Source organism: Dechloromonas sp. ARDL1 (assembly GCF_051122455.1).
Classification (GTDB): Bacteria; Pseudomonadota; Gammaproteobacteria; order Burkholderiales; family Rhodocyclaceae; genus Azonexus.
The window spans coordinates 399,592-455,672 of record NZ_CP168939.1 but is presented as its reverse complement, the minus strand read 5'-3'; the positions used below and the strand labels follow the sequence as shown (position 1 = coordinate 455,672).

General features: G+C 63.4%; 57 protein-coding genes and 1 tRNA gene (2 of these 58 only partly in view). 36 read left to right on the top strand and 22 right to left on the bottom strand.

Going from position 1 to position 56,081, the window contains the following annotated elements:
* Positions 1-1,007, top strand: partial view of a methyl-accepting chemotaxis protein gene (locus AB6Q56_RS02215; protein ID WP_434515569.1) — the 3' portion only. The gene continues 403 nt to the left of window position 1, outside the view; only the last 1,007 of its 1,410 coding nucleotides appear in the window; its start codon lies off the left edge, out of view; the stop codon is at positions 1,005-1,007.
* A gap of 140 nt (positions 1,008-1,147) precedes the next feature.
* Entirely contained in the window at positions 1,148-2,089 is a 942-nt protein-coding gene (gene miaA, locus AB6Q56_RS02210) for a tRNA (adenosine(37)-N6)-dimethylallyltransferase MiaA (protein WP_434515568.1), read from the top strand.
* Here miaA and AB6Q56_RS02205 read toward each other — a convergent pair.
* The 4 genes from AB6Q56_RS02205 to purM form a co-directional block, all read right to left on the bottom strand.
* Positions 2,079-2,930 (bottom strand): hypothetical protein, encoded by an 852-nt coding sequence (locus AB6Q56_RS02205; RefSeq protein WP_434515567.1) that lies wholly within the window; start codon positions 2,928-2,930, stop codon positions 2,079-2,081. The two genes, miaA and AB6Q56_RS02205, sit on opposite strands and share 11 nt — an antisense overlap.
* Positions 2,931-2,987: 57 nt before the next feature.
* Positions 2,988-3,206 carry a response regulator gene (locus AB6Q56_RS02200; RefSeq protein WP_434515566.1) on the bottom strand — a complete coding sequence of 73 codons (219 nt, stop codon included), beginning with the start codon at positions 3,204-3,206 and terminating at the stop codon, positions 2,988-2,990.
* 81 nt (positions 3,207-3,287) lie between these two features.
* A complete protein-coding gene (locus tag AB6Q56_RS02195) occupies positions 3,288-3,968 on the bottom strand; it encodes a septal ring lytic transglycosylase RlpA family protein (RefSeq protein WP_434515565.1) in 681 nt (226 codons plus the stop codon).
* A 26-nt stretch (positions 3,969-3,994) separates the two neighbouring features.
* The gene (purM, locus tag AB6Q56_RS02190) at positions 3,995-5,035 is read right to left on the bottom strand and encodes a phosphoribosylformylglycinamidine cyclo-ligase (RefSeq protein WP_434515564.1); all 1,041 of its coding nucleotides are present in this window, start codon (positions 5,033-5,035) and stop codon (positions 3,995-3,997) included.
* A 123-nt stretch (positions 5,036-5,158) separates the two neighbouring features.
* On the opposite strand from purM, the gene creB reads away from it, so the two are divergent.
* The 4 genes from creB to AB6Q56_RS02170 are packed head-to-tail and all read left to right on the top strand — an operon-like array spanning position 5,159 to position 8,240.
* The gene (creB, locus tag AB6Q56_RS02185; protein ID WP_434515563.1) at positions 5,159-5,860 is read left to right on the top strand and encodes a two-component system response regulator CreB; all 702 of its coding nucleotides are present in this window, start codon (positions 5,159-5,161) and stop codon (positions 5,858-5,860) included.
* Positions 5,861-5,885: 25 nt separating this feature from the next.
* Positions 5,886-6,344 (top strand): MOSC domain-containing protein, encoded by a 459-nt coding sequence (locus AB6Q56_RS02180; RefSeq protein ID WP_434515562.1) that lies wholly within the window; start codon positions 5,886-5,888, stop codon positions 6,342-6,344.
* Between the two features lie 7 nt (positions 6,345-6,351).
* Complete coding sequence (creC, locus tag AB6Q56_RS02175) at positions 6,352-7,779, top strand: two-component system sensor histidine kinase CreC (RefSeq protein WP_434515561.1); 1,428 nt, start codon at positions 6,352-6,354, stop codon at positions 7,777-7,779.
* Between the two features lie 23 nt (positions 7,780-7,802).
* Positions 7,803-8,240 (top strand): nucleoside deaminase, encoded by a 438-nt coding sequence (locus AB6Q56_RS02170; RefSeq protein WP_434515560.1) that lies wholly within the window; start codon positions 7,803-7,805, stop codon positions 8,238-8,240.
* A gap of 11 nt (positions 8,241-8,251) precedes the next feature.
* Here AB6Q56_RS02170 and rtcA read toward each other — a convergent pair whose 3' ends face one another.
* The 5 genes from rtcA to AB6Q56_RS02145 form a co-directional block, all read right to left on the bottom strand.
* Positions 8,252-9,292, bottom strand: coding sequence for an RNA 3'-terminal phosphate cyclase (gene rtcA / locus AB6Q56_RS02165; protein ID WP_434515559.1), 1,041 nt, complete (start codon positions 9,290-9,292; stop codon positions 8,252-8,254).
* Positions 9,289-10,119 (bottom strand): nucleotidyltransferase domain-containing protein, encoded by an 831-nt coding sequence (locus AB6Q56_RS02160; protein WP_434515558.1) that lies wholly within the window; start codon positions 10,117-10,119, stop codon positions 9,289-9,291. The genes rtcA and AB6Q56_RS02160 overlap by 4 nt, the downstream gene beginning before the upstream one ends.
* 3 nt (positions 10,120-10,122) lie before the next feature.
* Positions 10,123-11,340, bottom strand: coding sequence for an RtcB family protein (locus AB6Q56_RS02155; RefSeq protein ID WP_434515557.1), 1,218 nt, complete (start codon positions 11,338-11,340; stop codon positions 10,123-10,125).
* Between the two features lie 85 nt (positions 11,341-11,425).
* Positions 11,426-12,562 carry a slipin family protein gene (locus AB6Q56_RS02150; protein WP_434515556.1) on the bottom strand — a complete coding sequence of 379 codons (1,137 nt, stop codon included), beginning with the start codon at positions 12,560-12,562 and terminating at the stop codon, positions 11,426-11,428.
* Between the two features lie 293 nt (positions 12,563-12,855).
* Positions 12,856-12,929: transfer RNA gene (locus AB6Q56_RS02145), tRNA-Met, on the bottom strand.
* Positions 12,930-13,412: 483 nt separating this feature from the next.
* On the opposite strand from AB6Q56_RS02145, the gene istA reads away from it, so the two are divergent.
* The 20 genes from istA (at position 13,413) to AB6Q56_RS02045 (ending at position 35,158) form a co-directional block, all read left to right on the top strand.
* Entirely contained in the window at positions 13,413-14,909 is a 1,497-nt protein-coding gene (istA, locus tag AB6Q56_RS02140) for an IS21 family transposase (protein WP_434517118.1), read from the top strand.
* A complete protein-coding gene (istB, locus tag AB6Q56_RS02135; protein ID WP_434517117.1) occupies positions 14,899-15,699 on the top strand; it encodes an IS21-like element helper ATPase IstB in 801 nt (266 codons plus the stop codon). Before istA ends, istB begins: the two co-directional genes overlap by 11 nt.
* Positions 15,700-15,813: 114 nt before the next feature.
* Complete coding sequence (locus AB6Q56_RS02130) at positions 15,814-16,578, top strand: 6-bladed beta-propeller (RefSeq protein ID WP_434515555.1); 765 nt, start codon at positions 15,814-15,816, stop codon at positions 16,576-16,578.
* A gap of 213 nt (positions 16,579-16,791) precedes the next feature.
* Positions 16,792-18,114 carry an acyl-protein synthetase gene (locus AB6Q56_RS02125; RefSeq protein ID WP_434515554.1) on the top strand — a complete coding sequence of 441 codons (1,323 nt, stop codon included), beginning with the start codon at positions 16,792-16,794 and terminating at the stop codon, positions 18,112-18,114.
* 48 nt (positions 18,115-18,162) lie between these two features.
* Positions 18,163-19,644: a radical SAM protein gene (locus tag AB6Q56_RS02120; RefSeq protein WP_434515553.1), complete on the top strand. Its 1,482-nt coding sequence runs from the start codon at positions 18,163-18,165 to the stop codon at positions 19,642-19,644.
* Positions 19,645-19,692: 48 nt separating this feature from the next.
* Positions 19,693-20,136 carry a CopD family protein gene (locus AB6Q56_RS02115; RefSeq protein ID WP_434515552.1) on the top strand — a complete coding sequence of 148 codons (444 nt, stop codon included), beginning with the start codon at positions 19,693-19,695 and terminating at the stop codon, positions 20,134-20,136.
* A gap of 43 nt (positions 20,137-20,179) precedes the next feature.
* Positions 20,180-22,735 carry a cytochrome c3 family protein gene (locus AB6Q56_RS02110; RefSeq protein ID WP_434515551.1) on the top strand — a complete coding sequence of 852 codons (2,556 nt, stop codon included), beginning with the start codon at positions 20,180-20,182 and terminating at the stop codon, positions 22,733-22,735.
* A 59-nt stretch (positions 22,736-22,794) separates the two neighbouring features.
* Entirely contained in the window at positions 22,795-23,820 is a 1,026-nt protein-coding gene (locus tag AB6Q56_RS02105) for a hypothetical protein (RefSeq protein ID WP_434515550.1), read from the top strand.
* On the top strand, positions 23,820-24,671 hold the full coding sequence (locus AB6Q56_RS02100) for a formylglycine-generating enzyme family protein (RefSeq protein WP_434515549.1): 852 nt from the start codon (positions 23,820-23,822) through the stop codon (positions 24,669-24,671). The genes AB6Q56_RS02105 and AB6Q56_RS02100 overlap by 1 nt, the downstream gene beginning before the upstream one ends.
* Entirely contained in the window at positions 24,668-25,633 is a 966-nt protein-coding gene (locus AB6Q56_RS02095) for a formylglycine-generating enzyme family protein (protein WP_434515548.1), read from the top strand. The genes AB6Q56_RS02100 and AB6Q56_RS02095 overlap by 4 nt, the downstream gene beginning before the upstream one ends.
* The gene (locus AB6Q56_RS02090) at positions 25,630-26,487 is read left to right on the top strand and encodes a tetratricopeptide repeat protein (protein ID WP_434515547.1); all 858 of its coding nucleotides are present in this window, start codon (positions 25,630-25,632) and stop codon (positions 26,485-26,487) included. Before AB6Q56_RS02095 ends, AB6Q56_RS02090 begins: the two co-directional genes overlap by 4 nt.
* Positions 26,488-26,497: 10 nt before the next feature.
* Positions 26,498-27,337, top strand: coding sequence for a formylglycine-generating enzyme family protein (locus AB6Q56_RS02085; protein WP_434515546.1), 840 nt, complete (start codon positions 26,498-26,500; stop codon positions 27,335-27,337).
* 32 nt (positions 27,338-27,369) lie between these two features.
* Positions 27,370-28,326: a formylglycine-generating enzyme family protein gene (locus AB6Q56_RS02080; protein ID WP_434515545.1), complete on the top strand. Its 957-nt coding sequence runs from the start codon at positions 27,370-27,372 to the stop codon at positions 28,324-28,326.
* A 25-nt stretch (positions 28,327-28,351) separates the two neighbouring features.
* The gene (locus AB6Q56_RS02075; RefSeq protein WP_434515544.1) at positions 28,352-29,173 is read left to right on the top strand and encodes a cytochrome c biogenesis protein; all 822 of its coding nucleotides are present in this window, start codon (positions 28,352-28,354) and stop codon (positions 29,171-29,173) included.
* A gap of 5 nt (positions 29,174-29,178) precedes the next feature.
* Positions 29,179-30,153: an AAA family ATPase gene (locus AB6Q56_RS02070; RefSeq protein ID WP_434515543.1), complete on the top strand. Its 975-nt coding sequence runs from the start codon at positions 29,179-29,181 to the stop codon at positions 30,151-30,153.
* Entirely contained in the window at positions 30,150-31,100 is a 951-nt protein-coding gene (locus AB6Q56_RS02065) for a DUF58 domain-containing protein (RefSeq protein ID WP_434515542.1), read from the top strand. Before AB6Q56_RS02070 ends, AB6Q56_RS02065 begins: the two co-directional genes overlap by 4 nt.
* Positions 31,097-31,567 (top strand): DUF4381 domain-containing protein, encoded by a 471-nt coding sequence (locus AB6Q56_RS02060; protein WP_434515541.1) that lies wholly within the window; start codon positions 31,097-31,099, stop codon positions 31,565-31,567. Before AB6Q56_RS02065 ends, AB6Q56_RS02060 begins: the two co-directional genes overlap by 4 nt.
* Entirely contained in the window at positions 31,567-32,499 is a 933-nt protein-coding gene (locus AB6Q56_RS02055; protein WP_434515540.1) for a VWA domain-containing protein, read from the top strand. The genes AB6Q56_RS02060 and AB6Q56_RS02055 overlap by 1 nt, the downstream gene beginning before the upstream one ends.
* Complete coding sequence (locus AB6Q56_RS02050; RefSeq protein WP_434515539.1) at positions 32,499-33,974, top strand: tetratricopeptide repeat protein; 1,476 nt, start codon at positions 32,499-32,501, stop codon at positions 33,972-33,974. The genes AB6Q56_RS02055 and AB6Q56_RS02050 overlap by 1 nt, the downstream gene beginning before the upstream one ends.
* Positions 33,968-35,158, top strand: a complete 1,191-nt coding sequence (locus tag AB6Q56_RS02045; protein ID WP_434515538.1) for a hypothetical protein — start codon at positions 33,968-33,970, stop codon at positions 35,156-35,158. Before AB6Q56_RS02050 ends, AB6Q56_RS02045 begins: the two co-directional genes overlap by 7 nt.
* Before the next feature lie 68 nt (positions 35,159-35,226).
* Here the strand turns inward: AB6Q56_RS02045 and AB6Q56_RS02040 are convergent, their stop codons facing one another.
* The 3 genes from AB6Q56_RS02040 to AB6Q56_RS02030 all read right to left on the bottom strand — a co-directional run bounded on the left by AB6Q56_RS02040 (position 35,227) and on the right by AB6Q56_RS02030 (position 37,774).
* Positions 35,227-36,198 (bottom strand): hypothetical protein, encoded by a 972-nt coding sequence (locus AB6Q56_RS02040; RefSeq protein ID WP_434515537.1) that lies wholly within the window; start codon positions 36,196-36,198, stop codon positions 35,227-35,229.
* Positions 36,199-36,358: 160 nt separating this feature from the next.
* Positions 36,359-36,562, bottom strand: a complete 204-nt coding sequence (locus AB6Q56_RS02035) for a hypothetical protein (RefSeq protein WP_434515536.1) — start codon at positions 36,560-36,562, stop codon at positions 36,359-36,361.
* Positions 36,563-36,565: 3 nt separating this feature from the next.
* Positions 36,566-37,774, bottom strand: coding sequence for an RtcB family protein (locus AB6Q56_RS02030; RefSeq protein WP_434515535.1), 1,209 nt, complete (start codon positions 37,772-37,774; stop codon positions 36,566-36,568).
* A 512-nt stretch (positions 37,775-38,286) separates the two neighbouring features.
* Between AB6Q56_RS02030 and AB6Q56_RS02025 the strand changes: the two genes are divergently transcribed.
* Together AB6Q56_RS02025 and tyrS are read left to right on the top strand one after the other, a co-directional pair.
* Positions 38,287-38,634 (top strand): hypothetical protein, encoded by a 348-nt coding sequence (locus tag AB6Q56_RS02025; protein WP_434515534.1) that lies wholly within the window; start codon positions 38,287-38,289, stop codon positions 38,632-38,634.
* Positions 38,635-38,734: 100 nt separating this feature from the next.
* The gene (tyrS, locus tag AB6Q56_RS02020) at positions 38,735-40,009 is read left to right on the top strand and encodes a tyrosine--tRNA ligase (RefSeq protein ID WP_434515533.1); all 1,275 of its coding nucleotides are present in this window, start codon (positions 38,735-38,737) and stop codon (positions 40,007-40,009) included.
* A 31-nt stretch (positions 40,010-40,040) separates the two neighbouring features.
* On the opposite strand, the gene AB6Q56_RS02015 is transcribed toward tyrS, so the two are convergent.
* From AB6Q56_RS02015 to AB6Q56_RS01970, 10 genes are all read right to left on the bottom strand, one after another.
* A complete protein-coding gene (locus AB6Q56_RS02015) occupies positions 40,041-40,661 on the bottom strand; it encodes a hypothetical protein (protein WP_434515532.1) in 621 nt (206 codons plus the stop codon).
* Positions 40,662-40,758: 97 nt separating this feature from the next.
* Positions 40,759-41,256 carry a DoxX family protein gene (locus AB6Q56_RS02010; protein WP_434515531.1) on the bottom strand — a complete coding sequence of 166 codons (498 nt, stop codon included), beginning with the start codon at positions 41,254-41,256 and terminating at the stop codon, positions 40,759-40,761.
* Positions 41,257-41,264: 8 nt separating this feature from the next.
* Positions 41,265-42,035 (bottom strand): HvfC/BufC N-terminal domain-containing protein, encoded by a 771-nt coding sequence (locus AB6Q56_RS02005; protein WP_434515530.1) that lies wholly within the window; start codon positions 42,033-42,035, stop codon positions 41,265-41,267.
* Entirely contained in the window at positions 42,032-42,907 is an 876-nt protein-coding gene (gene bufB / locus AB6Q56_RS02000) for an MNIO family bufferin maturase (protein WP_434515529.1), read from the bottom strand. The genes AB6Q56_RS02005 and bufB overlap by 4 nt, the downstream gene beginning before the upstream one ends.
* 94 nt (positions 42,908-43,001) lie before the next feature.
* Positions 43,002-43,310 carry a BufA1 family periplasmic bufferin-type metallophore gene (locus AB6Q56_RS01995; protein WP_434515528.1) on the bottom strand — a complete coding sequence of 103 codons (309 nt, stop codon included), beginning with the start codon at positions 43,308-43,310 and terminating at the stop codon, positions 43,002-43,004.
* Between the two features lie 185 nt (positions 43,311-43,495).
* A complete protein-coding gene (locus AB6Q56_RS01990; protein WP_434515527.1) occupies positions 43,496-44,425 on the bottom strand; it encodes a putative bifunctional diguanylate cyclase/phosphodiesterase in 930 nt (309 codons plus the stop codon).
* A gap of 24 nt (positions 44,426-44,449) precedes the next feature.
* Positions 44,450-45,628: a diguanylate cyclase domain-containing protein gene (locus AB6Q56_RS01985; protein ID WP_434515526.1), complete on the bottom strand. Its 1,179-nt coding sequence runs from the start codon at positions 45,626-45,628 to the stop codon at positions 44,450-44,452.
* Positions 45,629-45,631: 3 nt separating this feature from the next.
* Positions 45,632-47,242, bottom strand: a complete 1,611-nt coding sequence (locus AB6Q56_RS01980) for a methyl-accepting chemotaxis protein (RefSeq protein ID WP_434515525.1) — start codon at positions 47,240-47,242, stop codon at positions 45,632-45,634.
* A gap of 285 nt (positions 47,243-47,527) precedes the next feature.
* Positions 47,528-47,836 carry a BufA1 family periplasmic bufferin-type metallophore gene (locus AB6Q56_RS01975; RefSeq protein ID WP_434515524.1) on the bottom strand — a complete coding sequence of 103 codons (309 nt, stop codon included), beginning with the start codon at positions 47,834-47,836 and terminating at the stop codon, positions 47,528-47,530.
* 340 nt (positions 47,837-48,176) lie between these two features.
* Entirely contained in the window at positions 48,177-48,353 is a 177-nt protein-coding gene (locus AB6Q56_RS01970) for a hypothetical protein (RefSeq protein WP_434515523.1), read from the bottom strand.
* A 255-nt stretch (positions 48,354-48,608) separates the two neighbouring features.
* On the opposite strand from AB6Q56_RS01970, the gene AB6Q56_RS01965 reads away from it, so the two are divergent.
* The 8 genes from AB6Q56_RS01965 to AB6Q56_RS01930 form a co-directional block, all read left to right on the top strand.
* Positions 48,609-49,193, top strand: a complete 585-nt coding sequence (locus AB6Q56_RS01965; RefSeq protein ID WP_434515522.1) for a TetR/AcrR family transcriptional regulator — start codon at positions 48,609-48,611, stop codon at positions 49,191-49,193.
* 91 nt (positions 49,194-49,284) lie between these two features.
* Positions 49,285-50,367: an alkene reductase gene (locus AB6Q56_RS01960; RefSeq protein ID WP_434515521.1), complete on the top strand. Its 1,083-nt coding sequence runs from the start codon at positions 49,285-49,287 to the stop codon at positions 50,365-50,367.
* Positions 50,368-50,431: 64 nt separating this feature from the next.
* Positions 50,432-51,349, top strand: a complete 918-nt coding sequence (locus tag AB6Q56_RS01955; RefSeq protein ID WP_434515520.1) for a DMT family transporter — start codon at positions 50,432-50,434, stop codon at positions 51,347-51,349.
* Entirely contained in the window at positions 51,346-52,350 is a 1,005-nt protein-coding gene (locus AB6Q56_RS01950; RefSeq protein ID WP_434515519.1) for an LLM class flavin-dependent oxidoreductase, read from the top strand. The genes AB6Q56_RS01955 and AB6Q56_RS01950 overlap by 4 nt, the downstream gene beginning before the upstream one ends.
* 15 nt (positions 52,351-52,365) lie before the next feature.
* The gene (locus AB6Q56_RS01945; protein WP_434515518.1) at positions 52,366-53,565 is read left to right on the top strand and encodes an MFS transporter; all 1,200 of its coding nucleotides are present in this window, start codon (positions 52,366-52,368) and stop codon (positions 53,563-53,565) included.
* 265 nt (positions 53,566-53,830) lie between these two features.
* Complete coding sequence (locus AB6Q56_RS01940) at positions 53,831-54,103, top strand: DUF4062 domain-containing protein (protein WP_434515517.1); 273 nt, start codon at positions 53,831-53,833, stop codon at positions 54,101-54,103.
* A 45-nt stretch (positions 54,104-54,148) separates the two neighbouring features.
* Complete coding sequence (locus tag AB6Q56_RS01935) at positions 54,149-55,243, top strand: IS5 family transposase (protein WP_046535740.1); 1,095 nt, start codon at positions 54,149-54,151, stop codon at positions 55,241-55,243.
* A 351-nt stretch (positions 55,244-55,594) separates the two neighbouring features.
* A protein-coding gene (locus AB6Q56_RS01930) for a hypothetical protein (protein WP_434515516.1) crosses the window boundary here: on the top strand, positions 55,595-56,081 show its 5' portion. Its footprint extends 113 nt past the window's final position; only the first 487 of its 600 coding nucleotides appear in the window; it begins with the start codon at positions 55,595-55,597; its stop codon lies off the right edge, out of view.

Below are 56,081 nucleotides of genomic sequence, written 5' to 3'. Positions count from 1 at the left end.
TCCTGACGCTGCGCCAGATCAGGCAGTCGCTGGATAACATGGTCGGATTATTCGGCAGAGTACAGAAGGAACTGGATTTCACGCTGCGCCTTGATGCTTCCGGCAAGGACGAAGTAGCCCAAGCCGCTCGTGCTTTCAATGGCTTGCTGGACGGCCTGCAAACCAACCTGCAGCAACTGTCCGACCATACCGGGGAAGTACATCGGGCGGCCAGTCGTGTCTCCAAGGCTGCCCACGAAATGTCGCTTGCCTCGGGACACCAAAGCGAATCGGCTGCCGCCATGGCCGCGGCGATCGAACAACTCACCGTCAGTGTCAGCCATGTTGCGGACCGTGCCGGCGAAACCCGCAATCTGTCCGCTGAAGCAGGCCGCCTGGCCAATGAAGGCGAAGGCGTCATCGACGAAACCGTCAACGTGATCAACAGCATCGCCAGCACCGTTGGCGACGCTTCCAGCCAGATCGTCAGTTTGGAGCAGCAAAGCGAAAAAATCAGCAATGTCGTCTCGGTCATCAAGGAAATCGCCGACCAGACCAACTTGCTGGCCCTGAATGCCGCCATCGAAGCGGCACGGGCTGGCGAACAGGGACGCGGCTTTGCCGTGGTGGCCGACGAGGTGCGCAAGCTGGCCGAGCGCACCGGGAAGTCCACGCAGGAAATCACCGGCACCATCCAGGATATGCAAAGCGGCGCCCTGGCGGCGGTCAACAGTATCCAGAGCGTTGAGAGCACGGTCAGGGAAGGTGTGGAGCAAGCCTCGCAGGCCAGCACCGCAATGCAGAAAATCGGTGACGGCTCGCAGCAGACGCTGGCGATGGTGGGCGACATCACCGAATCGATGCGTGAGCAAAGTACGGCCAGCACCGCCATTGCCCAGCAGGTGGAGCGCATCGCACGGATGACCGAAGAAAACAGCGCAGCCGCCGAGGAAACATCGGAAAATGCCCAGCAATTGGTCATGCTCGCACAGCAAATGCAAGGCATCGTGGCAGCTTACCGGGTCTGATTGATCCGGCAACAGCATGCTGGAGCAATGGGGGTGCCCGAGCCCGGCATTCCCGATCGAGGATCGGGTGTTAGCATACGCTACAGGGCGCCTCCCGGCGCCATCCGGCCTCTAGCCCCAGCGTGTTAGCATTCGCCGCCATGAACTCCCGCCATCCCCCTGCCATCCTGATCATGGGCCCGACAGCCTCGGGCAAGACTGCCGTCTCGATGGCGCTGGCCGACCGTTTTCCGGTCGAACTGATCAGCGTCGACTCGGCGCAGGTCTTCATCGACATGGATGTCGGCACCGCCAAGCCGGACCGTGAAACGCTGGCCCGCTACCCGCACCGCCTGATCGACCTGATCACGCCGGAGGAGCGCTACTCGGCCGCCCGTTTTCGCCATGACGCGCTCGCTGCGATGGCCGAAATCACGGCTGCCGGCAAGGTTCCGCTACTGGTCGGCGGTACCATGCTTTACTTCAGGGCCCTGCTCCTCGGACTGGCCGAGCTGCCGCAGGCCGACCCTGCGCTGCGCGCCGCCATCGACGCCGAAGCGACGATCCACGGCTGGCCGGCGATGCATGCCAGGCTCGCCGCCATCGACCCGGAAACGGCGGCACGCCTGCATCCGACCGACAGCCAGCGCCTACAGCGCGCCCTGGAGATCTGCACCCTGAGCGGCCGCAAGATGTCGGACCTGCTCGCCGAAAGCGAAAGCCAGAAGCCGCCCTACACGTTTCTGTCCATCGGCCTGCTGCCGTCCGACCGCAGCGTGCTGCACGAGCGCATCGCGCAGCGCTTTGACGACATGCTGCGCGCCGGGCTGGATGAGGAAGTTCGTGAGCTGCGCGAGAAATACGACCTCGACCTCAGGCTACCGTCGATGCGTTGTGTCGGCTACCGACAGGTCTGGGAGGCCCAGGACGGTCTGATGCCGGCCAGCGAAATGCGCGACCGCGGCGTCTTTGCCACCCGGCAACTGGCCAAGCGCCAGATCACCTGGCTGACCAACTCCTTCGAGGCCGAGCACTTCGACTGCCTCGACCCGGCCATGCCCGAGCAGATCGCCGAACGAACCGACGCCTTTCTCAGCTCCTGAGCAGAACCTTCAGGTCGTCGGCCAAGCCTTCTAGCCGGCCGACGATCTCCAGCGAGGCATCTTGCGTCCCTACGACGCGCAGCATGAATTCGTTGGCCATACTGCTGATCATTTCCTCCTGACGCTCCATCAAGCCGAGATGGATATAGGCTTTGGTCAGCGTCTCCTGAAACTCGATCATCACCTGCGTCAACTCGAAGCAGTTTCGCCGGTAGTTGTTCTGAACACCATCGAGCGTGGCGTACAACCTCGGCAGCGCATCCTCGATACCTGCCCTCCGCCGCCTGGCGAGCACCTCCGTTTCGATGGCTCGCAACCGGGCATCGACGCCCTCCGCCAGCAAGGCTCCGTTGTCGCGAATGCGGCCGCAACGCTCCGGGTCGTCCAGCGGCATGTTATTGACCAGCAGGGTCACGTGGCCATAGTTGAATACACAGCGCGACTTGAACTGGAAAATCCGCCCGCTATCCTGGATATGGTTGAGAACCGAAACCTCCAACGGCAGGTTGCGCCCATTGGCGCTGAGCGTCAGCACCTCCTCGCCCATGTGCATCTGGATCGCCGATTGCAGGTCATACTGGCGCATCGCGTCGAGCAAGGCGCCCGCCAGTTCCTCCATCGAATCGCAGGCAAACGACTTGCTGAGAAACTGCAACACGACACCCAATTCACCCATGCTGACCATGGCCGTCATCGCCGTGTGCTGCGCGTAGCCTGCTTGCTCGCATAGCGCCTTTTTCTCGGCAAGAATCCGGGCTGCCACATGGAGTTTACTCAGCAATTCGGCCGGTTCGAAGGGCTTCTGGATAAAATCCTCACCGCCAGCTTCGTAGCCGAGCAAGCGTGTTTCCAGGTCATCACTCGCCGAAACGAAGACAACCGGAATGTACTGCGTGTCTCAGTCGTCCTTCAGGCGACGGCACAAGGCAAAACCGTCCATCACCGGCATCGTCACATCAAGCAGGAAAAGATCCGGCCGCGACACCGACAATGCGTCAAGGCAAGCTGCCGCTGACGCGAAAGTCTGCACCTGGCAAACGCCATCCAGCGTCGAACTCAATACCTCCAACATCAAGGGGTCGTCGTCGACAACAAATACACGCAAATCGGTATTCATCTCGCCCTCCTCATAGTCGAACATCATTATGGCGCATTTGCCACAATTGAAATATGCAATTCGAAAATGCCGGCCAGACGATCAGTGGGACGAGAACAGGGAAAAATCCAGCAGGCGTTGCGCCGGTTCGCCGCAGTCGGTGCAAGGGATATCGGCTTCGAAAGCCGAGCGACAGGCATTTTCCGGCAACAAGCCATCACGCCTGACCGGCGCAACCCGTACGAAAACGACGCCGGCACGCAGCATTCCCAGATATTCCGCTACGCCGTGCGATACATCGATGACCCGCTTGCTGTGACGGGCATGCATGCGGTCGTTGATCTTGACGATGGCGCAACGGTCGTTGTCGACCCGACGCACGGCAACCCGAGAGCCCAGGGGAAAACGATTACTGGCAGCCGTAAATTCCCGGCGGTCGAAACGCTCCCCCGTCGAAGTCCGGCGCCCCTGAAAAGCCTTGCCATAAAAGCTGGCCTGGCCGCGCAGGCCCGGGCCTTCGTCATCGAGAATGTCGGCCGGTCCGAAATCGCTGGCCGGCAAGGCAGCCGGTTTGCCTATCGCCTTCTTGGCCTGCCGGGCTGCAGCCGGTTTTGCCGATACATTCTTGCCCGCCGCCCAGACAGGCGACGGGGCTTGGCATAACAGCAGGCTACAGACGAAAGCCGCAGCCCACCGTGCGATACGGAAAGCGATGACAGCGAGAAGCGTAGCGCTTCCGGTCAGGCGCGCCGCCGAAGACAGTACAGCAAGGCGGTGCAACAACGCCGGAATCGCGCTGTCAGCGCGTCCTAGACCACCACGGTCTGCGCTTCGTCACCCTGGCGGGCCCGAATGACGCCGATGTTGTAAACCGCTTCGCCCTGCGCCTTCAGCTCGGCCATGGCGGCGTCGGCATCGGCTGCCGCAACGACGATGACCAGGCCGATGCCGCAATTGAAGGTGCGGTGCATTTCCTTCTCGTCGACATTGCCTTCCTTTTGCATCCAATCGAACAGTTTCGGACGCGGCCAGGCAGCCTTCTGGATTTCGGCAACGGTGTTTTCCGGCAGCACGCGCGGCACGTTTTCGAGCAGGCCGCCACCGGTGATGTGCGCCATGCCCTTGATGGCGACCTTTTCCATGGTCGCCAGCACCTGCTTGACGTAGATGCGGGTCGGCGCCATGACCACGTCGGCCAGGGTACGCTCGCCATCGAACGGGGCGTTCATGTCCGGATTGGAGCGCTCGATGATCTTGCGCACCAGCGAGTAGCCATTGGAGTGCGCGCCGGAAGAGGCCAGGCCGAGGACGACGTCGCCCGGCTGGATGCTCTTGCCGTCGATGGCCTTGGACTTCTCGACGACACCGACGGCGAAGCCGGCCAGGTCGTATTCGCCGGCCGGGTACATGCCCGGCATTTCGGCCGTTTCGCCGCCGATCAACGCGCAGCCGGCCAGTTCGCAACCCTTGGCGATGCCGCCGACAACCGCAGCGGCGGTATCGACATCGAGCTTGCCGCAGGCGAAGTAATCGAGGAAGAACAGCGACTCGGCGCCGAGCACCAGGATGTCGTTGACGCTCATGGCGACCAGATCCTGGCCGACCGTGTCGTGGCGGTTCAGCTCGAAGGCCAGCTTGAGCTTAGTGCCGACACCGTCAGTGCCGGAGACCAGCACCGGCTCCTTGTAGCGCTTGGGCACTTCAAACAGCGCGCCGAAGCCGCCGATACCGCCCAGCACGCCGTCACGCAGGGTCTTCTTGGCCAGCGGCTTGATACGGTCGACAAGGGCGTCACCGGCATCGATATCGACGCCGGCATCACGGTAGGAGAGGGAAGTATTCTGGGTCATGGTCGTTCCGGGCCAGGCGCGGCGGGTGCCGCTTGAATAAAAAGGCAATTTTACCCGAAACCGGCGCTCGCCCCTAACCGCCCGGCACACACGGACATTCCGGCTACCGCCGATGGCAACGGGATGAATTATCATCGCGCCATGAACATCCTGATCGTCGACGACGAACCCGCCATCTCCGACACCCTGGCCTACACGCTGCGGGCTGACGGGTTCGCGGTGGACAGCTGCACGCTGGGCAGGGAAGCCCTTCAGCGCCTGGAGAAGGGCAGTATCGATTTCGTCGTGCTCGACATCGGGCTGCCGGACATGACCGGCTTCGACGTCTGCCGGGCGTTGCGCCGGACTTCTGACATTCCGGTCCTTTTCCTGACCGCCCGTTCGGACGAGGTGGACCGCATCGTCGGCCTCGAACTCGGCGGTGACGACTACGTGCCCAAGCCCTTCAGCCCGCGCGAGGTCGCCTCGCGGATTCGTGCCATCCTGCGCCGCCTGAATCCGGAGCCGCGTGTCTCGACGGCGGGCACTGTGCCTGCCGTGTCCCGCTTCGCCATCGACCGCGACGGCCTGCGCGTCGCCTTCCATGGCACCTGGCTCAATCTCACCCGCTACGAATACCTGCTGCTGGCGCTGCTGCTCGACCGCCCGGGGCGCATCCTGAGCCGTCAGCAGATCATGGAAAGCGTCTGGCAGGATGGCGGCGAAAGCCTGGAGCGCACCGTCGACACGCACATCAAGACCCTGCGCGGCAAGCTGCGCGCCGTGCGCGACGAAGAGATCATCCTCACCCATCGCGGCCTCGGTTACAGCGTCGCTGCAGCCTGACGCAAGCCCCCTTCAATAAACCGTCATGACCATTGAACGAATTTTCATCAGCCACGCCCCCGGCGGCGTACAACAGGAATGCGCCAGCATCCGGGTCGAGCGCGACGCGGGCATCGTCGGGGACCGCCACTTCGGCCGTGACGACTGGGCCGGCCAAAACCTGACGCTGGTCGAAGCCGAGGAAATCGAGCGCTTCTGCACGGAAACCCAGCGCCCAACCGACCTTTCGATAACCCGGCGCAACGTCGTCACCCGGGGCGTGCGTCTCAACGACCTGGTCGGCAAGACCTTCACCCTCGGCAGCGCAACGCTGCGCGGCATCGAGATTTGTGAGCCCTGCGGCGACCTCGGTCGCGCCCTGGCCAGCGACGCCATGCCGGCTGCCGCCGTGGTCAAGCGTTGGATAGGCCGGGGCGGCTTGCGCGCAGCGGTCATCGCCAGCGGCGAGGTCGCAACCGGCGCCAGCATCGCGGTCGTCGGCTGAAGCGCGCATGAACATCTCCGTCCGTCTGTTCTTCGGTTACTTCCTGATCGTCGGGCTGGCGGCATGGTTCGTCCTCAACACCGTCAACCGCGAGACCGAGCCGGGCATCCGCCAGGCCACCGAGGAAACGCTGGTCGACACCGCCCACGTGCTGGCCGAGATGGCCGCCCTCGAACTCTCCGCCGGCCGCATCGCGCACGGCCCCTTCGCCGACGCGGTGCGCGCCGCCATCCGGCGCAGCCCGCAAGCCGACATTTCCGGCGTGCACAAGGAAAGCATCGATTTCCGCATCTATGTCACTGACGCCCACGGCATTGTCGTCTACGACTCCAGGCAGGCGGCCATCGGCGAGGATTTCTCGCAATGGCGCGACATCGCCCGCGTCCTGCGCGGCGAATACGGCGCCCGCCAGACCCGTGAAGACCCCTACGACCCGGCATCCACCGTCATGCATGTTGCCGCCCCCATTTTCTGGCAGGGCGAGTTGATCGGCGCGCTGTCGCTGGCCAAGCCGATGGCTTCGGTCGCCCCCTACGCCGAGCGCGCGGCGCGCCGGGTCAAGGAGTCCGGCCTGCTGTTGCTGGCCGCCAGCGCGGCCATCGGCCTCTTTTTCACGGCCTGGCTGGGCTGGTCGATCCACCGCCTGCGTGCCTACGCCCGCGATGTCAGCGAGGGGCGCAAGACCGAGGTGCCGACCGGCGGCGGCCGCCAGCTGTCCGAACTGGCCCAGGCGCTGGCCGCGATGCGCGAAAAACTCGAAGGCAAGCAGTATGTCGAACGCTACGTGCAGAACCTGGCGCACGAGATGAAGAGCCCGCTCACCGCCGTCATCGGTGCCGCCGAAATCCTTGAGGGCGACCCGCCGGAAGCCGACCGCCGCCGCTTCGCCGAGAGCATCGCCGAACAGTCACGCCGCCTGCAGGCGATCATCGACCGCATGCTGCTGCTCGCCCGCGTCGAGCAGTTGCAGTCACCCGAAGGCCTCCGCCGCATGGCGCCGGGCGAACTCCTGCGGGATTGCGTCGCCCTTCGCCAACAGGCACTGGACGCGCGCGGCCTGACGTGCGCCGTGCAAGCCGGCAGCACGGCGACGATTCGCGGCGACGCCTTCCTGCTGCAACAAGCGGTACTCAACCTGCTCGACAACGCCATCGAGTTCTCGCCGGAAGGTGGACAGATCGAACTCACCGCCAGCGACGACGGCGAGGAAGTGATCCTCTCTGTCCGCGACCACGGTCAGGGTGCCCCCGACTACGCCTTGCCGCAACTGTTCGACCGTTTCTATTCGCTGCCTCGCCCCACCACCGGGCGCAAGAGCACCGGTCTCGGCTTGGCGCTGGTGCGCGAGGTGGCGCGTCTGCACGGCGGCGACGCCGGTTTCGAAAACCATCCGCAAGGCGGCGGCCAGGCCACGCTGCGCCTGCCGTCCGCCTGATCCCGCGCCAACAGGAGCCCATCATGGACGAATTCATGCAAGCCGCAATCGCCGAAGCCCGCCAGGGGCTGGCCGAGGGCGGCATCCCGATCGGCTCGGTGATCGTGCATCGAGGCAAGATCATCGACCGCGGCCACAACCGACGGGTACAGCAGGGCAGCGTCATCCGGCACGGCGAAATGGACGCTTTCGAGAATGCCGGACGCCAGCCGGCCAGCGTCTATAGCGATTGCGTGCTGTACACCACCTTGTCGCCGTGCGCCATGTGCAGCGGCGCCATCCTGCTCTACGGCATCCCGAAGGTCATCATCGGCGAAAACCGGACCTTCATGGGTGAGGAGGCCTTGTTGCAAAGCCGTGGCGTATCCGTCGAGGTATTGCAGAACGAGGAATGCCTCGCGCTGATGGGCGACTTCATCGCCGCGCAGCCGACGCTGTGGAACGAGGATATCGGCTGCTGAGCGGGCCAGTCTCAAGCGGGAAACACACTCACCCGAACCTGCCGTTCGACCTCGTCGCATGCAAAACGCACCGGGAGAAATGCCTCGATGACCTGGCAATTGGTCTTCAGATGCGATGAAAGGACGTGGGTCGTAAAACTCCCTTGCCCCGCCAGCGCCATCGGCAGCAGCAGCTGGTCGGCCAGGTGTTCGCCGACCGGCACCCCGCTGTCGCGGAACAGGCGGGCTTCGCGGGCGGCACGATCGGCAACCGTTTCCGCCGGCATGCCGCGTTCGCCGAAAGCCGAAAAAACCTCGGTCGCTTCCGGGTACTCCAGCATGACCAGCAGCACATTGCCCGGCCCCTCGTTGCTCGGCAGCACACGCAGTTCCTCGTCCAGCACACCGAGCTGGCTGGCCGCCCGCTGCATCTCGCGCTTGGCGACCTCGGCCGGCACGCCGGCCACCACGCCGACCGCCGTCTGACGGCGCAGATCGCCCCGCGCATTCAGATGCAGGGGCTGCCAACCCGCCACCGGCGCCGTTGCGGCCAGCACCTCGCCGCCGCCGGCCGGGTAAAACCCGTGGCGCAACAACTGGATGTCCAGTGTCACGCCCATGCGGCGCATCAACGGCTGCCAGCTGCGGATGAGAAAATCGGCCGGCGGCGCGGCCGGATTATGGGTGCCGCCGCTAACGCGCACGGTGCTCGGTCCGTCGGCGAACCACAGCGCCGGTAACAGCGTCTGCAATACCAGCGTGCAACTTCCGGCCGACCCGATGGCGTGACGATAGTCGCCGCCACGCACCCTCCCCGGCTTGAAACGCAGGCTTTGCGAGCCCAGCGCCGCCCCCGCCACGTCGGCCCCGCACACCGCCGTCGCAGCCTGCACGGCCGTCAGATGCTGGCGCAACAGCCCCGGCTTCTTGCGCCCGGCACGAATACCATCGATGGCGAAGGGAATACCGGTAATCATCGACAAGCTCAAGGCTGTCCGCAAAATCTGCCCTCCGCCCTCGCCGCGTGAGCCGTCCAGTTCTATCCATTGCATGTTGTTTTTCTCTTCGTTCATTTCTTTTCTTGCGAGACCGCCAGCACCGTCCGCATCAGGAAGGCATCGAGTTCCCCGGCGTCGCCCTCCGGCTTCTTGTAGTCGGGATCGACGACGGTCCGTGCCAGCTCGCTTTCGATGAAGGCGTGGATGCGTGACCAACGCGGGCTGTACTCGGCCTCGCCGGCACCCATCTTGATCGCCAGCAGGGCATTGATCTCGTTGCGCAGCGCCGCATCCGTCACCAGATGCCCGGCGAGATCGGCAAAGCGCATCGGCGGCTGGCCAAGGTCGCGCTCGATCCACTGCGCCGCCAGCAGCGGACGCAGCACGTAGAGGTACTTTTTCAGGCGCACGCTATCGCCCTGCAAATGCTCGCGAAAATTGCGCCGCGCCATCGCCAGGTAGTGATACCGCCCGCGCTTCGGGGAAAACCAACGCGCCGCCAACGCCTTGATGTGCGCAACCACCGCTGCGTCCTGCCGATAAATCACCGGCGAATCCAGCCATTCCAGCAACACGGGATTAGCCCGGCGCAACAGGCGAAGAGCCTTGCGCAGCTCCCAACCACCGACATCGAGTACGTCGCTGATCGGCAATTCGATCACGTCGCGCTTCGGCTCGACGGCCAGATACCAGGGCAGACGATGCACATAGAGAAAACGCACGTCGTAATCGCTGTCCGGCGACGCGAAACCCCAGCCCCGGCTACCCGACTCGCAGGCGTAGAGGACCGTCACATCATGTTTGGCCTCGATGTCGGCCAGGGCTTGCATGACACGCTCGCGGACTGCCGGCTCGATCGGGTGCGCGCCGACGATTTTCTCTTTCGCAACCGATTTCGTCATGACTCACCCCTTTACACACACGACCTGCCGCAAGGTATGCACCACCTCCACCAGCTCGCGCTGAGCGTGCATCACGGCGTCGATGTCCTTGTAGGCCATCGGGATTTCGTCGATGACATCGCTGTCCTTGCGGCATTCGACGTGGGCGGTGGCCTTGATCTGGTCGTCGACAGTGAACCGGCGCTTGGCTTCGTTGCGGCTCATGGCGCGGCCGGCGCCGTGGCTGCACGAGCAGAACGATTCCTCGTTGCCCAGGCCGCGCACGATGTAGCTACGGGCACCCATCGATCCGGGAATGATGCCGAGTTCGCCCTTCTTCGCCGATACCGCCCCCTTGCGGGTCACCAGCACCTCGGCAGCGAAGTGGGTTTCGCGCTGGACATAGTTGTGGTGGCAGTTCACCGCTTCCACATCGGCGGCAAATGGCTTGGCAATCACCTGGCGCGCCGCCGCCACCACATTGGCCATCATGACCTGGCGGTTGCGACGGGCGTAATCCTGCGCCCAGCCGACAGCCTCCACGTAGTCGTCGAAATGCTCCGAACCTTCCGCGAAATAGGCGAGATCCTTGTCCGGCAGGTTGGCGATGTGCTGGCGCATATCGGCATGGGCCAGTTCGATGAACAGGTTGCCGATGGCGTTACCCACCCCGCGCGAACCGGAATGCAGCATGAACCAGACCTGCCCGGCCTCGTCCAGACAGACTTCGATGAAGTGGTTACCGGTTCCCAGCGTTCCCAGGTGCTTATGGTTGTTGGTGTTTTTCAGGCGCGGGTATTTTTCGGTGATGCGCAAAAACCCCGGCAGCAGCGCGGACCACATGGCATCGACGGCTGCCGGCGGGTTTTCCCAGGAGCCTTTGTCGCGACGGGCGCGCGTCATGGTACGGCCGTGCGGCACAGCGGCTTCAATCGCCGAGCGCAGGCCATGCAGATTGTCCGGCAGATCGCCGGCGGTCAGCGTGGTACGCGCCGCCATCATCCCGCAGCCGATATCGACCCCGACCGCCGCCGGGATGATCGCGCCCTGCGTCGGAATCACGCTACCGATGGTCGATCCCTTACCCAGGTGAACGTCTGGCATCACCGCCAGGTGACGGAAGATGAAGGGCATCCGCGCGGTATTCATCAGTTGCTTGCGCGCATCGTCCTCGACCGGGACGCCTTCGGTCCACAGCTTGATCGGCTTTCCTTCAACCACGTCTTGTACTTGATAGCTCATTTTTCTTTTTCCTTTGCTTCCGGTCGCGATGGTAGCGAGCCGGATTTCATTCGTCTTGCATTTATTGCGAAATCCCGCCAGCCGTTTATTTCGCCAGCGTCACCAGACCGCTCAACACCTGGTCCAGACCGCCGAAGACCGAGATCCGGTCGATGCGCTCCGCCACCCGCTCCAGCGTTTCCAGCTCCTTCAGGCGCAGGGCCACCGGGTTGCCTTCCATCACCTTGGCGGTGTTGAGCAGCGAGCGCGTCGCGGCCGTTTCTTCACGGCGACGGATCACGTTGGCTTCGGCCGCCTTGCCTGCCTCCACCACCTGGGCGAGGATGGCTTTCATCTCGCCCGGGAGCACGATGTCCTTGACGCCGATACTGCCGATTTCCATACCGAATCCGGCTAGCTTTCTGGCGATATGCCCGCTCACCACCTCGTCGACCAATTGCTTGTTCTCCAGCAGTTCGTCCAGGTTGCGCGTGCCCACCGCCGCCCGCAGGCCGAATTGCAGCTCGCGATAGAGGTGCTCGACCGGCTTGGCCAGTTTGGCGAAGGCCGTACTCGCATCGTCAAAGCGCCAGGTGGCCGCCAGATTCAGGCGCAGTCCCACCTTGTCGCGGGTGAGGATTTCCTGGCCGCTCACCTCCATGGTCTGCCAGCGCATATCGACCAGCTCCATCTGCAGATCGCGGTTGAAACGCCAGTAGGCGGTCACACCCGGCGGCAGCAGCGGCTGCTGGATGCCGTCGATGCGCAGCAGGCCGACATGCGCCGCCGGAACCTGGACGACGAACACCCCGTTCAACCCCGACACCGGACGGCCGCGCAGCGACGGCTGCAGCAGGCGTTTCACCATTTCCGCCGGCAAGGCCGGGCCGGCACGCAGATCGATTTTCTCCAGGCGCTGCGCGAGCAGGCCGCGCCAGTAGAAACGCCGGGCAGCCGGCGGCAACACCTCGACCAGCACGTCGTTTTCGTAACGCAGCCCGACTTCATCCTCGTTCAACTCCATGCAGACGAAATGTCGCTCCGCCTCTGCCGGGTCGTTCTGGCGCAGGTAATCGACGAGATCGCTATCGAGCATCGGCGTATCGGTGTGCCAGACGCTCATCGACAGTTCGTTGAACGGATCGAACAGATAGTGGCGACCCGGATTGAGGATGCGCTCGAAATCGCCGTTGCGCAGCAGGGCGGCCCGTTCATTTTTCTTCACGATAAAACGCTTCAACATCTTTTTTCTCCCTCTTCGCTTTCACACTTCATCTTCACAATTCGTCATCAAACGCTGCCGGCTCACGCCGGCCCGGTGGGCGCCGCGGCTGGCTCACACGGGGGAGCATCCGGTGCGGCAGGCCTGGGCTGGCGACGGCCCCGGCGTCATCGCCAAAGCCACGCTACCCCGCCCTCCGGCACCGAACGCCCTGCCGCACAAGCGGACCGAAGCGTCGGACCAGACCGGCGGCGGGTGCTCGCGCAATCCGCAGCCGACGGGTACTGCATAAAACCACTGTCGTGGAAGGACAGTTTCCGGAGCGGGATTCGAACCCGCGTCAGACCGCTGATGAGACGGTTGCTCTACCCGACTGAGCTATCCAGTGGCGGGATGACCGGGAATCGAACCCGAGCGAACCACCAGGCACCCCAATATCGCTCCCCCGCGACGGCGGCATACGGCGGAATGACCGGAGTGCTCCGTATCCCACCGCACCGGCGGGGTGGAACCCCCTGCCCGTCGGCACAGCCGCAAGTCGGCGATGTCCTTCTTATTGCGAGAGGCATGCCAGGGCGATCAAAATCGCCTAACCAATTGAATAAAAGCAAGTTTATGAAATCCACCACCGACAAAAATTTCAACGAAACGATTTTTTGCTATAGTCATTTATAAAATAATCTAATCATCGAACAGCGCGGCGAGCCCCCGTTGGCTACAGGATTTTCCTCACCATGAAAAAAACCGTCGTCATCGGTGTTGACGCTCGTTGAAAACTGACCAGAAAAGTGGGGGTGTGCGCGCTGAAAATTGACCAGGGTGATTAACTCGTCCGCTCATTTTTTGAGCAGGATTTTAGGAGATGATCACCATGAAGGATCTGGGAAGGATTCGGCGGTTGTTTTATCGGGATGGCCTATCGCTGTCCGAGATTTCGCGGAAGACGGGGTATAGCCGGAACACCGTCAAACGTTGGTTACGGACACCGGAAGGGGCGGAGCCGAAGTACGAACGGCAGAACCCGAACATCAAGATTGCCCCGTATGCGGCGCGCCTGATCAAGGCACTGGAGGCGGATGCCCGCCGTCCGAAACGGGATCGGCGCACAGCACTGAAACTGTTTGGCGAATTGCAGGCCGCCGGATTCACCGGTACCTACTGCCGGGTCACCGAATTCATCCGGCGCTGGCGGGCCGATGGCGGTGCAGCCGTCAGTAAAGCCTTCGTTCCGCTCCACTTCGAGTTGGGCGAAGCCTTCCAGTTCGACTGGAGCGAAGAGCATCTGGTCATTGGCGGGGTCTGGCGCAAGATTCTCGCCTCACATCTGAAACTCTGCGCCAGTCGGGCCTTTGTCGTTCAAGCCTATCCGACGCAAGGTCACGAGATGCTGTTCGATGCCCATACCCGCTCGTTTGCGGCGCTGGGTGGCATTCCCCGGCGCGGCATCTACGACAATATGAAGACGGCCGTGGATAAGGTGCAGAAAGGCAAATCCCGCATCGTCAATTCGCGCTTCTCGGCGATGGCCTCCCACTACCTGTTTGATCCGGATTTCTGCAATGTCGCCAGCGGCTGGGAGAAAGGCGTCGTCGAGAAGAACGTCCAGGATAGTCGGCTCCGTCTCTGGCAGGATGCCGGCAAGGAGCGATTCAGTTCATTCACCGAACTGAACGTCTGGCTGCTCGAGCGCTGCCGGGGGCTGTGGCAGGAATTGCGTCATCCCGAGTACGCTGACCTGACAGTGGCCGAGATGCTCGAACACGAACAACCGAGCCTGATGCCGATGGTCGCATCCTTCGATGGCTACGTCGAAACCTTGGGCAAGGTATCGAGCACCTGCCTGGTGACGCTGGATCGCAACCGCTACTCGGTACCGTGCGAACTGGTGGGCCAAGCCGTCAGCCTGCGTCTTTATCCGGAACGGATCGACATTGTGGCGCACGATACTCGGGTGGCCAGTCATCCCCGCAACTTCAGTCGGCAGCAAACCCTCTACGACTGGCAGCACTACATCCCGCTGATCGAACGCAAGCCAGGGGCCTTGAGAAATGGCGCGCCGTTTGCCGACATGCCGGAGCCATTGCAACGATTACGCAGCTTGCTCCTGCGCCGGGAAGGTGGTGATCGGGTGATGGCCAAAGTGCTATCGGCAATTTCGCAGTTTGATCTGGAAGCGGTGCTGGTTGCCGTCGATCTGGTGCTGGAGTCCGGCCTACCCAGTGCCGAGCACATCGAGAACATGCTCAACCGCCTGAAGTCGGGTCCCATGCCGCCACCGGTGGAAACGCCACTCACCCTCAGCGAAGTACCGATTGCCGATACCGGCCGCTATGACCGCTTGCGTACCGAGGTGACTGATCATGCGTGAGCTGATGAGCGAGTTCAAGGAACTGCGTTTGCACGGCATGGCCGGTGCCTGGGAGGAGCTGACAGCCAACGGTAGCAGCCGTGTCGAAGCCTCACGTTGGCTGATCGAACATCTACTGCAAGCCGAGCATACTGATCGAGTGATGCGTTCGATTGGCTATCAGATGCATGCGGCCCGCTTCCCGGTACATCGTGATCTGGCCGGATTCGACTTCGAACAATCGAAGGTGGATCAGAAGCTGATCCGGCAACTGGCCGACCTCTCCTTTGCCGAGGAAGCCCAGAACGTCGTGTTCATTGGTGGCACGGGCACTGGCAAGACCCACCTCGCGACGGCGCTGGGTGTCTCGGGCATTACCCATCACAGCAAGCGGGTGCGTTTCTTCTCGACGGTTGATCTGGTCAATGCGCTGGAACAGGAGAAGGCTGCTGGCAAAGCCGGGCGGATTGCCTTGGGGCTGCTGCGCATGGATCTGGTCATCCTCGATGAGTTGGGCTATTTGCCGTTCAGTCAGGCCGGTGGCGCCTTGCTGTTCCACTTGCTGTCGAAACTCTACGAGCACACCAGTGTGATGATCACGACCAATCTGACCTTCGCCGAATGGCCGAGCGTCTTTGGCGATGCCAAGATGACCACTGCCTTGCTCGACCGGCTGACGCATCACTGCCATATCGTCGAGACCGGGAATGAGTCGTTTCGCTTCCGGCACAGCACGGCAACGGCCAAGTCGAGGATCAAGGCGCGGGAGCAGAGCAAGCGGGGAAATCCACCCGAAGCAGATCCGTTCTGATCGAGGCCGCGTTGGGAAATCCGTTCCGGACTCCGTCCTCCACGGCTTTCCCAACGCATTCGTCGTGGCTCGGAAATCAGTTGTTCTGAGCTACACTTATCCACAAGCCCACCTATGTCAGGTGGCTATCACACCTGGTCAAAATTCAACGCGCACAGGTGGTCAAATTTAAACGCGCGCCGACAGGTATGGACGGCTGCCGACCAGCAAACGGAACTGCAATCCCCGATCGCCATTACCGGCGCCTGGAATGGCACACTCGCCGTATCCGATGCGGAGCTCAAGGCGGTCTATCTGCTCAACGACAAGGGAGAGCCCGTCGGCAAGCTCGGCGCGGGGCTGTTGGGGCGCCCGACAGGCCTGGCCTTCGACAGCGACAACGGCCTTCTTTATGTCGCCGACACCGAGGCAAGCGACATAAAGGTTTTTGACCGGACCGGGCAGCAGATTCGGACCATAGGCGCACCCGGCGACGGCACAGGCGAACTCAACGCCCCGACACACCTCTCGTTTGCGGACGGAACGCTCTACGTCAGCGATAGCCTGAACAACCGGCTTCAAGCGTTCAGCACCGACGGAAGCCATCGCCAGACGACCGGCGAAGCCGGCATCCATGTCGGACAGTTCTCGCGCCCCAAGGGAATTGCCTACGACGCCAGGCAGAAACTGGTTTATGCCATCGAGTCCTATTTCGCCCATCTGCTCGTCTACGACGATGCCGGCCAGTTCCTGCTGGGCATCGACGGCAGCGGACTGCCCGACGGGCGCTTTGCCTTGCCCGCGGGCGTCTGGCTCGGCGGGGATAACAAGGTATTTGTCGCCGACATGTACAACAACCGTGTCGTGGTCTTCGAAAGGCTCCCCCCGCCAAACAACTGAATGCCGCAGGATTTTCCCGCTATTGGGAAAGGCTTTTCTCAAACCTGACACGAAACTGACCATTCCTTGCCACGAACCTGACCAACATCGTTTTAAACCCGACTGAGGCAGCACACGCCCGCCCCCAAGCGAACCTGCACGACTCTCTTCAACCAACGCCAAACCCTGTAACACCGGCCATCCATGTCATTCCACAGCCCGAGCCATTCCTGCATGAGCACTCCAAGCGCGCCGCCCCCGACCCCACACAAGGCTCAAGAACTCGCCCGAAACATCCACGCCATGCTGGCCGATGGCGTCGACGGGCCTGGCGGGGCGTTTGACCGATTGGCGCTCGACATATTCGCGCATCAATACGACAACAATATTCACTACCGCGAATTTTGCGATGCCACGGGTGCCAACCCGTCAAACGTAGACGATTGGCGCGACATCCCGGCCTTCCCTTGCGAAAGCTTCAAGAAGGAACTCGTTACCTCCTTTCCGTTTGAAGAAGCTGTCATGGCCCACCTGACCAGCGGCACCACCGCCATCGTCAGGGGGCAGATTTTCCGTGACGAGATCGGGCGGAAACTGGTGCTCGAGGCCAATCGCGTGATGACCGAGGCCTATCTATTTCCGGATTTCGCGAAAAACCAGCGTTGCCGAATCCTGATACTGGCGCCCAGTCCTGAAATGGCACCTTCAATGGGCATGGCACTGGGCATGGAGGAAACGCGTCGCCACTTTGGCACGCCTGACAGTCGCTTCCTGCTCAGCCACAGCGGCATCGACATCCCCGCGCTGGTCGCGGCGCTGGAAAATTCCGAATCGACCGGCATACCGGTGGCGATGATCGGATCGACCTCGGCCTTCGTGTTTTTCTTCAACGCCTGCCAAAAGCGGGGCATTTCCTTCCATCTGCCGCCCGGCAGCCGGATCGGCGACGGCGGGGGCTACCGCGGACGCTTTGGCGAAATGACGCAGGAACAATACTGGCAACTGGCCTGGGAAGTGCTGAACATCCCGCGTTCACACTGCGTCAATGTCCTCGGGATGGCCGAGAGCGCGACCAACTATTTCGATGACAGCTTGCGCCGCGACGTCCAGAAACTCCCGATCGAAAAACGTTCGCGCCCCTGCCCTCCATGGACGCGCACCGTGGCGGTCAGTGCCGACGACCTGCGCCCCCTGCCGCCGGGTGAAGTCGGCCTGTTGCGGCACTACGACCTGGTCAATCTGCCGACCGTACTCGCCGTGCAGACCGACAACCTGGGTTATGTCGAAGCCAACGGCAATTTCCAGATCATCGGACGCGCCCAACAGGACAAGCAGACCGGCAAGGTTGCCGCCAAGCCGAGCGCCAGGACGGTTGGCCCGATGGGTGACAAGCCCATTTTCCGCATCCTGGAAGCCTACGTGAACTTTTCCATTCGCTTCAAATCCGGCTGGCTCCGCCCGCGGACGCCGCTGGTTCCGCCGGCCTGCCCTTGCGGCGAACTGACTGACGCCATGATCGAAGAAACCCCGCTCGCCCAGGCCGACGCGCCGCGCTAAGCCGATAACGCATTTCCACCGCCCCCGTTCGCAATCCAAATACCGTCCATGAAAAGAATTCTGTTTGTCGCCCCCCCCTACCACTGCTGGGGAGTTCAGGTCATCGGCACCTGGCCGCCGCTGCCGCTGGCCTATCTCGCCGGGGCTGCACTCGATGCGGGATACGAAGCCAAGGTGTTCGATGCGATGAACAAGAACCTAGGCTTCGACGACGTGCGCCACGAAATCGCTGCCTACGCCCCCGACTTCGTCATTTCGATGGACTACCTGCCGGTCTCCGGTGCCATCAGCACGGCCACGGTGCCGGCCGCCATTCGCACCCTGGCGATCGCCAAGGAAATCAACCCGGCCATCACCACCATCATCGCCGGCCCCCATCCAAGCTTCATGTTCAAGGAAATACTGGCCACGCCGGGCAACCCGGTGGACTTTGTCCTGCGGGGAGAACCCGAAGCCACGCTGCGCGAACTCCTGAAAACCTACCCGCAAGGCGATTGGCGAAGCCAGGAGGGGATCGCCTACGCCGACAACGGAATCGCCGTGGCAACGCGCTTGCGGCCGCACATCGCGGACCTGGACACCCTCAAGCCGGCCTGGCACCTGCTCGACTGGGCGGATTACCACTACAACATCGAGCCTTGGGGACGCATGGCCTCGATCCTGACGACACGCGGTTGCATGATGCAATGCTCGTTCTGCTCGCACCGTGTTTTCTGGCGGGGAGACTGGCGCTTCCGGGATCCGGCCAAGGTGGTCGACGAAATCCGCTATCTGGTCGATACGCACCAGGTCGAATTCATCACCCTGATCGACCCCTATCCGACCAAGGACAGGGCGCGCTGGGAACGTCAGCTTGACCTGCTGATCGAGGCACGGATCAACGTTCGCCTGCTGATGGAAACCCGCGTCGAAGACATCATCCGCGACGCCGACCTGCTTCCCAAGTACCGGGATGCCGGCATCATCCACATGTACCTCGGCGCCGAAAGCAGTTCCGACACCACGCTCAACAGCCTGAACAAGGGAACCAGCTCGGACATGAACAAGCAGGCGATCGACCTGTTGCGCGAACACGGGATCATGACCGAGGCCTCGTTCATGCTCGGTTTCCCGGAAGAAACCACCGAAAGCGTCGATCGGACCATTGCCGAAGCCATACGCATGAACCCGGACATCGCCGTCTTTCCGCTCATCACGCCCATGCCCTTCACCCCGCTTTTCAAGCAGATGAAGGATCGCATCCGGGTCCACGACTATGCCAAGTACAACCTGATGACACCGATCATCGAGCCCTATGCCATGTCGCTCGATCAGGTCACGCGCGAACTGGCCCGCTGCTACATGACCTTCTACGGCAACAAGATGAAGGAGGTCCTGGCGCTCGAGGACGGTTTCCAACGGCGTTACATGCTGAGCGCCTTCAAGGCGATGATGAAGGACTTTCACAAGCACTTCGATTTCGGCGGAAAACCCGTCCCGCACGACATGCCGGGACTGGCCGAACTCAAGGTCGCAGTCGAGGCCGATTGATCCCGCCACCATGCAACAGCCCCATTCCTGCCGCTGACGGCCCGTCGAATGTCCGCGCTATTCCCCGCTTATTACCCGTGGTGCAAGGCGATGCACGTCGTTTGCGTGATCGCCTGGGCCGGCACGCAACTGCTGTTCGGCCTGATGATCTTTTCCCAGCGCCACGTTGGAACGTCGGGGCAAAACGAGTACCTGCGACGCATGAAACGCTGGGTCAATGTGCAAATGAATCTGGCCATGCTTGGCGCCTTTGCATTCGGTGGCGTGATGGCCGCCAGCCACTGGCTCGGGCATGGCCATCTTCCCGCCTGGCTGTGGGCAAAAATTGGCCTGGTTACCGTCCTTGCCACCCTGCATGGCGTGCTGTTCAGGCAATTCCGATACGCCGCGCGCGGCATGGCGATCTGGCACTGGAAGCGACTGGACCTCATTCAGTACCTGAGCCTGGGAACAACGACGGCGATTGTCATGCTGGTCATAACAAAACCATGAGACCAGGCTGAAGGAATCCGGACCAAGGGAGCGTAGAACAAAAATGCAACGACAACTAACCGGAAAGACAGCGACACGCGGTCGCACCCTGTTGCGCGCGGCCGCCATGGCATTCGTCATGGCGGCCAGCGCACACATGCCGGCGGGTCATGCGGCACCGACCTCGGACATCCGCATGACCAAGCACAACCTGTCGAAGAACAGCGGCAACGTGGTTCGCTCCATGACCGGCAGCGGTGCCGAAATTCCCGGAAGCGGCAAGGGCACGACGGATCAGGTCTGCGTGTTCTGCCACACGCCCCACGCCGCATCACAGAGCGTCGCCAAAGCGCCGCTGTGGAATCGCGACACCAACGCCGCCAGCACCTATACCGGCTACACCTCGCTGTCGATGGATGCCGACAGCGGCGCCTTCAAGGTCGATACCGCCAAGGGACGCCCGGCAGGCCCCTCGATGCTGTGCCTGTCCTGCCATGACGGCACCATCGCGCTTGGCAACGTCAAGGTTCTCGACGGCCGCAGCCCGGTCTCCATCGACATGGCCGGAACCGGCGGCACCAACCTGATGCCCGCCGGCAGCGGCAGCACCACAGGATTTACCCGGCTGATCGGCACCAACCTGAGCAACGATCATCCGATATCGGTCACCTATAACGACACCCTGGCCACGACCGACGGCGAACTCCGTCGCATGAACGCCAGTCAGCAACACCCGACTACCGGCCAGGTCGGCTCCATTCTGGGCATCCGCAGACCCGGCTACAAGCCGCTACTGCCACTCGCCCCCACCGGTAACGGGGGAGCTGGCCAGGTCCAGTGCACCACCTGCCACGACCCGCACCTGTACGACGCCGCCGATCCCAACCGCAAGTTCCTGCGCGCCAACCGGCTGCAGGTCGGCCCGCCGACGGGCGGCGCGTTCAACGAGGCAAACGACACCATCTGCCTGGCCTGCCACGACAAGATGGGAGCAGAGTGGGCCAATTCGGCCCACGCCAAGAACACGGTCGGCAACTATGCCTATACCGTGGCCGCCGCCACGCAACGCCAGTTTGCCGCCGGCACCCAGGTCTGGCAGGCAGCCTGCCTGAATTGCCATGACACCCATACGGTCACCGGCGCCCGACGCCTGCTGCGCGAGGGAACCGACAGCTTGAACACCCCCAAGGCGGGCGGCAATTCGGCCATCGAGGAAACCTGCTATCAGTGCCACGCCAGCACGGGCACCAGCGCGCTGACGTTGCCGACCATGAATGCCTCCACCGGTGTTCCGGACATTAAGACGGAATTCAATCGTCCGTACCGCATGCCGATTCGCACCGCAGACCAGGGGGGCGGCACGGGAACGACCGAAGTTCATAACATCAAGGACGCGCACTTCACCGAAGACCAGGCGACTCTGGGCTATGGCGCGCTCGGCAACCGCCACGCCGAATGCACCGACTGCCACAACCCTCATCGTGTCATCAAGAACTCGCGCTACGACGGCACCGGCTCGGCATCCAGCCGCACCCATGCCGTGGCGGGAACGGCCCCCAACCAGGGCAGCGACGGCAACATTGCCTCGGGCGCCTTGCGCGGCGCCTGGGGGGTTGAACCTGTTTACGGGGCGATCACCACCTGGCCCCAGGTGCCGCCCCAAGGCAGTTTCCAGATCAAGAAAGGCGTTCCCGGCGTGGACCCCAACCCGCTGACCAAGGAATACCAGCTTTGCTTCAAATGCCATTCGAACTATGCCAACAGCGATCTCGCTGCCAACTTTCCGGCATTGGGCGGCCCCGGAGGAACCACCGCCGGCACCAACGGCATGCAGCGCTACACCAACGTGGCTGCGGAATTCGCGGTCAACGCCACCAATCCGCCAAGCAGCGGCACCGACCAGGGCGAAGTCGGTGGCGACGCTGCGCTGACGCCAAGCGGCTCCCCGTCAGGCCAGACACAGCCAGCCGACCAGACGAACAACCATCGCTCCTGGCATCCGGTGACCTACCCCACCGGCCGGAACCGCGCAGAGCGCCGAATGGGGGCCACCGGCGCCATCAACATGCGGACGCCGTGGGATACGAATCTGGGACGGCAGACCATGCATTGTTCCGACTGTCATGGCTACGACCTTTCCTACATCCAGAACAGCGGGCCGGACTACACCAAGGTGCAAGGACCGCATGGCTCGACGCAGCCTTTCCTGCTCAAGGGAAGCTGGGACCTCAATGTCAAATTGCCCAGCCCGGCGAGCACCTCGCTATGCGGCAAATGCCACAATCCGGGCGCCAACGGCACCGCCAGCGGCTTTGGCGGCGACCATGTGCCGGACGACAAAATGGGCGGCGAGGCGTGCATGTATTGCCATATCGCCGTTCCGCACGGCTGGAAGAACAAGGCCTTCCTGGTCAATTTGCGTTGCGTCGGCCAGGAGGTTTCGGGAACGACCGGCACCTGCCAGGATCGCGGCAACGGATCGTACGGGTCGACCACCCTGGCGCCCTATTACAACGCCGCCCGTTTGCGCATTTCGACCTGGGCGCAAAGCGGCGGCTGGGGGTCCTCCAACTGCGGCGGCGGCACCATGGAAGACAGTTGCCCGCGTACCGGCGGTTAAGCGGCACGCCATGATGCTTGCACACCCCCACGCCATCCGCCCGCGTTCAGGAGTCCACCATGGTCGCGCCTGAACGCCTGCCTCACCAAGCCGCCGGAAGCGCACGGACCTTCATGCAGCAACTCGCCGCGCCGCGCTGGACCGTGCTGTTCTTCCTGGCGACGGCTGCAGCTTCCCTCCTGGTGGCGCAGGGCGGGATGACGGCAACGCCGGTCATGCTGGCGCCGTTCATCCTGCTCATGGTCAACCTGCTGGCGGCCATCGTCACCAACGCGCGATTCCGGGCCGATGTACCGCTGCTGATTTTCCATCTCGCCCTGCTGGCGCTGATCGCCCTGATCGCCATTGCCCGGCTGGTCTATCTGGATGCCCGGACCACCCTGAGCCAAGGACAAGCCTTCGAAGGCCGGGCCGATCTTTCCGAACAGGGCCCGTTCAACACGGGAGGACTGTCCCGCCTGCACTTCTTCATTGACGGTTTTTCCGCCCGCTACTCGCAAAACGGCGCCTACCTCGGCACCTACAACCGGGTTCGCTGGCAGGGTACCGACGCGCAATGGCGGGAAACCGAGATTGGCGATGACCGGCCGCTCCTGCTCCAGGGCTATCGCATCTATGCCACGGCGCACCGCGGGCTGTCGCCGCTGTTTGTATGGCGCCCGCGCCATGGCGAACCGTCGATCGGGACCGTCCAGCTGCGCGACCACCGGAAAGCCGACGATCACCCGCCGACCGCCGGCTGGAAGTTGCCTGACGGCCCGGATGTCTGGATACAGCTCCAGTTCTCGCCCTTGCCCGATCCGCGAGGAACCCGGCAGCAAGGGCTGGGCGCGGCGGAACTCGACCACGTGCTGGTACTGCGCAGCGGAGACACGCGCCGCGAGGAAATCCGCGTCGGCGACGAGGTCAGCTTTGCCGAAGGGACCCTGCACTACCTGAAGCTCGACGCCTGGATGAGCTATCGCATCGTCTACGACCCCACGGTGCCGTGGATCATCGCCGTCATTTTTGTCGGGGTCGGCAGCCTGTGCTGGTATTACCTGGCCCGCTTCAAGCGCAGCCCCATCGCCGAGCCGGGTGCCTGATGCGCACGCCGCCGCTCGCCTCTCTCCTGCTGGCCCTGAGCCTGAGTTCGGCGCTCCCGAACGGCATGGCCGGTGAACGCCCCATCAGGACGGAACTGGATACGCACAGTGGCATGCGCTTTGTCGAAATCCCCAAGGGGTGCTTTCAAATGGGCAGCGCCAAGGCGCTCTACCCCAAGAGCGATATCCGCTGGCAACAGCTTGGCTTCGGAGGCCAACTGGCTGCCGATGAAACCCCCAGGCACGAGGTTTGTCTCGACGCCTTCTGGATTGGCCAGCATGAAGTCAGCGCCGAACAATGGGAACGCATCAGCGGCTCGCCCCCGCCGCAGGGAAGCGGCCGGCAGCCTGCCGCGGGGATGAGCTGGGCAGCGGCCCGTCACTATGCGCAAACCCTGAGCGCGCTGTCCGGCGGCGCTTACCGCTACCGCCTGCCCACCGAGGCCGAATGGGAATACGCCTGCCGGGCCGGCAACGATCAGGACATCGTCCCCGACCGCAAGCAAGCAGTGGCGACCGCCTGGTATAACCATTGGTCCGGCGAACAGGGCTACCCGGCCCTCGAGGTGGCCGACACGGGCAGCCTGCCGGCCAATGCCTGGGGTGTGCACGACATGCTGGGCAATGTCTGGGAATGGACCGAAGACAGCTATGGCGCCAAGGCTTACGCACGGCATGCCTTGTTCAACCCCAGACACGAAGGCGGCACCTCGTCCCGGGTCATCCGCGGCGGCAGCTACCGCAGCGAATACAACCAGATCCGATGCAGCAACCGGAGCCAGCTTGATCAAGCCTCAAGCCTGCCCCACCTCGGCTTGCGTCTGGTGCGCGTCGCGGGGCCACGCAAATGAAGCGCCTGTTCAGCCTGCTGCTCGCCACCATCGTCTGCAGCCCGCTCCCGCTGCGTGCCGATAGCGCGCTGCCCCATGGCGTGCGGATCAACGGCAACGAATTCATCCGCATTCCGGCTGGCGAATTCACGTTCACCAGCGAGGCCGACCCCGGCCACCTGGCCGACCCGAATCACACCCCCTTCCGCCATGTCCGCATCTGGCTGGACGATTACTACATCGCCAAATACGAGGCCCGCGCCGGCGACCAACTCCGCTTCATGCAGTCCGGCAGCGTTTCCCCGGAAGCTCTCGAGCGCCTTGCCGCCGCACAAAGCGAACAAGCGGGCTTCGCAGCCAATGGCGATCCGGGCTGTACCGTGCGCCGGAGAGCGGACGGCACGTATTACCTGGCGTGGCCGGACAGCAACATGCCGGCCACTGAATTGTCCTGGGAGCTGGCCGAGCAATTTGCACGCTGGCTCGGCTTTCGCCTGCCCAGTGAAGCGGAGTGGGAAAAAGCCGCCCGCGGCGGCCAGGGGCAACGCCTCTGGCCGTGGGGTGACGAGTATCCGGACGATACCGTCGCCCATTTCACATGGAGCCGGAACTGCCACCCGCTCCCGGTCGACAGCCTGGACAAGGGACGTTCCTACTACGGCGCCTACAACATGGCCGGCAATGTCGCCGAGCATGTCAGCGACTGGTACAACCACCAGGCCGACCAGGCCTTGCGCCCGGGCCAGAAAAACCCGCCGCTCGCCGCAACCGGCACGCCCTCCCCCTACCGGACGCCGGACAAGATCACGAAGGGTGGCAAATGGAGCCAATCACCGGCTCATTTGACCATCTCGTCCCGGCGCCGGATCGATCCCCACACGGCAACGCCCGGCGAGGGCGTCCGCTTCGCCATCGACGCCGCCCGCGTCCGGGAACTGCTTGCCCAGGGCCTGGCCACGGCCATCGAGGAGGCCAGGCAGTGACCCATACAGCGCCACCAACCGTCACGACCATGCAAGATACCGCCCCCCCTTCGCCCCAACCCCGCCGCCGGCGAAAAGACAGGCGCCTGCTCACCACGGCCCTGGTATTCGCCGCGATTGCCGTACTCGGCGGCGTGATTCATTGGCTCGACAACCGGCAGGAAGCCGGCACCATCCTTACTCAAGCCAACCAGCCGCCGGCTCCTTTTGAGGGACTGTCGGCAACCGGACCTTCCGTCGTGCCGCTGGCCGAGGTCGAGCCGCAATACCCGGCCGTCGGACTGACCGACCGTCCCGGCAACGAAGCCAGGGAAATCATGCAACTGGCCGCCAAGGACATCAAGGCCAAGCATTACGACGACGCGTTGCGCCGCCTGAACGACGCGCGCGCCAAACTGCAGTCTTATCCGGAAGCCTATCTGATGCTGGGGACCGCCCTCGAGGGCAAGAAGGATTTTGCGGCTGCACGCGATTTCTACAACGCGGCCATCGAGCGTGAACCTTACCTGTCGGAAGCCTACTGGGGCTACGCCACGACCTCCGAACGCCTGGGAGACCTGCATTCCGCCATCGGCGCCATGCGCAACTTCCTGCATACCCAGGCCAGCCTCGACCCGGACCGCCTGAAAGTCGTCCAGGCGCGCTCCGCCCTGTGGGAGTGGGAGGCCCAGCTCGGCCGCGGCCCCTGGGGTCCGACCAAGGGAATTCCCCCCGGATTTACCCGGGAAGAGCTGAAGCGCGACGGCCGCGGCGTCGGCATCAAGATCCCGCTACCGGAAACCCGGACACCGGACGGCTCGATGAAATATGAAATCAAGCACCAGAAGAAATTCAACCATTTCAAACCGGACTAAGCGCCCCCTCATGCCAATCCGCTTATCCCTGCTTATGCTGCACCTCGCGTTCGGCCTGACCGGCGCCAGCCATGCGGCCGATGCGGCGAACGCCGCCGAATGGACCGATCCCCGGAACGGCCTGAGCTTCGTCTGGGTCCAGCCGGGCTGCTTCGACATGGGCGCGCTCCGGGCGGCTGAAGCCGCCCCCCACGGCAAGCCGCGCTCACCGCGACAGGATGAGACCCCGCTGCACCGGGTCTGCGTGGACGGCTACTGGATGGGTCGCCACGAAGTCCGGCGCGACCAATGGCAGAACATCATGGGCGGCAGACCCGCCACGACGCAGGCCGACGACCGCCGCCCGGTGACACACGTGACCTGGCAGCAGGCCCAGGACTTCCTCGACAGGATCAATCGCGATGCCCCGCCGGGAAAACGCTTCCGCCTGCCCACCGAAGCCGAATGGGAATACGCCTGCCAGCCGGGAGAAGCGCAGTCGGACATCGAGAACGACCGCTGGGAGCGCGAGGCCGAACTGAAAAGGAGCGCCTGGTTCCGCAGCAACAAACAGGGGGCCACCGATGCGGCCGAGACGGGCACCCTCGCCCCCAACCCGCGAGGCCTGTTCGACATGCTGGGCAATGTCTGGGAATGGACGGCCGACACCTATCGCGCCGATGCCTATAGCCGGCATGCAGGAAAAAACCCGCTGATTTCCGAACCCGGAGACAGAAAAGTCTTGCGCGGCGGCAGTTTCCGCAGCGACATCCATCAATCCCGCTGTGGAGCGCGGGCTTTCGGGCTGGCTGACGACCCCTTGCCGACGGTGGGCCTGCGGCTGGTTGTCGACAGCGGAGAAAAGCCATGATCCCCCCAGCAGCTTGCAGGACGAAAAGCACCATGAAAACCTCGATGCAGCGCGCCCTCCGGCGAATCATGCTCCTCGGCGCGACTCTCCTCCCCCTTGCCCCGCAAGCGGAGACCGGCGCACTGCCCGACGCGGTGCAGATCAACGGCGTGGAGTTCGTGCTCATACCCGCCGGATGGTTCTACAAGAGCGGCGGCCAAACCGTGGACAAAACGCCGGCCGCCTTGCTGGACAACGAAGGCGGGGGAGCAGTCAAGATCTGGCTGGACCCCTACTACATCGCAAAATACGAGGCGCGCGCCAGGGATCTGGTGCGCTTCCTGAACACCCCGGAAGGCAACGCCATGCCGTACGCGGGCAGTCAGATCAGTTGCTCGGTGCGCGGCGATGCGCAGAACCGCTACACCGAAATCAACCCTGGCGACGACCTCCCGGCCACCCACCTTTCCTGGCGCCTGGCCGACCGCTGGGCCAGCTGGATGGGCTTCCGCCTGCCCAGCGAAATGGAATGGGAAAAAGCCGCGCGGGGAAGCGACAAACGACGCTATCCGTGGGGTGACGACCATCCCGACGACACCTACGCCGGCTTCAAGATCGACAGCGACTGCCATACCTGGCCGGTCGGCAGTTTCCGGAAAGGCCGCTCGCCTTACGGACTGCACAACATGGCCGGCAACGTCCGGGAATTCGTCGCCGACTGGTACGACCGCGCCAGTGACCGCTCGCTCAAGGACGGCGACCGCAATCCGGCCGGCAGCGACAGCGGCACCGTGGTCCCCTATGCCGAATACCCCGCCGACTACCAGGGCCCGTGGAAGATCCTCAAGGGAGGGCGCTGGGCCTCGCATGAACGCCAGCTTGAGATCGGCGCCCGCATCTATTACCCGCCGGACGATCCCTTCCGTTGCAATGGCACCCGCTTTGCCATCGATGTCGACGCCGTCCGGCGGCACCTGGCCCAAGGATCGGCCACCGTACTGACCCCTTAATCCACTTCGTTGATCGGAAAAATCCGTGAATTTATTGCAAACAGAAAGCATCGCGCTCTGGCTGTCGCTGATCGGCTACAGCCTGGTAACAGCCTTGGTCATGGTCGGCGTCATTTTCAAGAAACGCCCCGAGCGCACCCTGATCGGCGTGATGCTGATCAGCGTCACGCTGCACACCATCGCCCTGGGGGCGCGCTGGGCCCGCATCGGGCACATCCCGGTCATCAACGCCTTCGAAATGCTGTCGGCCAACATCTGGGGCCTGATGCTGGCGGTGGTCGTCGCCTATATCCGGTTGCCGCGCGTACGCGCCTTCGCCGCGGTCGTCATGCCGGTGATCATCATGCTGATGGCCTGGATGCTGCTCAAGCCCTCCGAGGAAACCTCGCTCCCCCCGACCTACGACACGATCTGGCTGTTCATCCATATCGGCTTCATCAAACTATTCATGGGCTGCGCCTTCATCGCCCTGGGCATTGCCGGCATCGTCCTGCTGCGCAAAACCGCCTGGGGACGCGAGCGTTTCGAATCGCTGCCCACCGACGGCATCCTGGACGAACGCGCCTATCGCTTCATGGCGCTCTGCCTGATCTTCGACACCCTGGGCGTGGTGGCCGGCTCGATCTGGGCACAAGATGCCTGGGGACGCTATTGGTCGTGGGACAAGCTGGAAGTCTGGTCCCTCATCACCTGGCTGGCCGTCGGCCTGACCATCCATGTCCGCGCGACCTATAAAACGCCGCCGGTGACCAATGCCCTGCTCATCGTCGCCACCTGGCTGATCGCCTTCTTCACCTTCTTCGGCATCCCGTTCGTCACCACCGCCCTGCACAAGGGCATGGTCTGAGAACGATGACGCTGCATGCCTCCTTCACGGCGCTTGCCGGACAGCTCAATGCGGCGGTGGTCGGACAGTCCCGGCTGTGCCAGCAGTTGCTGGTCGCCCTGATCGCCGATGGCCACGTCCTGCTGGAAGGCCCGCCCGGGCTGGCCAAGACGCGCGCCATCAAGTCGCTCGCCGCCCTCGTCGATAGCAGCTTCCACCGCCTGCAATTCACCCCGGACCTGCTGCCGGCGGACCTGACCGGCACCGAGATATTCCGTCCCCAGAGCGGCGATTTTCACTTCGAGCCAGGCCCGCTCTTCCACGACTTCATCCTCGCCGATGAAATCAACCGGGCGCCGGCCAAGGTGCAATCGGCCCTGCTCGAAGCCATGGCCGAGCGCCAGATCACGGTCGGCAAGGCAAGCTACCCGCTGCCCAGGCTGTTCATGGTCATGGCCACGCAGAACCCGCTCGAACACAGCGGCACCTTTGCGCTGCCGGAAGCCCAGCTCGACCGCTTCCTGATGCACCTGAAGATGGATTACCCGGACCCCGAAGCCGAACTGAAAATCCTCTCCCTGGCTCGTCAGGAGTCGCTGGCCGGACTCGATCCCAACCCGCCTGCCAGGGCGACGGCGTGCATCGGCCGGGAAGCGGTATTTGCCGCCCGCCGTGACGCGCTGGCGCTGTATCTTGCCCCCGACCTGGCCGCTTACATCGTTACGCTGGTCGCGGCCACCCGCCAACCCGCTGCCATCGTGCCGGCTCTGGCCGGGCAATGCCGCTTCGGGGCCAGCCCGCGCGGCAGCATCGCCCTCGAGCGCTGCGCCCGGGCTCGCGCCTGGCTGGCCGGTCGCGACTACGTATCGCCAGCGGACATCCAAAGCTGCGCCCCCGACGTCCTGCGCCACCGCATCGTGATGACGTATGAGGGAGAGGTCGAAGGCAACACTCCGGACAGCGTGATCAATGCCCTGATCCAGACCATCGCCGTGCCATGATCGAAAGGGATGCCTCCCGCGCCAGCGATGCCCTCATCGGCATCATTCCGTCGCTGCACGAACTGATCGCGCCGCATTGCCATCGCTCAGGCATCCGGCAGCCGCCGTCCGCCCTCCTGACGCCCCCGGCCGGCCGCCAGACGCCTGCCCGCAGCAGCCGCGGCATGGCATTTGCCGAGGTACGCCCCTATTTCCCCGGCGACGACGTACGCTCGATCGACTGGCGGCAAAGCGCCCGCCGCGGCCGCCTCTACACCAAACGCTACGACGAGGAACGCGAACAGGCCGTGATGCTGCTCGTAGACCTCGGCCCGGACATGCGCTTCGGCACGCGCCAGGCCTTCAAGTCCGTCGTTGCCGCCCGGGCCGCTGCCTGGCTGGCCTGGCAGGCCATTGCCGGCGGCGACCGGATCGGCGGCATCGTCTGGAATGGCGGGCCAATGCGGGAGTTGCCGGCGCTTGGGCATGAACGCGGCGCCCTGGCCCTCATCCGGCCCCTAGTCGAGCTGGCAACCAGCCCCCCGACAGGAAACGGGTCGCTGGCCGTGCCGCTCAAGCGACTGCTCGCCACCCGGCCCCAAAACGGCATGACCGTCGTGATCAGCGACTTTGCCGGCCTCGACGATGACAGCGAAACAGCGATCCGGCATCTCGCACGAACCTCCAGGCTGACCCTGCTGCACATATGCGACCCCTTCGAGATGCAGCCCCCTCCACCTGCCCGCTACCCGGTCACCGACGGCCGGCGGCACGCCCACCTCGACCTGCTGTCGGAGAGAGGGCGCACCGCGCACGCGGCGGCATTCACCGCGCATTGCAAGCGCCTGGAACGGCTTGCCCAAACCACGGCCAGCTCGTGCCTGCGTCTGGCGACCGATGACGATCTGCCGCGGCGACTGGCCTCGGATTTCATCAAGCCCGGGGTAATCCTTGGCGGCGCGACATGAGTGAGGATCTCCTCAACGACCTGCGGGACATCCAGTTGCCCCCCGCCCCCCCGTTGGCCGAACTGCCGGACTGGGGCCTGGCCGGCCTGGCGCTCGGCTGCCTGGCGGCGCTGATCGGGGCGGGATTCGCGATCCGGCATCGGCTGAGGCACCCCCACCTGCGCAAGGCACGCCGCCATGCCCTCAGACTGGCTCTCACCCCGGACACCCAATGCCTGGCGCGGGAACTCTCCCGACTGTTGCGCGACTACGCCCGGCAATGCTTTCCCGAGCGCCCGATTGCCGGCCTCAGCGGCATGGAATGGCTGCATTTTCTGGATGAAACGGGCGGTGGCGGCGAATTCAGCCGGGGCATGGGCGAGACCCTGGCCTCCCTGCCCTACCGCCCGCCAGGCCCATCGGTACAGGTCGACCATGCCGCCCTGACCGCCTTGGTCATTCGCTGGCTGGAGGCCAACCCCCGGTGATGTCGCTGACTTTCGGCTGGGCCTGGTGTTTTCTTGCCCTTCCTCTCCCCTGGCTGTTTGCCAAGGGCAGCCCGGCGCACCCGGCCGGCGCCTTGCGCCTGCCTCGCCTTCCCGCCCATGCGGGCAGCGGACCGGGCAAAGCCGTACCCCACGCCCGCTGGCCAGGCAGATTGCTCTGGCTGCTCCTGGTCACTGCCGCCGCCCGGCCACAGCTGCCCGGCCAGGCCATCGCGCAGCCGTTGAGCGGACACAGCCTGATGCTGGCTTTCGACATCTCGGCGAGCATGGGCACCCGGGATCTGCTTTTTTCCGGCCAGCCCATCGACCGACTGTCGGCAGCCAGGATACTGGCCGACGGTTTTCTCGAAAGGAGCGGCGGAAACCGCGCCGGACTGATCGTTTTCGGCTCGCAGGCCTTTCTCCATACGCCGCTGACCCCGGACATGAACGCCCTGCGCAACGCCCTCGCCACGGCGGAGATCGGGCTGGCCGGCAAGGAAACCGCGCTCGGCGACGCCATCGGCCTGGCCACCCGGCATCTGCGCGCTCAGGCATCAACCCGCCGAAGCCTCGTGATCGTCACGGACGGCGCCAACAACAGCGGCCAACTGACACCGCAACAGGCCACCTGGCTGGCCCGGCGCGAAGGCGTGCGCATCCATGCCCTGCACCTGGGCGACAGCCTGCGGCCCGGCGAGCGCGAAGAACAGACCCTGCGCGACATGGCCGAGCAAACCGGCGGCCGCTATCGGCGTGCAGTCGACAGCCGCTCGCTGGCCGGCTTTTGGCAGGAACTGGCGGAAGCGGAAGCCACGGATCAAGGGCAGCGCTTCGTTTACCCGCGCCATGAGCTCTATCACTGGCCACTCGCCCTGGCACTGCTGCTGGCCTTGCTGCCGACCATCTGGCGCGACCGGGGAAGGCATACGTGATGACCGGTTCGCTCGCCTTCGATCGGCCATGGTTCCTGCTGGCCGCCCTGCCGCTGGCCCTCTTGCTGTGGCGCCGGTGGCGCGTGCCGGTTTCGGCTGCGCCGCAGTGGGCGAAGGTCATCGACGCCCATCTTCTGCCCCATCTCCTGAGCCTCGGGCAACCTCAAAGCAAGACAGGACAACGACTTCGGCTCGGCATCGCCGCCGCCCTGGCGATCCTGGCCCTGGCCGGACCGAGTGTGGACGCGCAGCAGGGCACGGCCTTTCGGCACGAAGCGACCCGCCTGCTGGTGGTCGACCTCTCACCGCCGACCGGCGAAGCCGTAGCCGACCTCGAGGGCATCAAGCAGAAAATCCTCGACCTGCTGCAAGCCATGCCGGAGGGTAATACCGGCCTGATCGTCTACGCCGGAGAGCCCTACCTTGTCGTTCCGCCGACCAGCGATCCGGCAAACGTCGCGCTTTTCGTACGCGAATTGAGCAGCGCTGCCCTGCCGGTTCCGGGAAACCGCCCCGAGTATGCACTAGCCCTGGCCGGCCGCACGCTGGCCAACAGCCCCGAAGGGAAAGGCGACATCGTCTGGATTACGGCCACGCCTCCCCGAGAACTGCATCTCGACCGGGCGGCCCATGCTCGCCTGGCCATCTGGTCGCCGCCGGCAAGCGGCGCCCCATCTCCCGGCCCTGCCCCCCGGGCAGCCCTGCATGCCAGCTTCACTGAAGATCAGCGCGATATCGCGAGCCTGAGCGCATTCCTCGCGGCCAGCGCCCGGGAAACGGAGAAAGTCAGTGCGGCCCGGCGCCAGGCAATCGGATACTGGCTTCTCTTGCCCCTGCTCCTGCTGCTCGCACCGGGCATCCGCCAGGGCCGGGCCGGCCTCCTCACCCTGCCGGCCCTGCTCTTCACGCTGCTGATGCCGGTACCGGCCGATGCCGGAGAGCAATACCCCGCCCTGCTTGCCAACCGGCTCGCCTGGCGCCATTTCCAGGACGGCGACGTGCTGCAGGCCAGCCGCCTGTTTCGCGATGCGCACTGGCGTGCGGCCGCGAATTACCGGCTGGGGCAATATGCCGCCGCCGCGGACGACTGGGCACGGCTTGACGATCCCGTCGCCCATTACAACCGGGGTAACGCCCTGGCTCGCCAGGGCAGGTATCTCGAAGCCCTCGATGCCTACGACCGCTCGCTGGCCCGGCGCCCGGACGATGCCGACACGCGCCACAACCGGAATCTGGTGGAAAGCCTGTTGCGCCGGGAGCGGTCGCCCGACGCCGGTAGCGGCGGACAACCGCCGCCTGCGGGCAAGGCGCCGCCGACCAGCGGCAAGGAGAACGACCCACAGGAACAGGAGGCAGGCCGCCTTGCCGAACAATGGCTGCGCCAGGTTCCCGAGCGGGGCGGAACGCTCTTCCGGCGCAAGATCGCGATCGAACACCAGCGACGACTTTCGGGAGCGGCGGAAAGCGCATGGTAGACCTGCGGCCAACAGGGTTTCGCCGGTTGGCGCTTGCCGGCCTGGCCATCGCCGGCAACGCCGTTGCGGCACCGGACTGGCGGCTGGAAACCGAGATGCTCCAGCCCCGGGTGACGGTTCAGACCGAAGCAATCTATCGTCTGCGCTTCTATCAGGGCATCGCCATTCGCGATCTCGACATCGAGCCGCCCAGCCTGCCCCTGGCCGAGGTGAGGCCGAGCGGCACCCAACGGGTATTCGAAACGCAGCGCGAAGGGCGGCGTTACCGTGTGCATGAACGGCATTACGCCATTTTTCCGTATGCCTCGGGCGATCTGAAAATCGTCGGCGCCCGGGTGAACGGCGAACTGCCTTCGGCCAGCCTGGGCGAGAAAAAGCGGCACTTGCGACTGCAAGGCGATACGCTCGCCCTGGCGGTTCAGCCGCTCCCCGCCGGCCATTTCCTGGCGGCCCATGCCCTGACCCTGAGCGAACAATGGGAAACCCCCGACCCTGCCACGTACCATCCGGCGCGCTGGCTGAGGCGACAAATCCGGATCGAGGCGCAGGGCATCGATGCGACACAGATTCCTGAGCTGAAAATGGACATTCCTGGCTATGCCATACACCCGGACAGTGCCCGGCTGGAAAACCGCAGCGAAAGCGGCATGGCCGTCGCCGCCCGTATCCAGACGTACAACCTGGTGCCGCAAAGCGATACCCAGCCCGGCATTCCGGCATTGTCGCTACGCTGGTGGCGCATCGGCGACCAGACATCGCAGCTGGCCACGCTGCCCGCCCGTCCGTTCGATACCGCCCCGATGGCAGGCGCACCGGAAACAGCGCAGCTCCTTCCGGTGAAGCTCGCCCTGGCCGGCCTGCTCGGCGGGCTGGTCGCGCTTGCCGGCATCCGGCGAAGCGCTATCCGCCTGGAATGGCGTTTGCAGCGCGCCATGGCCGGCGGAAACCCGGTGGTCGTTCGCGATGCGATCCTGGCTCTCGCCGCACGATGCCAGCCTGCCGCGCCCCCGAACTCGCTGGGGGCGCTGGCCGGAATCCTGGACGACCCCGAGGCGCGCTGCGCGGCGCAGGAATTGGAGCGGATCATTTACGGCCCCCCGGCATCGCTGCCATCCCGGCACGTCATCGCCGGGATGGCAAGGCACATCAAACGTGGGCTCCGCCGGACACGATCAATACGCTGAAGACACACCGACGGCACGATCGTTCATGACCACGTGACCGCCTCGCCAGCAAGCATGATCACGGGCGATCACGCCAATTGGGAATCCATCCCAAAATGGAACAGGCTCAAGTCGGGATGACTTTTCAATTCCTTGCGCACCTGCGCTTCGCGCAGCAGGAATTCGGGGAATTCCTGCGTTTCCTTAAAGCAGAAGCGGCGCGGCAGCTCAGCGTAAAGCGAGCGCGGCGGCAGTCCGCCAGTAATGCGCTTGAGCAGGCGGCCGCTTTGTTCGCTGTGGTAGTAGATTTGCGCCACGCCCAGTTCGTCGCGGATGAAGCCGATGGCTGCCCAGAGCATGGCTTCGTCCCAGAGCGGACGGTAGGTGGCCAAGGTTTGCCGGCAATAATCGAGCGCGGTCCGGATGGAGCAATCGAGGCGATAGAGCTTGGCAGGCGAATCGAGCTGCGCTCCGCGCCGCAATTTTCTCTGCAAGCGCTCGGCCAGCCAGGCAACGTCGCGTATCCAGTCGGACTGGATTTCCTCGATCAGGGCGCTATCGCTCGCCCAATCGAGATCGATGCGCGCCCAGGCCAGCGTGTTGCGCTTGCCGGAGACCGGGTGGCCCCGGTAATTGAATAGCCCCGGCGCGCAGCCCAGGCGGGCATAGTCCGCGTCGTGGCGGCGGCTCAGGTTGAGTTGCAGGACCAGGTTGCAGCCGGGACGCGAGGTCTGCTGGCGGCGGCGAGCGCGATAGCTGCCACCACCCCAGCGCGCGATGCCGAGCACGAAGGCTTCCTGCTGCGGGTCGTGATCGTGCCCGGCGATGAAAGCCTCGCTCAGGGCTTGCTTGCCGAGGGAGGCAAGCATCTGGTGCAGGCGGGGTTTTTGCAGCAGGCCGGCACAGGAAGATTGGCGCAGCTGGTTCAGCGGCAACTGTCCGCCGGCTTGCCGCGCCAATTGACCCAACAAGCCGAGGCTGTAGCGGTCGCGGTAGTAGTGAAAAATGCGTCGCTCATCGCCCAGGCAGGCGATGACTTCGTCGGCGCTTTCGTTGTCCATGCGGGACTCCTCGACAGGATTTGAACGGATTTGCGGAAGTTGTCGAAACGAAGGCAGTGACTGCGTGCATGGCTTTCTCCTCAATAAATGGCGGGCGGCCCATGATGCCGCCGGCCCTGTGTTTGTGTGCTGACAAGCGCCCGCGCAGGGGCGGTGCGCTTCAATCGATCTCGAATTCCGCCACCTCGCCCGTCAATAGCTCATCGAGCAGTTGCCGGGTGCGTTGGCGCATGTTGTGGCGGCTCGCTTTGCGCGTGGCCCCGTGCGGCCCGGCGCGGCGGGTGAGGCCGGGGACGAGCACGGGGTTGCGCGGGCGGCTTTGCGGAAGAATCAGCGGCGCGGCGAGTTTGGCTTTCTTGCTCATGGCTCACCCCTTCACGCACAGCACTTGGCGCAAGGTATGGACGACCTCGACCAGATCGCGCTGGTTGTCCATCACGGCGTCGATGTCCTTGTAGGCGGCGGGCAGTTCATCGACCACGCCGCCGTCCTTGCGGCATTCGATGCCCGCCGTCTGCGCTTCCAAGTCGAAGCGGCTGTAGCGCCGTTTGGCCGCACTACGGCTCATGCGTCGCCCGGCGCCGTGCGAGCAGGAGCAATACGATTGCGCATTGCCCAGGCCACGCACGATGTAGGACTTGGCCCCCATGCTGCCGGGGATGATGCCCAACTCGCCGTCGCGCGCCGAGATCGCCCCCTTGCGGGTGATGAACAGGCTGTGGCCGAAGTGGCTTTCCCGACTGACGTAGTTATGGTGACAATTGATCGCCTCGCTTTCCAGCCTGAAGCCGGGCAACAGCGGCTTGATCGCCTCGACCACCGCCGCCAGCAGGCGGTTCCGGTTGAGCAACGCGTAGTCCTGCGCCCAGTCGACGGCCTCGACATAGTCGTCGAACAGCGCCGAGCCTTCGCTGAAATACGCCAGGTCGGCATCCGGCAGCCGTACTTGATGCCGCCGCATGTCCTTCTGCGCAGCGGCGATGAAATAGCGGCCGATGACGTTGCCGATGCCGCGCGACCCGGAATGCAGCATGATCCACACCTGCCGCGCCTCGTCCAGACACAGCTCGATGAAGTGATTGCCGCCGCCCAGCGTGCCGATCTGGCACAGCCAGGTTTCGTTGAAACGGCGCTGCATCTTCATCAGGCCGGGATGCCGTCCGACGATGCGATCCAGCCTGTCGTTCAGCCCCCGCCCCTGGCGTTGCAGCGCACTGCCCCGCATGCGGCTGGCCGCGTGCTGGTTGAAACCGAGCGGCACGGCGGCTTCGATCGCCATGCGCAGCCCGCGCAAGGTGTCCGGCAATTGCTCGGCCGTCAGCGAGGTACGCACCGCGTTCATGCCGCAGCCGATGTCGACGCCGACAGCCGCCGGGATGATCGCCTGACGCGTCGGAATGACACTGCCGACGGTGGCGCCGATACCGGCGTGCACGTCGGGCATGGCAGCGACGTGGCCATGCACGATGGGAAGCGAAGCGACATTGAGCAGTTGCTGCATGGCTTCGGTTTCGATATCGCGCGTCCATATCTTGACGGGAACGCGCGCTTTGTTGAGCTCCAGTTGAATGCCCATTTTGATTCCTTGAATAACTTGCCGGCGGCAACAGGGCCGCCATGAAGGAATCCGGGCGTGGCCGACCTTTATTGCGGTCGGCGGGTTCGGAAAAACAAAAACCCCCGGCAATGGCCTGGGGGTTTTGGATCTTCCCGGCCCGGATTCGCATGAAACGCGCTCCGGGCAAAAGCATGCCTGCGGCTTAGCGCGTGGAAACCTCGAACAGTGCAGACATGGTTTTTCCTCCTGGGAAAGAATGGGTTGCAAAACAACGAGTGACCATTTTCATGACAAGTAGCATCCTCGTCAACAAGAAATTAGGCATTTATGCAACATACGTTGCACAAAAACAACAGTCCAGAACGACCACCCTACGCCTCGCCACCGCACCGATCGCAGGTGTGCGGCAAACAGCGCTCCCGATGCCGGTATCCGGGGGCAGTGCCGTGACTGTAAGATTCTTCGTTCGTGTGCGACAAACAGAATGAAACCCGCCCTGGATTGCGGAACCACATTTTGGAAAGCACGCGATGATCCCGTCCATTGGAATAAGCCGCTTCGTTGCCGTCACCTCCGATCCGGCCCCAGCTCTGCAAGGGATGCTCACCCGTTACGAACGGGAATTGTCGGCCTGCATCAATTGTTCGACGGCCAACACCGCCGACGGTCGGCAAAAAATACAGGAGCTGTCCGTTCAAATCAGCCAGATCAAGGCGCGGCTTGCGCAAGCCTCCCAAGCGAGACAGGCCCCGAGAACAAGCGCGCCCCCGGAGAACGTCCTGAACGGAAACATGAGCACCGCCGCCCCGCCCGCCATGGCAACTTCCACCATGCAGCCTCAATCGCGCATCGGCAGCTTTATCGATATCGTCGTTTAGCGCCTAGTCTTCGATCTCCATCGGTCTTGTCCCTGCTCTGCTAAAATCGCGGGTTCGAATTTTTGGCACCTCGCCGTGCCTGCCCCGTGGAGAAAACGCAATGTACCAGTCCCCCCTGCTTCAGGACCTGCACGACCGTGGCCTGATCGCCCAGTTGACCGATGCCGAGACGCTCGACCAACTGCTGGGCAAAGAGACGGTAACGTTGTATTGCGGCTTCGATCCGACGGCGGACAGCCTGCACCTCGGCCATCTGGTGCCGGTGCTCATTCTCAAGCGCTTCCAGGAAGCCGGCCACAAGCCCATCGCGCTGGTCGGCGGCGCCACCGGCATGATCGGCGACCCCAGCTTCAAGGCCACCGAGCGCAAGCTCAACACGCCGGACGTGATCGCTTCCTGGGTCGACAAGATCAAGGGCCAAGTCGCCCCCTTCCTCACCTTCGAGGGCGACAACCCGGCCATCATGGCCAACAACTACGACTGGTTCGGCGGCATGAACTGCCTGGAGTTCCTGCGCGACATCGGCAAGCACTTCTCGGTCAATGCCATGATCAAGAAGGAATCGGTGCAGCAGCGCCTGGTCCGCGAAGACCAGGGCATTTCCTACACCGAGTTCTCCTACAGCCTGTTGCAGGGCTACGACTTCGCCGAACTGTACAAACGCCACGGCTGCACGCTGCAGGTCGGCGGCTCCGACCAGTGGGGCAACATCACGGCCGGCACCGACCTGACCCGCCGCCTGCACCAGAAGCAGGTCTACGGCATGACCGTGCCGCTGATCACCAAGGCCGACGGCACCAAGTTCGGCAAGACCGAATCAGGCGCCGTGTGGCTCGACCCGAAGAAGACCTCGCCGTACGCCTTCTACCAGTTCTGGCTGAACACCAGCGACGCGGACGTCTACAAGTTCCTCAAGTTCTTCACCTTCCTGCCGGTCGCCCGCATCGACGAGATCGAGGCCACCGACAAGGCGAGCGGCACCAAGCCGGAAGCCCAGCGCATCCTGGCCGAGGAAGCCACCCGCCTGGTGCATGGCGAAGTGGCGCTGATGGCCGCCCGCCGCATCACCGAGAGCCTGTTCTCCGGCCAGCTGGCCGATCTGACCGAAAACGACCTCGAACAACTGGCCCAGGACGGCATGCCCGGCGTGCAGCTCGACGCCACCAACGGCAGCCTGATCGACGCCCTGGTCGCGGCCGGCCTCGCCAAATCGAAAACGGAAGCCCGCACCTTCATCCAGGGCGGCAGCGTCGCCATCAACGGCGCCAAGGCCGATGCCATCGATCACCAGATCGCCGGCGAAGAGCGCCTCTATGGCCGCTTCACCATCCTCCGCCGCGGCAAGAAGAATTACGGCCTGATCAGCTGGCGATAGAACCCGAAGGCACGGTTCAAATCTCGGTCGATCAGGGATTCGGCCGGATGCTCAGCCTTCCGGCAAAAAAGGCGATCAACATCGCCAGCCCGCCGGCCACGACGAAGCGCAGGCCACTGGAGATGGCCTTGTCCCGGGCATTCTGCAAGGCCGCCAAGGCGCGCTGCTCTTCGCCGACAACGCCTTCGCTGGCCTTGACCAGCCCGCCCAGGGCGTCGCGTGTTCCGGTCCAGAACTGGGCCAAGGCTTCCTGGGCGCCGCTGCGTTCGATTTCCTCGACGGCTGCGGTATACCGGGCATCGTAATTCATCCGCTGCTCGGACAGCATTTCCGCGCGCCACCGTGTATCGGGCTGAACACCAAGCGTCGCCAACATTTTCAGATCCTCGTCGGCCGCTGCGTTGGCCCGGTCGATCTGGGTGTACAGCCGGACGCGCTGCTCGCGTTCGCTCGCCAGTAAAAGCTGGACAACCGGTGCCGAAGCATCCTTGGCGTGTTTGAGCAGGCTTTCGGCAATTGCAACGCGCCGGACCTGGAGATCAATCGCGGCTTCATCCGGGAGATTGGCCGAAGCCTCGTATAGCGTCCATGATCCCAATCCAGCCAGGGCACCGATGAACAGGAAGGCGGCAACCAGTCGGTTTTTGTTCACTGTTTCTCTCCAATCGTTGATAGCGACGCATCCTCAAATGTCCAGCGCTTCAAATCGAGCTGCGGCAAATGCCGACAGCACGATGCTGCGGGAACATTCATGTCTCGTGCCTGGCTCTCCCGCCTTCGCACTGATGGCAAAGCAAGGCGTCGACCGAAATCGCCCCCGGCCCCCGGGCGACGAGGTAGAGCAAAACGGTTGCCCAGACGCCATGTACGGAATAAGCGTCGGGATAAACGAAAACCTGGATCACCATAGTCATGAACAGCAGCGACAAAGCCGAAAAACGGGTGGCCAGTCCGATCAGGAGTAGCAGCGGGAAAAAATGTTCGGCGAATGCGGCGAGCGGAGCGGCGATTTCCGGCGAGATCAGCGGCAGCCGGTACTCCTCGCGGAACAAGTCGACCGTCGAATCTGCCAGCCGTGGCCAGCCGGGGACGAACTCACCGCTCACGATGTTGAGACGGAAACCTTCGATCTTGGTCTGGCCGGAAACCCAGAAGACGGCAGCGATCGAAAAACGCCCAAGCAAGGCAATGAGCGTATCGGGAATGGCTTGCAGCCAGGCGACCGCGCGCAAAGTGAAGTTATGCATCACGTGACTCAACAAGAGGTATGAAAATCGGAAACTGCCCCAGCCGCGAGCAATACGCCCAGAATGCCGGTCAGCTCGAAACCGGGTAGTTCGTTCGCCTGTCGCGTGGCCTCCTCCAGGGTATCCCCGGCAGCCAGACGATGAACAAAGGCGGCGTCGCCCTGCGTCAGGGAGCGGACTTCGACCTGCTGCCGGCAACGGCTGACCAGCGCATTTTCCGGCCGCTCGGGATCGATATCGGCGAGATCGCCCATGCCTTGGTGCGCACTCCACACGCTGACAATCGCCCACGGCGAGCGCAACAGGCCGACAGACGGCGCAAGCACGATGCCGGTACGGGCGAGCCGCTCCGGATCGGCCAGCAGCGTTGCGATTTCGTCATTTCCTGGAACCCTGCTGTCCGGCGCGTGGAAGGCCTGCACGCGGGCATACTCCAGACGCGCGACATCGGCCAGGTAGGGGACAGAAGCTGCCGGCCCAAAACGTTCGACAAAGGCCGGAAACGTCTCGCCATACCATGCCAGGACAGGTGAATCCGGCGGCTCGGCGCGAACGAACTCGCGGGCCATGGCACGAAAGAAGTCGTCGCCGACCAATTCGCGCGTCACCGGGAAGGTATCCGCGACAGCATCGATCAGCGCAACGGTAACGTTATTGCGATAGACCGCAAAACGCTGCGCCGGATCGGAGCCATTCCAGGCCGTCAAGCCAGCCGGCGTCGGGCGCGCCGGATCGAGCAGGGCGGCGGCAAAATCGTCGTCAAAGCGAATCGTCGTCATGCCGCCACCTTGCGTTGAAGCCGCGCCAGTTTTTGTTGAGCGGCATTCGCCTCGGCATGCAATACGGCAAAGGGCGGAATGTCGTTATCGCGTTCCAGCAAGGTCGCGACCGGCCCGATCAAGGCCAGGGCCTCGTCGTACAGATCCCACACCGCCTGCGCCACCGGCGCCCCGTGGCTGTCGATCAGCAAGGGCGCGCCCAGGCTGTCGCACTCGCGCGCAAAACCGGCCAGGTGGATCTCCCCGACAGCCGACAGCGGCAGCTGTCGCAAGTATTCCAGCGGATCACGGCCATGATTCGTGCAGGAGACGTAGGCATTATTGACATCAAGCAAGAGGCCGCAGCCGGTGCGACGAACGACTTCGCCGATGAATGCCGCTTCGCTCATGTCGGAAGCCGAGAACTCGACATAAGTCGATGGATTCTCCAGCAGCATCCGGCGCTTCAGGCGCTCCTGCACCCGGTCGATATGCTCGCAAACCCGCGCCAGCGTCGCGGCATTGAACGGAGCGGGCAGCAGATCGCTCAGATAGTGACCATCATGCGTAGACCACGCCAGGTGCTCGGAAAACGATTCCGGTTGATAGCGGGCCAGCAGCTCGGCCAGTCGGTCCAGATGCGCTTCGTCGAGCGGAGCGGGACTCCCGATGGAAAGTCCGACACCATGCACCGATAGCGCGTAATCGGCGCGAATGCGTCCGAGGTAGTAATGAAACGGACCGCCCGGCACCATATAGTTTTCGGCGTGGATTTCGAAAAATCCCAGATCGGGACGCTGGTCGAGAATATCGAGGAAGTGCTCCGGCTTGAGGCCGATGCCGGCCGACGCTGGCAGACTGTTCGTCGGCACGGAAATAGCACGATGGTTCATGACAATCACTCCGGAATGAATCGACTTGCGCCGAGTTAAACCCGCGACAAGCCGCCGACCCTTCGGTCGTTCGGCTTGCGGCTCGGTACAGGTATCAAGCCTTTTTCTCGGCGAATTCCTTCAACTGGCCAAAACCGGTCGGCGAGCTCGGCGATACTGTCTTGACGCACGTACCGGCAGGAACGAAGGTCCAGGCATTGCCTTGATGATCCCGTGCCGAAGTCCCGGCGCAGGAAGTCCCGGCCCCGGCCTTGCAGTCGTTCTTGCCCTTGAGCGCGACGCCGTAGCACTTTTCCTTCGCGCCGTCGGCGGCGGCGACCGGCGCTGCGGCAACAGTCAGGGCGGCGCCCAGGGCCAGCGCGAGGGCGGCAGCGGAAATATTGCGTGCGGATTGTTGATGCATGTTTGATTCTCCTTTGATGAACAAAATGCTCCGATCTCATGCTTGTGCCGTCCCGGGGCAATCAACGGCATCGCGCCCCAAAAAGGTCGCTTGCACCCATTAGTCGGACGACAACGAAAATCCTTACACGCGGAAAGGCCGGACAAAAACAAGCACGGCGGAAGGAGGCAGCACCCCGACGGACACTACGCATTTGGGAGCGGCCGGCCAAGCTCAGGCAACGAATCTTGGCGGCGGCCGTCCGTTGATTCCCCATGCCCCGGAGGCTTTGCCAGCAGTTGCTCGAAATCGGTTTTGGGCAGCGGTTTGGCGATAACGTAGCCTTGCACGATGTCGCAGCGGTTGGCACGCAGCCAAGCAACTTCCTCAGCGCGTTCCGCCCCCTCGGCGACGACCTTGAGTTGGAGTTCGCGGCATAACAGCAGCGTCGAGCGGACGATGGCGGCGTTGCGCGGAGCGTGGTCGACGCCGCTGACGAACTCGCGGTCGATCTTGAGTTCGTTGACCGGCAAATCGCGGACATAGGCCAGCGATGCCTGGCCGGAACCGTAATCGTCGATGGATATCAGAATGCCGTAGGCGGCGAGCCGGTTAAGTGCAGCCAGCGCTTGCGCGGGGTCATGCATCAACGCACTCTCGGTGATCTCCAGGCAGAGCGCCGGAGCCGGCAGGCCGCTTTGTTCGAGTTCGTCGATGATGATTTCGATCAACGTCGGGTTGAGCAAATCGAGCGTCGAGATATTGACGGATATGACGAGCCCCCTCCCCTCGCGATGCCAATGGGCAGCATCCTTGATGACGCGGCGGACGAGCCAGGTCGTGATTTCGCGAATAAATCCCGTTTGTTCGGCAAAGGGGATGAATTTGCCCGGGGGTACCAACCCACGCTCGGGATGCTGCCATCGGATCAAAGCCTCGGCACCGACGATGCGCCCCGTCTGGAGGTCCGCCTTTGGCTGGTAGTAGGGGAGAAATTGCCCTTGCATCAGTGCATTGCGCATATCGCCGATCAAGGATAGCTGCTCGTGCGAAGGCGGCTTGACCTCGTCGCGGGCCAGAGCCACGCCGGCGTGCAGTTGTTTGGCCTGGCGCAGGGCCAGGTCGGCTTGCCGCATCAGGCGGGTCAGATCGATGTCGCCTTAGGGGATGCGGACAACACCAATGCTGGCGTCGAGATCGATCGACTGGCCAGCGATTTCTATCGGTTCGCGCAGGACATCGCGGATGCGGTTCGCCGTCGCCATGGCGCTGTCGATATCGGCACCGCAGAGCAACATGGCGAACTCGTCGCCCCACAAGCGGGCCAGCAAATCATGCTCGGCAAGCACCGCCTGCAAACGCCGGGCGACGGCCCGCAGCAGTTCGTCGCCAATGGCATGGCCAAGCGCCTGGTTGATCATCGTGAAACGGTCGATGTCGAGTATCAGCATGGCCCCACCGCGCCAATGGCGGGTCGCAAAGTCTTCGACGAAACGGGCGCGATTGGCGAGGTCAGTAAGTTCGTCGACGTAGGCGATGCGCCGGATATGGGCCTCCCGTTCACCGATGCGCAAGCGCATCGTGTCGATGGCGCGCAACATGCTGCTGAGTTCGTCGTGACCGGGTGCTGCAATCGGGATGCTGTAATCGCCGCCGGCGATTTTTTCGGCGATCTCCGCCGCCTGATTGACCGGGCGGGCAATGCCGGTAGCGAGCAGGCCGGAAACGAGCGCCCCGAGCAGCAGGGCCAACAGGCCGATGGCGATGATATTGGCCTGATCGCGAGCGGCTTCGGCGGTAAGCCGATCGACCTCGCTTTGCATGGCATCTTGCTGGGCGATAGAAAATTCGGCAGTGGCGCTGAGCAATTCCCGCAGCAGTGGCTCGGTCTGCCTTTCAAAATGATGGATCGCCGAGATCGGGCCTCCCAGCTCGATCTGCTCGACCGTTTCCTGAAAGGCCACACCATAGGCTTGGCGCAAGGTTTGCAAGCGTGAAATATTGGCGGTAGCGCTCTCCCCCTCCGCGTTTACGAGCTGCAACAATGCCTGGTCGGCGGTGTTGAGAGCAGCATCCATCGCGGCATACAGCGGGACACGACTTTTGCGTTCCTGCGTCAGCAGAAGACGTAGCAGATGATGCGCCGCCTGCAGCGTATGCTCGTTGGCACGTTCGGCGAGAAAGGCTTGTCGCGCCTGACGGTCAACCAGCATGCTGGTGCTGTGGCTGATCGATTGAAAGCCCTGGTAGGCGAGTGCGACAACAACCGCCAGCAGGATCAACCCCGGCGCCACGGCGATGAACAAGCGCTTGCGTAGCGAAAGGCAGCTGAAGCGCATGGTCTACATCCTGAAGAGGTTAACCGAGGTCTGCAGGCTGCTCGCCATCCGACCCAAGGCGTGCGTGATGTGGTCGACCTCCTTCGCAGCGGCGGTATTGCTGCTCGCCTTGGCGACGATCTCGTCGGCACTGGCGGCGATGGTCTGACTTTCGGCTGCTTGTAGCTGAGCAACCTTGTTGAGTGCGTCTAGCCCGTTCAACGAAGCCTGGGCACCATCGCGCAGTTCCCCCAACGGCGCCACGATCGAGCGGATCAAGGCGTTGCCTTTTTCCATGCCGCTGCGACCGGCATCGATATCGGCACTGGCTTTGGCGGTCTGCATTGCAATGGTGGCAATGACCTCATCGATTTCGCGAGTGGCATCGGCAGTACGATTGGCGAGTTTGCGCACTTCGTCGGCGACGACGGCAAAACCACGACCGCTTTCGCCGGCGCGTGCCGCTTCGATCGAGGCATTGAGTGCCAGCAGGTTCGTCTGGTCGGCAATCTCCTTGATGACCGAGACGGTAGTGGCGACGCGTTTGGCGCTCTGGCTCAGCGTTTCCACCGAGCGCGCGGATTCGGCCACGGCGGCGGCAATTTGCGAAACCTCGCCGGCGGCGACAACGATGTCGTTGGCGCCTTGCTGCGCCATGTCGCGGGCGGCTTGCGCCTCCTCGCGCACCGTTTGCACGCGCTCGGCCATACTTTGCGCGCTGTGCGCGAAATGGCTGATCGACTGCTGGATACGATTGGCGAGCTCGTGTTGCTCGTTTGATTCGCGCGTAACCCGGATAGCGGGTTGGCTGAGTGCCTCGCCAGCGGTGCTGACATCGGCAACACTGGTATGAATGACTTGAATGACTCGCCGCAGGCTTTGCCGCATCTGCTCCATATCGTTGAGCAACTGGGCGATTTCGTCGCTGCCCTGGCGCGGTATTTCGCTGTTCAGGTCGCCGCTGGCGATACGGGCAACGGCAGCGACGGCGGCGTGCATCGGCGCGGTGATACTGCGGGTGATCAGCCAAGCCATCAATATCCCGACCGCCAGCGCGGCAATGGCAATCAGCAGCACCAACAATTTGGCGGCGTTGGCCGACTCCACCGATGCCGCCTGGCGTTGCATCATCGATTGATGTTGCGATTTCGCCAGCAGGGCGGTCTCGTCGAGCAAGGCGTTGAGACGGTGGCGGGTGCTGCCGGCCATGCGACGCGCTGCGCTGGCGCGTTCGCCGCCTTCAATCTCTTCCACCGTGGCGGTAAATTCATGCTCGTAGTCGCTGCGCAGCTTGATCAGCCGATCCAGCGCACCGCTGCCCTGGTCTTGCGCCAGCAGCGGCTTCAACTCTTCGAGCGCACTGTTCATGGCGGCGTTGTGGCCATCGATTTCCCTGTAGGTCTGCACCCGTAGTTCGCGGTCGTCCAGTACGAAGAGCAAGGCCAAACGTCCGGCGGCGCTTTCCGCATGCAGGTTGATGCGATTGGCGAGCTCGGCACGTACCGCGTCGCCTTCGATGACCTCACGGTTGGTCACGGTAATCGCATCCAGGCGCAATACGCTGAGCAGAGCAATGCTGGCCAGGCAGGACAAGAGGATCAAATAACTGATGGAGAGGCGTTTTCCGATACGCATGACCAATCACTTTCCGGCCTCGGGCCGCAGGCGCTGGGCCTGCCAGCGATGGAGAGAGGGCAAACGGATGCCGTGTGCCCTCATAAGTAGATAAAAACCGCCTCCCCGAACACCGCTGTTCGGGGAGTTGTCAGGAATGGCTTGCGGGGCAAACAGACTGTGCCCAGAAGGAGGCTGCACATCGAATGCCTCACCGAGACAGATGCAAACCTTCAATTGCTCCGACGGCAAGCAATCCGCCCCGGAATGCCGCCGCCCTATCGGGCGTGCGGCGCGGTTCAGGTATCAAGCCTTTTTCTCGGCGAACTCCTTCAACTGGCCAAAACCGGTCGGCGAGCTCGGCGACGCCGTCTTGACGCACGTGCCGGCAGGAACGTAGGTCCATGCATTGCCTTGATGATCCCGCGCCGAAGTTCCGGCGCAAGAAGTCCCGGCTCCGGCCTTGCAGTCGTTCTTACCCTTGAGCGCGACGCCGTAGCATTTTTCCTTCGCGCCGTCGGCGGCAGCAACCGGCGCTGCGGCAACAGTCAGGGCGGCGCCCAGGGCCAGCGCGAGGGCGGCAGCGGAAATATTGCGTGCGGATTGATGGTGCATGGTCGATTCTCCCTTGATGAACAAAATGCCCCGATCTCATGTTCGTACCGTGTCGGGGCAGTCAACGGCGTGGCGACAAAAAGGTCGCGCGCCTATTAGTCGGACGACAATGCAAATTCTTACAGGCAGAAATGCCTGCCCCAAAAAAGCGCTGCCCTATGCCGAAAGCGCTGGCACTGATGGAAAGCAATCTTGTTGTCGATCTGATACGGGCAGGCAGTCATCTCGCTGCCTCGTGCTTTCACTTCCCCTTGCAAGGAGGCGAGCGGGGCGCGCCAAGAAAAAACCCCGGCCCTCCTGTGGAGGTGCCGGGGTTTTGCGCTTTTTTGTCTGGCCCGGATCAGTGCCGGGTGGAGACCGAGAGCTGCGGTGCTTCGACAACGCGCACCTCGCTGGCCGGATAGAGCTCGCGGGCGAGATCGACCCATTCCTCGACCAGCTCACCGCTTTCCTTGACACCATCCACCAGCTGAAACCAGCCACCATTGGGCGTTTTGACTTCGATAGCAACGGACATGACCGACCCCGCCTTTCGAATTTGTTGATATGGTTTGCATGCTAGCCATGCCCGGAAAAATCTTCCGTGAGAAAAGTCACGCCAACGACCATGCCGTCAAAGAACGGGTACCCACGGCTCCCCACTTGCCCTCCGGCAAGGCCAAAAAATTCCCTATTCAATTGTTTTTAAACGACTAAAACTGACACACAAAGCCAAGATCGATGCAAGAAAGTTTACTAGACGACCGGTCTAATTCATGCCAGACTGTTCACCATGAATACGCGTCACGACAATACCCGCCAGCACATCCTCGAAACCGGCCACCGCATCATCGCCGGCAAGGGGTTCGCCAGCGTCGGGCTCAATGAAATCCTGACCACGGCCGGTGTGCCGAAAGGGTCGTTCTACCACTACTTCGCATCCAAGGAGCAGTACGGGCAGGCCTTGCTGCAAGAATACTTCGACCACTACCTGGCCGACCTCGACGAACTCTTCGCCGCCGATGCCACTTCCGGCCGCGAACGCCTGATGCGCTACTGGCAGCGCTGGCTCGGCAAGCAACTCGATGCCTGCGCCGAACAAAAATGCCTGGTGGTCAAGCTGGCCGGCGAAGTGGCCGACCTCTCCGACGCCATGCGCGTCACGCTGCGCGACGGTACCGACCAGGTCGTGCAGCGCATTGCCCGCGTCATCGAAGCCGGCGTTGCCGATGGTTCGATACCCGCACTCGATCCCGGCATCACGGCCCAAACGCTGTACCAGATGTGGCTCGGTGCCAGCCTGCTCGGCAAGCTCCACCGCGACACCGCCGCGCTGGAAAACGCCATGGTGTTCACCCGCAAGCTGCTGTCACGATAAGCATTTCCCCACGAAGGGTCGCAGGCAATGCGGCCATTTTTTGAGCCTCACAACTAGACGACCGGTCTAATCAAGCAACAAGGAGAAGCGTATGACCACCCTGTTCGATCCCATCCAGATGGGCGACATCGCCCTCGCCAACCGTATCGTGATGGCCCCGCTGACACGCAACCGTGCCATCGAAGGCAACAAGCCCGGCCCGCTGACCGTCGAGTACTACCGCCAGCGCGCCAGCGCCGGCCTGATCATCGCCGAGGCCAGCCCGATCAGCCCGACCGCCCAGGGCTACCTCGACACCCCGGGCATCTGGTCCGATGAGCAGGTCGAGGCTTGGAAGGCCGTCACCACGGCCGTCCATGCCGAAGGCGGCAAGATCGTGCTGCAGCTCTGGCACGTCGGGCGTGTCTCGCACGTTTCGCTGCTGCCGGCCGGCGAAGTGCCAGTGTCGTCGACCGACAAGGCCGCCGATGCCTCGACCTTCACGAGCGAAGGCTTCATCCCGACCTCCAAGCCGCGCGCCCTGCGCGACGACGAGATTCCGGCCCTGATCGAGGATTACCGCAAGGCGGCGCGCAATGCCATCGCCGCCGGCTTTGACGGGGTGGAGGTCCACGCCGCCAACACCTACCTGCTCGAGCAGTTCCTGCGCGACAGCGTCAATGAGCGCAGCGGCCCCTACGGCGGCAGCATCGCAAACCGCGCCCGCCTGTTGCTTGAGGTCGTCCGCGCCATTACCGGCGAGATCGGCGCCGGCCGCACCGGCATCCGCCTCAGCCCGCTGACCACGTTCACCTCACCGCTCGACAGCAATCCGCAGGCTACCTACGGCTACGTTGTCGAACAGCTGGCCCCGCTCGGCCTCGCCTACTTGCACATGATCGAAGGCGATACCGGCCGCACCCGCACGCCGGATGGCGTGTCGGTCGACTACGCTGCCCTGCGCCGCGCCTTCCCGGGTCCGTGGATGATCAACAACTGCTACAACCGCGACCTCGCCGTTCAGGCAGTAGCTGACGGCAAGGCCGACCTTGTCGCCTTCGGCCGCAGCTTCATCAGCAACCCGGACCTCGTCCGCCGCCTGCGCGAAGGTGCGCCGTTGAACGAATTGCGTGCCGACAAGCTCTATGGTGGAGGAGCGGAAGGCTATACGGACTACCCGACGCTCGCCGCCTGATAACAAAAACCCCAACCCCAGGCCGCGTACCGGAAAAATCCGGGCGCGGCCAACAGAGAACAGCATGAACGCCTACCGCCGCTGGCTGCCGGCCATCGCCCTTGTCGTCCTATCCCTCACCTGGGGCTACACCTGGGTACTCGCCAAGCAGGGCCTGGCCTACGCGCCCCCCTTCGCCTTCGCGGCCGAGCGCTGCGTCGGCGGCGCCCTGTCGCTGCTCATCGCCCTCAAGCTCACCGGCCGGCGGCTGACGATGGTCGCCCCCTTGCAAACCATCGGCATCGGCTTGACCCAGGTCGCCGGCTTCATGATCTTCCAGACCTGGGCGCTGGTCGAAGGCGGCCCGGGCAAGACGGCGGTGCTCATCTTCACCATGCCGATCTGGACCCTGCTGCTCGCCTGGCCGCTGCTCGGCGAACGGGTGCGCGGCAAGCAGTGGCTGGCCGCCGCCAGCACGCTGACCGGCCTGCTCCTCATCATCGAACCGTGGGACATGCACGCCAGCCTGTTCAGCAAGTTCCTCGGCCTGATGGCCGCGCTGTGCTGGGCCAGCGGCACCATCCTGATCAAGCGCCTGCGCGCCGTCACCCCCGTCGACCTGCTGACCCTCACCGCCTGGCAGATGATCCTCGGCGCCGTGCCGCTAATCCTGATCGCCCTCGTCGTGCCCGAGCCGGCCACGAACTGGACGCCCGCCTACGCCGGCATCCTGCTCTTCATGTCGGTCGCCAGCACCGCCATGTGCTGGTGGCTGTGGATCTACATCCTCGATCGCGTGCCGGCCTGGGAAGCCAGCCTGTCGGTGCTCGGCACGCCGGTCGTCGCCATACTGTCGTCGCGGCTGACCTTCGGCGAATCGTTCAAGAGCACCGAGATCGCCGGCATCCTGCTCATCGGCGGCGGCCTCGCCCTGCTCTCGCTGCTCGGCTGGGCGGCCAGCCGGCGCAATCCTGCGCTCGCCACACCCAAGGAAGGCGCATGAACCCGCTCGCCAAGCTCAAACTCTCGATGCTCGACCTCGTCGCCATCCGCGAAGGCGGCACGGTGGCCGACGCCCTGGCCATTTCGCTGCGCACCGCCCGCCACGTCGAGGGGCTCGGCTACACCCGCTACTGGCTGGCCGAGCACCACAACATGCCGGGCATCGCCAGCTCGGCCACCGCCGTGCTGGTCGGCCACATCGCCGGCAACACCCAGCGCATTCGCGTCGGTTCCGGCGGCATCATGCTGCCCAACCACGCACCGCTGGTCGTCGCCGAAGCCTTCGGCACGCTGGCCGAGCTCTACCCCGGCCGCATCGACCTCGGCCTTGGCCGTGCCCCCGGCACCGACGGCCTGACCATGCGCGCCCTGCGCCGCGACCGCATCGAAACCGAAGCCGACTTCCCGCGCGACGTCGCCGAACTGCAACGCCTGCTCGGCCCCCGCCAGCCGGACCAGCAGGTCGTCGCCGTGCCCGGCGCCGGCACCGAAGTGCCGATCTGGCTGCTTGGCTCCAGCCTGTTTTCGGCCCGCCTCGCCGCCGAACGCGGCCTGCCCTACGCCTTCGCCTCGCACTTTGCGCCAGCCCTGCTGCTGCAAGCCATCGAAATCTACCGGCACAGTTTCAAGCCCTCGGCCAAGCTGGCCCAGCCCTACGTCATCATCGGCGTGCCGGTCATCGCCGCCCCCACCGACGACGAAGCGGACTTCCTCGCTACCAGCACCTTCCAGCGCGTCCTCGGCATCCTGCGCGGCGACCGCCGCCCGCTGCCGCCCCCGGTCGCAGGCTACGTCGAAACGCTGCACCCGCAGGAACGGGCCGGCATCGCCGATTTCCTCGGCGCCGCCGTGATTGGCGGACCGGACACCGTACGCGACGGCCTGCGCGACCTGCACGCGGCTACGAACGCCGACGAAATGATGTTCGTCAGCGACGTCTTCGACCCCGACTTGCGCCTGCGCTCGCTGGACATCGCCACCCAAGCCTGCTGGCAACCTTGAACCTGAACTAACGCCATGCCCGAAGCCCCGGACGCCCAACACCGCCGCGCCGTCACGCTGCTCTCCGTTGCCGCCTTCGCCAGCGCGGCCGCGGCGCGCCTGTGCGACCCGCTGCTGCCCGACCTCGCCCGCAGCTTTGCGACCACGCCGACCGCCGCCGCCTCGGTCATCTCCTCGTTCGCCATCGCCTACGGCATCACGCAGGCCCTGTTCGGCCCGCTCGGCGACCGCCTTGGCAAGTACCGGCTGATCGCCTTGACCACCCTGCTCAGCACACTGGGCGCCGTCGGTTCGGCCGTCGCCTGGTCGCTCGACGCACTGGTCGTTTCCCGCATCCTGCTCGGCGCCACGGCGGCCGGCATCATCCCGCTGTCCATGGCCTGGATCGGCGACACCGTGCATTACGAGCAGCGGCAGGCAACGCTCGCCCGCTTCATGGGTGGGCAGATACTCGGCGCCATCGGCGGCCAGTTCATCGGCGGCCTCTTCGCCGACACCCTCGGCTGGCGCTGGGCCTTCGCTTTCCTGGCCTCGCTGTATCTCGTCATCGGCGCCATCGTGCTGCTCGAATCGCGCGCCAACCCGAGCACCCACCACCGCCACGCCGAAACGCCGCGCAAGGGCATCGTCGGCCAGGCCGTGCAGGTCTTCACCCAACCGTGGGCCAGGGTCATCCTGAGCATCGTATTCCTCGAAGGCATGCTGGTCTTCGGCGCACTGGCCTTCGTGCCCTCCTATCTGCACGAACGCTTCGGCCTCAGCCTCACCATGGCCGGCGCCGCCATGGCCTTCTTCGGCATCGGCGGCCTGACGTACATCCTTGCCGCCCGCCATTTCGTCCGCCGCCTCGGTGAAGTCGGCCTCGCCACCGGCGGCGGCATCCTCGTCGCCCTCGGCTGGGCGATGCTCGCCTGGGGCGAAAGCTGGCTGTGGGCGCTGCCCGCCAGCTACTTCGTCGGCCTCGGCTTCTACATGCTGCACAACACCCTGCAGACCAACGCCACCCAGATGGCTCCCGCCGTCCGCGGCACCGCCGTTTCCCTCTTTGCCTCCAGTTTCTTCCTCGGCCAGTCGCTCGGGGTCATGCTCGCCGCGTACATTCTCGCCGCGGCCGGCATCGTACCCATGCTGCTGATCGCTGCTGTTGGAACGCCCTTGGTTGGGGGCACGCTTTCCTGGCTGCTGGTCAAGCACCACAGCAAGCACTCAGCCTGATAAAAACGCTGGCCATCGTTCAATAGCCCGTCGCGGCCGGGGCAGATACAATCCGCATGACATAACCCCGAGTACGGAGTGTCCGGTTTGTATCTCACCACTAAACTACCTATCTCCGCCAACGTCCATCCCACAAGGCGTTGCGGCTTTCCGCTCCGCCAGCTTATTGGACACGAGGCCGGAATATGGGATGTTTTTGACGTCTACTACTAATTAGGCGCTAAGGGCGGCGCATATTCGCATAACGATCAGCAGAAAAGTATCCATGAGCAAAAAATATCAAGTATTCATTAGCTCCACTTATGAAGACCTCAAAGCCGAGCGAGATCAGGTAATAAAAGCAACATTAGAAATGGGGCACATCCCAGTGGGGATGGAGATGTTTAGCGCAGCAGACGAGGAGCAATGGAACATAATTGCGCGCCAGATAGATGAAGTTGATTACTACTGCATCATTCTTGCTCATAGATATGGATCGGTAGCACCTAGCAGGCTGCTGAAATACTTCCCCATCCTGTCGACGAAACAGCGGGTTTGATCGTTATAGAGATTCACCGAGATTACCGAGAGCACAAAGCGGATCATGCGCGGAGCCGACACCTTCACCGAGAGTTTGTTTACGATGCGTCGCCTGGACGACTTTGTGCCGGCGCAGCACCCGTTGCGGCCGATCCGGGCGATGGTGAATCGGGCGCTCAAGGATATCGAACCCCTGCTCAGCGGCATGTATGCCGCCGACGTCAAAGGCGGTCGCCCCAGCATTGCCCCGGAGAAACTCCTGCGTGCCATGCTGCTGCAAATCTTCTACAGCATTCGCTCGGAACGGCAATTGATGGAGCAGACCCAGTACAACCTGCTCTTTCGCTGGTTCATCGGCCTATCGATGGACGATGCAGTCTGGGTGCCCACCGTCTTCACCAAGAATCGCGAACGCCTGATTGCCCACGATGCCGTGATCGAACTCTTCAATGCGGTACTGGCCATTGCCGAGAAGCAGAACTGGCTATCAGGCGAACATTTCAGTGTCGACGGCACGCTCATCCAGGCTTGGGCGGGACACAAGAGTTTCCTGCGCAAGGACGGCGGAGATGATGAAGGCGGCGGCAATTTCAAGGGCCAGTCACGCAGCAATGACACCCACGCCTCACGTACCGACCCGGATGCCCGACTGTACCGCAAGGGCAATACCGCCAGTGAGTTGCGCTACATGGGACACACCTTGAGCGACAACCGCCACGGACTCATTGCCAGTGCGGTCGTGACCACGGCCGATGGCTATGCCGAGCGGGAAGTTGCCAAGGCCCTGATCGCCGATGCCCGCCAAGTCGCCGGCGAAACGGCTGAAATCACCCTCGGCGCGGACAAGGGCTACGATGCCCAGGAATTCATTGCGGCACTCATCGAACTGAATGTCATTCCCCATGTGGCGCAGAACACCAGCCATCGCCGTTCTGCCGTGCCGGACGACATTGCCGGCAGTGACGGTTACGCGATCTCCCAGCAAAAGCGCAAACTCATCGAACAGGGATTCGGCTGGGCCAAGTTCATTGGGCCGATACGCCAGGTGATGGTGCGCGGACTGGAGAAGGTCGATCAGTTGTTCGTGCTGACCATGGCCGCCTACAACCTGACGCGCATGCGCTCCTTGGGAGCAATCCGTCCGCTGGGGGCAATATGATAGGAAAACACCTCGGAATCCCTGTAAAACACGTGCGAACGACCGAAAATCCGCTTCGCCTTACGAAAAACGACTCCGTTCCATGCCACCGTCTGCAGTTGCAGGGCGGTATTTCAGCAGCCTGCTAGCGGAACCAGCTACACCGAGAAGGAATACGAATATGCAATATCGAAAGGCATACCCATCCTAGGGTTTGTTATCACTGACGGCGCAGCATGGCCGGCCGACCAAGTTGAAAGTGACCCACAAAAACGAGAGCGGCTCGAACAATTCAGGGCAAGAGTTAAGAGCAGGATGGTCAATTTCTGGTCCAACAGAAACGACCTTCATGCGAAGTTTTCAATTGCTCTCATGAAGGCATTCGTAACTCATCCGAGAACCGGCTGGAGCAAAGCCAGTGATGTTGCTGGCCCTGAAGTAATAAAAGAATTATCACGGCTTAGCGCCGAAAATACGGATCTACGCAAACAGATAGAAACACTGCAACGCATAGAGCGGGAACATGATCGCGATGCAGTGTCGGAAGTTTTTAACACTCTTGAGCGCAATACGGTTAATGCTTACGTGCGATTCAAGGCTGGCGAATGGGGTGACCCAATAAAGGTTACCTTGTTGAGTATTTTTGCATCAATCGCCCCCAACATGATTATCGAGAACTATCCAGAAGAGATAGCAAGAGATGCCGCTCTCGGAATATCCGGTAAAACAAACTATCATCAAGACTGGCCTGTACCACAAAACTATATTCAAAGCTGGATCGCAGACTTCCACGCACTTGAACTTATTCAGCCGTCAACAAAAAAGCATCCCGTAAGCGACTCGAACGACTACTGGAGTC

What these genes read in the sequence shown, in the direction of transcription:
- miaA (WP_434515568.1), top strand. Translation starts at nt 1,148, where the DNA reads ATGAACTCCCGCCATCCCCCTGCCATCCTGATCATGGGCCCGACAGCC.
- AB6Q56_RS02200 (WP_434515566.1), bottom strand. Translation starts at nt 3,206, where the DNA reads ATGAATACCGATTTGCGTGTATTTGTTGTCGACGACGACCCCTTGATG.
- purM (WP_434515564.1), bottom strand. Translation starts at nt 5,035, where the DNA reads ATGACCCAGAATACTTCCCTCTCCTACCGTGATGCCGGCGTCGATATC.
- creB (WP_434515563.1), top strand. Translation starts at nt 5,159, where the DNA reads ATGAATTATCATCGCGCCATGAACATCCTGATCGTCGACGACGAACCC.
- AB6Q56_RS02180 (WP_434515562.1), top strand. Translation starts at nt 5,886, where the DNA reads ATGACCATTGAACGAATTTTCATCAGCCACGCCCCCGGCGGCGTACAA.
- creC (WP_434515561.1), top strand. Translation starts at nt 6,352, where the DNA reads ATGAACATCTCCGTCCGTCTGTTCTTCGGTTACTTCCTGATCGTCGGG.
- AB6Q56_RS02170 (WP_434515560.1), top strand. Translation starts at nt 7,803, where the DNA reads ATGGACGAATTCATGCAAGCCGCAATCGCCGAAGCCCGCCAGGGGCTG.
- rtcA (WP_434515559.1), bottom strand. Translation starts at nt 9,292, where the DNA reads ATGAACGAAGAGAAAAACAACATGCAATGGATAGAACTGGACGGCTCA.
- AB6Q56_RS02160 (WP_434515558.1), bottom strand. Translation starts at nt 10,119, where the DNA reads ATGACGAAATCGGTTGCGAAAGAGAAAATCGTCGGCGCGCACCCGATC.
- AB6Q56_RS02155 (WP_434515557.1), bottom strand. Translation starts at nt 11,340, where the DNA reads ATGAGCTATCAAGTACAAGACGTGGTTGAAGGAAAGCCGATCAAGCTG.
- AB6Q56_RS02150 (WP_434515556.1), bottom strand. Translation starts at nt 12,562, where the DNA reads ATGTTGAAGCGTTTTATCGTGAAGAAAAATGAACGGGCCGCCCTGCTG.
- istA (WP_434517118.1), top strand. Translation starts at nt 13,413, where the DNA reads ATGAAGGATCTGGGAAGGATTCGGCGGTTGTTTTATCGGGATGGCCTA.
- AB6Q56_RS02130 (WP_434515555.1), top strand. Translation starts at nt 15,814, where the DNA reads ATGTCAGGTGGCTATCACACCTGGTCAAAATTCAACGCGCACAGGTGG.
- AB6Q56_RS02125 (WP_434515554.1), top strand. Translation starts at nt 16,792, where the DNA reads ATGAGCACTCCAAGCGCGCCGCCCCCGACCCCACACAAGGCTCAAGAA.
- AB6Q56_RS02120 (WP_434515553.1), top strand. Translation starts at nt 18,163, where the DNA reads ATGAAAAGAATTCTGTTTGTCGCCCCCCCCTACCACTGCTGGGGAGTT.
- AB6Q56_RS02115 (WP_434515552.1), top strand. Translation starts at nt 19,693, where the DNA reads ATGTCCGCGCTATTCCCCGCTTATTACCCGTGGTGCAAGGCGATGCAC.
- AB6Q56_RS02110 (WP_434515551.1), top strand. Translation starts at nt 20,180, where the DNA reads ATGCAACGACAACTAACCGGAAAGACAGCGACACGCGGTCGCACCCTG.
- AB6Q56_RS02105 (WP_434515550.1), top strand. Translation starts at nt 22,795, where the DNA reads ATGGTCGCGCCTGAACGCCTGCCTCACCAAGCCGCCGGAAGCGCACGG.
- AB6Q56_RS02100 (WP_434515549.1), top strand. Translation starts at nt 23,820, where the DNA reads ATGCGCACGCCGCCGCTCGCCTCTCTCCTGCTGGCCCTGAGCCTGAGT.
- AB6Q56_RS02095 (WP_434515548.1), top strand. Translation starts at nt 24,668, where the DNA reads ATGAAGCGCCTGTTCAGCCTGCTGCTCGCCACCATCGTCTGCAGCCCG.
- AB6Q56_RS02085 (WP_434515546.1), top strand. Translation starts at nt 26,498, where the DNA reads ATGCCAATCCGCTTATCCCTGCTTATGCTGCACCTCGCGTTCGGCCTG.
- AB6Q56_RS02080 (WP_434515545.1), top strand. Translation starts at nt 27,370, where the DNA reads ATGAAAACCTCGATGCAGCGCGCCCTCCGGCGAATCATGCTCCTCGGC.
- AB6Q56_RS02070 (WP_434515543.1), top strand. Translation starts at nt 29,179, where the DNA reads ATGACGCTGCATGCCTCCTTCACGGCGCTTGCCGGACAGCTCAATGCG.
- AB6Q56_RS02065 (WP_434515542.1), top strand. Translation starts at nt 30,150, where the DNA reads ATGATCGAAAGGGATGCCTCCCGCGCCAGCGATGCCCTCATCGGCATC.
- AB6Q56_RS02060 (WP_434515541.1), top strand. Translation starts at nt 31,097, where the DNA reads ATGAGTGAGGATCTCCTCAACGACCTGCGGGACATCCAGTTGCCCCCC.
- AB6Q56_RS02055 (WP_434515540.1), top strand. Translation starts at nt 31,567, where the DNA reads ATGTCGCTGACTTTCGGCTGGGCCTGGTGTTTTCTTGCCCTTCCTCTC.
- AB6Q56_RS02050 (WP_434515539.1), top strand. Translation starts at nt 32,499, where the DNA reads ATGACCGGTTCGCTCGCCTTCGATCGGCCATGGTTCCTGCTGGCCGCC.
- AB6Q56_RS02045 (WP_434515538.1), top strand. Translation starts at nt 33,968, where the DNA reads ATGGTAGACCTGCGGCCAACAGGGTTTCGCCGGTTGGCGCTTGCCGGC.
- AB6Q56_RS02040 (WP_434515537.1), bottom strand. Translation starts at nt 36,198, where the DNA reads ATGGACAACGAAAGCGCCGACGAAGTCATCGCCTGCCTGGGCGATGAG.
- AB6Q56_RS02035 (WP_434515536.1), bottom strand. Translation starts at nt 36,562, where the DNA reads ATGAGCAAGAAAGCCAAACTCGCCGCGCCGCTGATTCTTCCGCAAAGC.
- AB6Q56_RS02030 (WP_434515535.1), bottom strand. Translation starts at nt 37,774, where the DNA reads ATGGGCATTCAACTGGAGCTCAACAAAGCGCGCGTTCCCGTCAAGATA.
- AB6Q56_RS02025 (WP_434515534.1), top strand. Translation starts at nt 38,287, where the DNA reads ATGATCCCGTCCATTGGAATAAGCCGCTTCGTTGCCGTCACCTCCGAT.
- tyrS (WP_434515533.1), top strand. Translation starts at nt 38,735, where the DNA reads ATGTACCAGTCCCCCCTGCTTCAGGACCTGCACGACCGTGGCCTGATC.
- AB6Q56_RS02010 (WP_434515531.1), bottom strand. Translation starts at nt 41,256, where the DNA reads ATGCATAACTTCACTTTGCGCGCGGTCGCCTGGCTGCAAGCCATTCCC.
- AB6Q56_RS02005 (WP_434515530.1), bottom strand. Translation starts at nt 42,035, where the DNA reads ATGACGACGATTCGCTTTGACGACGATTTTGCCGCCGCCCTGCTCGAT.
- bufB (WP_434515529.1), bottom strand. Translation starts at nt 42,907, where the DNA reads ATGAACCATCGTGCTATTTCCGTGCCGACGAACAGTCTGCCAGCGTCG.
- AB6Q56_RS01995 (WP_434515528.1), bottom strand. Translation starts at nt 43,310, where the DNA reads ATGCATCAACAATCCGCACGCAATATTTCCGCTGCCGCCCTCGCGCTG.
- AB6Q56_RS01990 (WP_434515527.1), bottom strand. Translation starts at nt 44,425, where the DNA reads ATGCGGCAAGCCGACCTGGCCCTGCGCCAGGCCAAACAACTGCACGCC.
- AB6Q56_RS01985 (WP_434515526.1), bottom strand. Translation starts at nt 45,628, where the DNA reads ATGCGCTTCAGCTGCCTTTCGCTACGCAAGCGCTTGTTCATCGCCGTG.
- AB6Q56_RS01980 (WP_434515525.1), bottom strand. Translation starts at nt 47,242, where the DNA reads ATGCGTATCGGAAAACGCCTCTCCATCAGTTATTTGATCCTCTTGTCC.
- AB6Q56_RS01975 (WP_434515524.1), bottom strand. Translation starts at nt 47,836, where the DNA reads ATGCACCATCAATCCGCACGCAATATTTCCGCTGCCGCCCTCGCGCTG.
- AB6Q56_RS01970 (WP_434515523.1), bottom strand. Translation starts at nt 48,353, where the DNA reads ATGTCCGTTGCTATCGAAGTCAAAACGCCCAATGGTGGCTGGTTTCAG.
- AB6Q56_RS01965 (WP_434515522.1), top strand. Translation starts at nt 48,609, where the DNA reads ATGAATACGCGTCACGACAATACCCGCCAGCACATCCTCGAAACCGGC.
- AB6Q56_RS01960 (WP_434515521.1), top strand. Translation starts at nt 49,285, where the DNA reads ATGACCACCCTGTTCGATCCCATCCAGATGGGCGACATCGCCCTCGCC.
- AB6Q56_RS01955 (WP_434515520.1), top strand. Translation starts at nt 50,432, where the DNA reads ATGAACGCCTACCGCCGCTGGCTGCCGGCCATCGCCCTTGTCGTCCTA.
- AB6Q56_RS01950 (WP_434515519.1), top strand. Translation starts at nt 51,346, where the DNA reads ATGAACCCGCTCGCCAAGCTCAAACTCTCGATGCTCGACCTCGTCGCC.
- AB6Q56_RS01945 (WP_434515518.1), top strand. Translation starts at nt 52,366, where the DNA reads ATGCCCGAAGCCCCGGACGCCCAACACCGCCGCGCCGTCACGCTGCTC.
- AB6Q56_RS01940 (WP_434515517.1), top strand. Translation starts at nt 53,831, where the DNA reads ATGAGCAAAAAATATCAAGTATTCATTAGCTCCACTTATGAAGACCTC.
- AB6Q56_RS01935 (WP_046535740.1), top strand. Translation starts at nt 54,149, where the DNA reads ATGCGCGGAGCCGACACCTTCACCGAGAGTTTGTTTACGATGCGTCGC.